This window comes from Bacillus sp. GW821-FHT01G09, from assembly GCF_059422205.1.
On the sequence record NZ_JBWKWL010000001.1, the window covers coordinates 57,672 to 115,342 of the forward strand.

The following is a 57,671-nucleotide window of genomic DNA, read 5'->3' on the forward strand; positions in this document are numbered from 1 at the left end:
AAAGATTTTTACCGTAAATAAAAAATGGCTAGGAAGCTAGCCATCACAGATTGTTGACAAAATCCTAAAACGGCTTCGTTTTAGGATTTTGTCATCTTTTCAGCGTGATTGAACTTTTGAAGTCGATGAAGAGCGAGCATTGGATGTGAAACGGCGGAAACCTGAGAATCTAGCCACCGTTTTATTGCGTATAGAGTACGAAGCGCAAATCTGACCACCAAACGCTGAAATGGCTAGCTTACACAGGTAAGCTAGCCATTATGCTATTATAAAGCTTGATAAATATGAACAGAATACCGATAACAAAGGTAAACCAAAACAGCAGTTCCAATAGAATGAATCCAACTAATGACATGAGAGAAAGCGTCGAATAAATCCGGTATACGGTAAACACAAAGTAAGCGAGCGTGACGACCGCAAACCAGATCACAATCCAAATGACATTTTGCAAGAGCACAAAGGATAAAATCCCGCCGCCCAAATAAATCATGGAACCCATTCTGAGTTTTTTCAGGTTGTTCCCTTCCGGATCATTAGCAAAAAACAGCAATGACAGCTCGGTCACGGTATTTGCAATTAATTTCAGAGCGGACAGAACCATAAAATATAAAAGTGCAAAGGCAGCAAATAACGCAAGCCTGATTCCTTTCTCTGAAAAATAATCGAGCATTCCATCATACATTCCAAATGAAGACAGCATCTTCAACGCATAAAGTGAAGTTGAGATGGATAAGGACGAACTAAAAAGCAGGATCGCAATCAGCGGAAAATATCCTGTCAAATAAGTATTTTTCATATAAAAAAGTCCCTTTCTATAATCTACCTCATTTATTATGGAGGACTTAAAACACATTGACAAGATAAATTATTCCATTTTTTCTCCTTTTTACGAATTACGGTCCCAAATCTTCACAAAGCAGCATTTTGAGAGTAAAGTAGTACGCAGGAATCATAAAACGTAAGGAAGTTTTATATGAAAAAAACATTAAAACTGCAAACCAGACTCACCATATTTGTTTGTATCGTTGTATTAATCGCATTGCTCATTACGTTTTTTACAGTCGGTGCCCAAACCACCAAACGAATTAGAGATCAGGAAAAGGCCACTGCGCTGCAGACTGCTGAAATGGTAGCTGAAGCGCCGATGACAGCCGCTGCTTTAGAAAGCGGAAAAAAACAAAAGGAACTGCAGAGCTACACAAAGCGGGTTCAGAAAATTACCGGCACGGAATTTGTTGTCGTCATGGATATGAACGGTATCCGCAAAACCCATCCTGACCCGAGCAAAATCGGAAAAAAATTCAGAGGCGGTGATGAGTCCGAGGTATTAAAAGGGCATGTCCATATCAGCACAGCCTCTGGCACGCTCGGGAAATCGCAGAGAGCGTTCGTCCCTGTCTACGCGGAGAATGGAAAACAAGTCGGTGCAGTCGCGGTCGGCATCACCGTAAATGAAATTGATGAAGTGATCAGCCATAGCTTACGGCCGCTTTACTTTATTATTTGCGTCAGCATCTTCGTCGGTGTGATCGGAGCCGTTATCGTCGCCCGTACAGTGAAAAATATCATGTACGGACTTGAACCTTATGAAATTGCGACTCTGCTTGAAGAACGGAGCGCGATGCTGGAATCGACGAAGGAAGGAATACTCGCTGTCGATGAACATGGCAAAATTAAACTTGCCAACGCGGAAGCAAAACGCCTATTCGTCAAAATGGGCATCAACACAAATCCCATTGATCAGGATGTAGATGACATCTTGCCGAAAAGCCGCTTGAAAAAGGTCATTGAGACAAAAAAACCTCTTCAAGACAGAGACGTCCGCATTAACGGGCTGGAGCTTGTGTTTAATGAAGTTCCTATCCAGCTGAAAGGACAAACTGTCGGAGCGATTGCAACATTCCGCGACAAGACCGAGGTAAAACATTTAGCTGAACAGCTTTCCGGTGTTAAAATGTATGCAAACGCACTGAGAGCGCAGTCTCATGAATTTATGAACAAACTGCATGTGATATTAGGTCTCGTCCAGCTGAAAGAGTATGATGATCTTGGAGATTATATTAAAGATATAGCCATACAGCAAAAATCAGAAACAAGTGAAATTATAAATGATGTCAAAAGCTCCGTACTGGCCGGTTTTCTGCTTGGAAAGCAAAGCTTTATACGTGAGCAGGGCGCAAATCTTGATATTGAATGCAACGGTGTCATCCCGAACGCGGCAGACCCTTCTGTCATCCATGAACTTATTACAATCATCGGAAATCTCATCAACAATGGCTTAGACGCCGTTGCCGATATGCCGAAAAAACAAATCACCATGTCCATGCGCTTCCATAACAGCATACTTGATATTGAAATTACCGATACTGGAGCAGGCATGTCTGAAGAAGACCAAGCCAAAGTATTTGAACAAGGCTATTCAACAAAGGGCAAAAACCGGGGATTCGGCCTTTATTTCACACAGCAAAGCATCGAAAATTTAAAAGGCCAAATGATCCTCACAAGCGAAAAGAATGAAGGAACGACATTCAGTATTCGCATCCCGTACGAACCGAAGGAGGAAAATCATGATTAATGTACTAATAGTTGAAGATGACCCCATGGTGGGTGAATTAAATAAACGATACTTAAGCCAAATAGATGGCTTTCAGCTGAAAGGCATCGCTTCTTCCTTTCAAAGCGCTCTGCATATTTTAGGCGAGCACCATATCGACCTCATTTTGCTTGATATTTATATGCCGGGAAAAAACGGGCTGGAACTGCTGACGGAATTGAGAGCACAAAATGAAGCGGTTGACGTGATTGTCATCTCAGCGGCCAGCGAGCTTGACGTGATCAAGAAAACACTTCGGTACGGAGCTGTTGATTATTTAATCAAACCGTTTGAATTTGAACGCTTCCAAACGGCTCTGTCTGATTACAGACGAAAACAAAAGGTGTATTCAACCCATCGCAACATGAGCCAAAAAGAACTGGACGCCGAGCTTTTTCAAAAGAAAGAAGCAACAGAAAAAGTGCAGCTTCCTAAAGGCCTGACAAAAAGCACGCTGAAGCTGATCTGGTCCAGTATCCAGTCATTTGAAAATGAATCTTTTACGACAGAAGACTTGGCAAAGCACACAGAAATCTCTCAAGTATCCATACGAAAATACTTAAAGTTTCTTGAAGATATACAGGTTCTGAATGTAGAAATGGCGTACGGAACGATCGGAAGACCTGTGTTTCAGTACAACGTCAACAACAGTAACCTTAACGGAATAAAGCAATATCTATAAGAAAACGCACTGCTTGCTTTGAGCAGTGCGTTTTTCTGTCATATCTCTTGCCAAGATGCTTGATTCTATTGTTGATAAGTTATACAAGAATAACAAAGGGCCTTTCACATTTTTAAGCAAATAATTCTAAAAATAGATACTTTTTAAAAAATTATGCGAAATTCTATTTATTTCTTATTAGTTAAATGATAAATTATGATTGGTTAGTTGATCCCGAAAAACTAAGTCATAAGTCTTACTTCAGAAAACGATGTCACGGTTTTCCGCCCGGAACGCCTTCCGCATCCTTCTCTTCCCCGCCTTTCGAAGGAAATACTCACACCACGCTTATTCAGGGAAGAATAGAACTGTCTCAGCGCATTCCATTTGTTATTATCAGAAAATTTTATCGATTCTAAGAAATTGTTCAGGACAGCCCATCATATGACTGGCCGGATCAGCTTTGAACCAAATTTTTCTGGGGGGGTTATATCTTGAATAAACGAAAAATCGGATTGGCGATGTCACTTGTGATCGCAGCAGGCACCATATTAGGAGCATGCGGAAACAGCGAAAAAAGCAGCGGCTCCGGCGAAGGCAAAAACAAATTCAGTGTGGCGATGGTTACTGACGTAGGCGGAGTGGATGACAAATCCTTCAACCAATCAGCCTGGGAAGGCATCCAAGCCTTTGGGAAAGAGAATGGGCTGAAAAAAGGCAAAAACGGTTACGACTATCTTCAATCCAAATCAGATGCAGACTATACAACGAACTTAAATAAATTGGCGCGTGAGAATTTTGACTTAATTTACGGCGTCGGCTACTTAATGGAGGATTCAATCAGCGAAATTGCTGACCAGCGCAAAAATACAAACTTTGCGATTATAGATGCTGTTGTCGATAAAGACAACGTCGCAAGTATTACGTTTAAAGAGCAGGAAGGCTCATTTCTCGTCGGAGTGGCCGCAGCCCTATCAAGCAAATCAGGAAAAATCGGCTTTGTAGGCGGCATGGAATCAGAGTTAATCAAAAAATTCGAGGTCGGCTTCCGTGCCGGCGTACAAGCAGTTAACCCTAAAGCCGTTGTAGAAGTGAAATACGCAGGGGGGTTCGATAAAGCCGATGTCGGCAAAGCAACCGCCGAAAGCATGTATAAATCAGGCGTAGATGTTATTTATCACTCTGCGGGCGCCACTGGCACAGGCGTCTTTACTGAAGCGAAAAACCTGAAAAAAGAAGATCCAAAACGCGATGTCTGGGTCATCGGTGTCGATAAAGACCAATACGCAGAAGGCCAGGTAGAAGGAACAGATGATAACGTCACCCTCACTTCCATGGTGAAAAAAGTAGATACAGTCGTTGAAGATGTAACGAAAAAAGCGAGTGACGGAAAGTTCCCGGGCGGCGAAACACTTACCTACGGGCTTGATCAAGACGGAGTCGGCATTTCTCCATCTAAACAAAATCTATCGGATGATGTGATCAAAGCGGTCGATAAATGGAAGAAAAAAATCATCGACGGATTGGAAGTCCCGGCAACTGAGAAAGAGCTCAAAACCTTCAAAGCTGAATAAGAATCGCAGGGATAAGGAGGTCGAGCCCTTATCCCTTGTTTTTCTTTTATTTTGAAATAAAGGAGCGGTCAATCAATGGAATATGTCATTGAAATGCTCAATATCCGCAAGGAGTTTCCAGGTATCGTCGCCAATGACAATATCAATCTTCAAGTCAAAAAAGGCGAAATACACGCGTTGCTCGGTGAAAACGGAGCGGGGAAATCAACATTGATGAATGTCCTTTTCGGGCTGTATCAGCCGGAGCGGGGGGAAATTCGGGTGCGCGGCGAGAAGGTGCACATCAACAGCCCGAACAAAGCGAATGACCTTGGAATTGGAATGGTGCACCAGCACTTTATGCTTGTTGACACCTTTACAGTTGCTGAAAATATTATTCTCGGGAAGGAGCCAAAGAAGTTTGGCAGAATTGACCGGAAGCGTGCTGGCCAAGAGGTGCAGGACATTTCCGATCGATACGGCCTGCAGATCCATCCTGAAGCAAAAGCAGCTGACATATCAGTCGGTATGCAGCAGCGCGCAGAAATATTAAAAACCCTCTACCGCGGTGCCGACATTCTGATTTTTGATGAACCGACGGCTGTTTTGACGCCTCATGAAATTAAGGAACTGATGCAAATTATGAAGAACCTGGTCAAAGAAGGGAAGTCCATCATCTTAATCACCCATAAGCTGAAAGAGATTATGGAGATTTGTGACCGCGTTACGGTTATCCGTAAAGGAAAAGGCATCAAAACCCTTGATGTCCGTGATACAAACCAAGACGAACTCGCCAGTCTAATGGTCGGCCGCGAGGTATCGTTCAAAACTGAAAAGAGAGCTGCTCAGCCGGGAGCGGAAGTGCTTGCGATTGACGGCATAACTGTAAAGGATACCCGCGGAATAGAGACAGTCAGAGATTTGTCTCTTTCTGTCAAAGCGGGAGAAATAGTCGGCATAGCAGGCGTCGACGGAAACGGGCAATCAGAGCTGATCGAAGCGGTGACAGGACTCCGCAAAACAGATTCAGGAACAATCACCTTAAACGGAAAACAGATCCAAAACCTGCCGCCAAGAAAAATCACTGAATCCGGGATCGGGCATATTCCTCAGGATCGCCATAAACACGGTCTCGTCCTTGATTTTCCAATCGGAGAGAATATCCTGCTGCAAAGCTATTACAAAAAGCCGTATTCAGCATTGGGCGTTTTACATAAAGGCGAAATGTACAAAAAAGCACGCAGCCTGATCAGCGAGTACGACGTCAGAACGCCGGATGAATATACACACGCTCGGGCATTGTCAGGCGGAAACCAGCAAAAAGCGATTATCGGGCGGGAAGTAGACAGAAATCCTGATTTATTAATTGCCGCCCAGCCGACTCGCGGCCTTGATGTCGGAGCGATTGAATTTGTCCATAAAAAGCTCATTGAGCAGCGTGATGCCGGGAAAGCCGTTCTTCTCCTCTCGTTTGAGCTTGAAGAAATTATGAATCTCAGTGACAGAATCGCCGTTATTTTTGAAGGACGCATTATCGCCAGCGTTAATCCGCAGGAAACCACTGAACAGGAGCTTGGTCTCTTGATGGCAGGAAGCACGCAAAAGGAAGCGGGGAAAGCAAATGGTTAAACGACTCTCTCATTTACTCGTGCCGCTCATCGCAATCATACTTGGTCTTGCGGCCGGCGCGTTGATTATGCTTGTGAGCGGCTACAGTGTGGCCAGCGGATATTCGGCTTTGTGGAATGGGATATTCGGAGAGATCTATTATGTCGGAGAAACAATCCGGCAAATTACGCCTTATATTTTATCCGGATTGGCTGTCGCCTTTGCATTCCGAACCGGACTCTTTAATATCGGCGTCGAGGGACAGCTGCTCGTCGGCTGGACAGCAGCGGTTTGGGTCGGTACGGCGTTTGACGGACCGGCATATATTCACTTGCCGCTCGCATTGATTACAGCGGCAGCTGCAGGAGGATTATGGGGGTTTATTCCCGGCATTTTGAAAGCGCGATTTTACGTTCATGAAGTCATTGTCACCATTATGATGAATTATATCGCGCTGCACATGACCAATTACATCATTTCAAACGTCTTGACAGATCATCAGGACAAGACGGGGAAAATTCACGAATCCGCCTCCCTCCGCTCTCCTTTTCTTGAACAGATCACCGATTACTCACGGCTGCATTTGGGAATCATCGTTGCCCTTCTCGCAGCAGTTATCATGTGGTTTATCATCAACAAAACTACAAAAGGATTTGAGCTCCGGGCGGTCGGGTTTAACCAGCACGCTTCCCAGTATGCCGGCATGAGCGTGCGGAAGAATATCATGACCTCCATGCTTATCTCCGGCGCTTTTGCAGGCCTTGCCGGAGCCATGGAGGGGCTAGGAACATTCGAATACGCAGCAGTGAAAGGCGCATTTACCGGCGTAGGCTTTGACGGTATCGCTGTCGCTCTTCTCGGGGGAAACACAGCCATCGGGGTTATACTGGCAGCATGCCTGCTTGGCGGGCTGAAAATCGGCGCATTAAATATGCCGATTGAATCAGGCGTTCCATCAGAGGTCGTTGATATTGTGATTGCCATTATTATTCTGTTTGTGGCTTCAAGCTATGCGATTCGTTTCGTCATGGGCAAATTGAAGAAAAAGGGGGCGAACTAAGTGGACATTGTGCAGATTTTATCTATCATTGTCCCTGCCACACTCGTCTATGCGGCCCCGCTTATTTTAACTGCTCTCGGCGGCGTGTTTTCCGAGAGATCAGGTGTGGTGAATATCGGCCTAGAAGGCCTCATGATTATCGGGGCGTTCACCAGCGTGTTATTTAATTTATTTTTTGGTCAGGAATTAGGTGCCGCCGCACCTTGGCTTTCGCTCCTTGCCGCCATGGCAGCAGGCGCCCTGTTTTCACTGATTCACGCGGCAGCGGCGATTTCGTTTCGCGCCGACCAGACAGTCAGCGGTGTCGCCATTAACATGCTGGCGCTTGGGGCAACTTTATTTATCGTCAAACTGATCTACGGCAAAGCGCAGACAGACAAAATTCCAGAGCCTTTTTATAAGACGAAAATCCCCGGTTTGGGCGATATTCCCGTCTTGGGAAAGATCTTCTTTTCGGATGTCTATTATACGTCTATTCTTGCAATAGCACTTGCCTTTATTTCCTGGTTTATCTTGTTCAAAACGCCGTTCGGCCTTCGTATCCGTTCTGTCGGCGAGCATCCGATGGCGGCCGATACGATGGGAATCAACGTATATAAAATGCGCTACATCGGCGTGATGATCAGCGGATTGTTCGGCGGTCTCGGCGGCGGCGTATATGCCTCCACAATTGCGCTTGATTTCACGCACTCTACCATCTCCGGGCAAGGTTTTATCGCCCTGGCAGCGCTTGTATTCGGAAAATGGCATCCGATCGGAGCACTGGGGGCCGCCCTGTTTTTCGGATTCGCCCAAAGCTTAAGCATCATTGGATCGCTGCTCCCTCTTTTTAAAGACATACCAAATGTGTATATGCTGATGGCTCCTTATGTCTTAACGATTCTCGCTTTAACCGGCTTTATCGGGCGGGCAGATGCGCCAAAAGCCAATGGCGTGCCTTATATTAAAGGAAAAAGATAAACATTCTCCCCTGGGAAGACGATTCTCAGGGATTTTTTTCTAATCCAAAAGACCCCCTTAATTTAATTGTTTATTAGTTTTTTAACTTAAAAAAATATGAAGTGTTAACGCTTTCTTGTAGACTGTAACAAACAATACATGGGGGTGTATGACATGGGAGCAATTCCAAAAACGGGGACAATTTCACCTGAGCAAAAAGACTCACAGGGGAAAAACCTGTTTCAAAAAATCTGGTCTTGGGAAATCGGTGTGATTCCTCTGCCTTTATACACAGTATTAGCTGTTATTATTATTCTTGCAGCCTATTACAATGAGCTGCCGGCAAATATGCTTGGCGGGTTTGCCATCATTATGATTCTTGGTGTGTTTCTCGGAGACATAGGCCAACGCATACCGATATTGAAGGATATTGGCGGCCCTGCTATTTTATCTTTGTTTGTTCCTTCATTTTTAGTCTTTTACAATGTACTGAATTCAACATCTTTAGACGCTGTAACCAACTTGATGAAAACGTCTAACTTCCTTTATTTCTATATCGCTTGCCTTGTTGTGGGAAGTATCCTCGGTATGAACAGAATTGTTTTAATACAGGGGTTTATCAGAATGTTCGTTCCACTGGTTGCAGGAACGATCGCGGCTGTTGCAGCCGGCATCCTTGTCGGATTTATTTTTGGCTATAGTGCCTATGATTCCTTTTTCTTTGTTGTTGTCCCGATTATTGCCGGGGGAATAGGCGAAGGAATTTTGCCGCTTTCAATCGCCTACTCACAAATACTGGGCTCATCTGCTGATGTATTTGTGTCTCAGCTGGTTCCAGCCGCAATTATAGGAAACGTTTTTGCTATCATATGTGCAGCCTTAATGAAAAAGCTTGGCGATAAGCGTCCAGATCTAAATGGGAACGGACGTCTCGTAAAATCTAAAAAAGCAAATGAGATTTTCAATCAAAAAGAAGCCGAAGCAAAAATTGATTTCAAATTAATGGGAGCAGGAGTTCTGCTCGCGTGTACATTCTTTATTTTTGGCGGGTTATTGGAGAAATTCATCTTCATCCCGGGCGCGATCTTAATGATTATTTCAGCTGCGGCTGTCAAGTATGCAAATATTCTTCCGAAAAAAATGGAAGAAGGCGCTTACCAGCTTTATAAGTTTATTTCTTCAAGCTTTACATGGCCGCTGATGGTCGGTCTCGGCATCCTCTTTATTCCGTTGGATGACGTAGCGTCTGTGATTTCTATTCCGTTTGTCATCATTTGTATTTCAGTTGTTATCGCGATGATTGGTTCTGGATATTTTGTAGGCAAGCTGATGAACATGTATCCGGTTGAATCCGCAATCGTTACTTGCTGCCACAGCGGCCTCGGCGGAACGGGTGATGTTGCCATTTTATCAGCATCAGGAAGAATGGGCCTTATGCCGTTTGCCCAAATTTCAACCCGTCTCGGCGGTGCAGGCACAGTTATTTGCGCGACAGTGCTGCTTCGTTTTTTCACTTCATAAACAGAAAGAGTTCCGTTTTATGCGGAACTCTTTTTTTATTTATTCACAATCCGAATATACTCTCGGGGACCAAACGGCAGATCCTTTGATTCCGTCTCACTCATTCTGGCTGACAGGTGGTGCTCCAGTAAATACAGCTCCCACTCATCACTAGCCGCCACACCGCTGCGCCCGTCATATTGATTCAACATGAATGCCCCTGCAAATACTGAGCAGAATAAACCTGAGCACATCACGACTTTTCTTTTCACATGACCAGCTCCTTACCTTCAGCTTGATCAGGATTGATTTTAAATATACAAATAACCTCTTTTTTGTTAGACTTATTTTGAGGTCAAAAGAACTCATAAAAACCCATTATAGCAGTTCGAAGCGTGGCAGCTTGCAGAAAAGTGCGATATAATTTGGACTAGGTCGTTTGACCGTATATTTCATACATAGCGCATTTTTCAATTGAGAACGAGAAAAGGAGGTCTTATCTTTGCAGCTCTTACATCTTGCTATTTTATCGCCTTTTTTATTTGCTTTTATCATTCCCTTCTTGGCAAAATACGCAAAAAGAGTGCATACGGGCTGGTTTGTGTTGATCCTGCCCGTCTTGCTGTTTATATACTTTCTCCCAATGATCAGGATGACACAATCTGGAGAAACACTTCGATCGGTATTAGAGTGGATTCCGTCACTCGGCATTAACTTTACCGTTTATATAGACGGCCTCGGGTTATTATTCGCTTTACTGATCACAGGCATTGGCTCTTTGGTCACTCTTTACAGCATTTTTTATTTATCGAAAGAAAAAGAACAGCTTGGGCCCTTTTATGTCTACTTATTGATGTTCATGGGCGCCATGCTCGGCGTCGTTCTAGTAGACAATGTCATGGTTCTCTACATGTTCTGGGAGCTTACAAGCCTTTCATCCTTTTTGCTGATCGGCTATTGGTATAAGCGGGAAAAGTCGCGCTATGGCGCAGCCAAATCACTCTTGATTACGGTCAGCGGCGGGCTGTGCATGCTCGGCGGATTTATTCTCCTTTATTTGATAACGGATTCCTTCAGTATTCGAGAGATGGTTCACCAGGTTCAATTAATTGCCGGCCACGAATTGTTTATCCCGGCTATGATTCTCATTTTATTAGGGGCTTTTACGAAATCAGCGCAATTTCCTTTTTACATCTGGCTCCCTGATGCGATGGAAGCTCCGACGCCTGTCAGCGCTTATCTCCATTCAGCTACTATGGTAAAAGCCGGCATTTATGTGATTGCGAGATTCAGTCCTATTTTCGCCTTTTCAGCTCAGTGGTTTTGGATGGTGTCCCTCGTTGGCCTCTTTACGATGGTTTGGGGTTCATTCCATGCCGTGAAACAAACTGATTTAAAATCGATTTTGGCGTTTTCAACCGTCAGCCAGCTCGGCATGATCATCTCCATGCTCGGAGTCAGTGCTGCGGCCCTTCATTACGGCCATACAGAATATTATACAGTTGCCGCTATGGCTGCCATTTTCCATTTGATCAACCACGCAACCTTTAAAGGAAGCTTGTTTATGGCAGTCGGGATTATCGATCACGAAACAGGCACACGGGATATCCGGAAGCTAGGCGGCCTGATGGCGATTATGCCGATTACATTTACCATTTCCTTAATCGGGACATTTTCAATGGCCGGCCTACCGCCGTTTAACGGATTTTTGAGTAAAGAAATGTTTTTCACAAGCATGCTTCGCGTGACACATTTCGACCTGTTCAACGTGCAGACATGGGGCGTTCTGTTCCCTGTTCTCGCCTGGATCGGAAGTGTATTTACGTTTATCTACAGCATGAAATTGCTGTTTAAAACATTCAGAGGAAGTTACCAGCCTGAACAGCTTGAAAAACAGGCTCACGAAGCGCCTGTCGGCATGCTCGTTCCACCGGTCATTCTTGTCGCTTTGGCTGTCAGTCTCTTCTTTTTCCCGAATATATTGTCGTACAGCCTGATAGAGCCTGCGATGAACTCAATCTATCCGACACTGCTTGACGGCCATGAGAAATTCCACGTTCACATTTCACAGTGGCATGGGGTTACAACGGAATTGCTCATGACTGCGGGTATTGTTGTGATCGGAACAATTGGTTATTTGTCGCTGGATAAGTGGAAGGGAATCTATAAACTGTTTCCTTCGAAACTCACACTCAACCGGTTATATGATAAGCTTTTGACTCTGATGGAGAAAGGCTCTTACCGGGTCACAAAACAATATATGACCGGGTTTTTAAGAGATTATTTGCTGTATATCTTCGCTGGTTTCATCATTCTGATAGGCGGAGCTTTTGCCATTAAAGGCGGATTTTCATTTAAAACGGAAGGCATGGCTAAAATCGGTGTATACGAAATCATTTTGACGCTTGTCATGATCAGCGCCACAGTGGCGACTGTTTTTGCTAGGTCAAGACTGACGGCGATCATTGCACTCGGTGTTGTCGGTTATACGCTTGCATTGTTTTTTGTCATTTTCAGAGCGCCGGACTTGGCATTGACTCAGCTCGTCATTGAAACGATTTCTGTGGCACTGTTTCTGCTTTGCTTCTACCATTTGCCGAAACTGAGGCTGAAAACAAAAACGAGAACGTTCCGGATGACGAATTTTATCATTTCTTTAGGCGTCGGTGTTATCGTTACTCTGCTCGGCATCGCATCCTCAAGCCAGCGGACAAAAGACAGCATTGCGTCCTTCTTTGTCAAACACAGCCACGATCTCGGCGGAGGGGATAATGTCGTCAATGTCATTCTCGTTGATTTCAGGGGATTTGATACAATGTTTGAGATTACGGTATTAACGATAGCCGCTCTCGGCATTTACAGCATGATTAAAACAAAAGTAAAAGAGGAGGGGAAAAGCGGTGAATGAACAAAAAACAAATGACTTGATTCTTCAAACCGCGACAAAGCTTGTATCCTTTATCATTTTGCTTTTCTCTTTCTATTTATTTTTATCAGGGCATAACGCGCCCGGAGGAGGCTTTGTCGGCGGACTGATCACGTCCTCTTCCATCGTTCTCTTGCTCTTGGCATATGATTTAAAAACCGTGCGTTCCCTTTTGCCGGTCAATTTCATTTATGTCGCGGGAGCCGGCCTTCTGCTCGCTGTATTAACAGGCGTTGGCTCCTTTGTCTTCGGGGCTCCTTTTTTAACCCACACATTCGGATACTTTCAGCTGCCGATCCTTGGGAAAACGGAGCTCGCCACAGCGACGATATTTGATTTAGGCGTTTATCTTGTTGTCGTAGGCATAACGATGACCATTATTCAAACGATTGGAGAGGAAGAATAATGGAAATCTTAATGGCTGTATTAGCCGGTATTATTTTTATGGCTGCCACGTATTTGCTGCTGTCTAAAAGCCTGCTTCGCGTCATTATCGGAACAGCACTGTTAAGCCATGGCGTTCATTTAATGCTTTTGACTATGGGAGGATTAAAGAAAGGCGCCGCTCCGATTTTGAGCGAGCATGCCAAATCATTTGTCGATCCGCTTCCGCAAGCCCTGATTTTGACCGCAATTGTCATTTCTTTTGGCGTTACGTCATTCATCCTCGTCATGGCCTTTCGCGCTTATCAGGAATTGAAATCGGACGATATGGATCAAATGAGGGGAAATGATCAACATGAATAATTTTGTTATTTTGCCAATCCTGATCCCGCTTTTGTCGGCTATTCTTCTGATTTTCATGACGAAGAATCTTATGCTCATGAGAATCTTCAGCACGGCGGCATCGGCCATCGGGATTGTGATTAGCGGCATACTTGTACAGACTGTCTTCACAAAAGGTATCCAGACACTCAGCCTAGGCGGATGGAAAGCGCCGTACGGCATTGTGCTTGCCGCAGACCAATTCGCCAGCCTTCTCGTTCTCACAACAGCGATCATCGGTTTATTGGTTGGGCTTTATTCCTTCCGTTCTGTCGGTGAAAAACGGGAGCGCTCCTTTTACTACTCCGGCGTTCAGTTCTTGCTTGCTGGCGTCAGCGGAGCGTTTTTAACAGGCGATTTATTTAATATGTACGTATTTTTTGAGCTTCTGCTTATTGCTTCCTATATGCTGATTGTATTAGGCGGCACAAAAATTCAGCTGCGGGAATCCCTTAAATATATTGTGTTTAATATCGTATCGTCTGCCCTGTTTGTCATAGGGGTCGGCTTTTTATACGCTGTAACCGGTACGTTAAACATGGCGGATCTTAGCGTGAAAATCAGCGAATCAGGACAAACCGGGCTGATCACTGTGATTGGTGTCCTGCTGCTTTTGGTATTTGGCATGAAGGGCGGAATCTTCCCCCTCTACTTTTGGCTTCCAGGCTCTTATTACGCGCCACCGGCAGCAATCTCCGCGTTGTTCGGCGCTTTGCTGACAAAAGTCGGGTTATATGCGATTGCGAGGGTTTTCACATTGATTTTTATTCACGATACAGCCTTTACCCATCAGCTGATGATTTGGCTGGCGGCGCTGACTGTGATTTTCGGTGTGATCGGTTCACTCGCTTATTCGAATGTCATGAAAATTGTGATCTATAACATTATTACCGCTGTCGGCGTGATTTTGTTCGGTGTGGCAGTACACACCCCCGCATCTATTCAGGGCGCGATCTACTATCTGATTCACGATATGCTGATTAAGGGCGCTTTGTTTATGCTGGCAGGTACGCTGATCGCATTGACTGGAACCGCGAGCCTGCATAAAATGGGCGGGCTGATCAAACGCTATCCTGTTCTTGGATGGATGTTTTTCATTTCCGCTATTTCTCTTGCAGGCATTCCGCCACTGAGCGGATTTGTCGGCAAATTTAAAATTGCGGAGGGCGGCTTCGCAGAAGGTGAATTTACGATATCCATGCTGATTCTGCTTTCGAGTCTGCTCGTACTGTACTCTGTGCTGAGGATCTTTATACATGCGTTTTGGGGCGAAGAAAAAGCAACGCCAAAACCAAATCATCGAACAGCTAAAGGACTTCTTTATCCGGCAGCTATTTTTCTCTTGCTGTCTCTTCTCTTCGGGGTGGGTACAGAATGGGTGTCGCCTTACGTTGATCAAGCGGCCGAGACGCTGCTGAATCCGGAAAAATATATCGAAGCTGTTCTGAAGGAGTAGATCGCATGGCATTTCAAATTTTATTAAATGTGTTTCTCGCTTTTTGCTGGATGTTCTTAAGCAACAGTCCAAGCGCCGCAGGATTCATTACAGGCTATATTCTGGGAATGCTCTCTCTCTTTTTCTTCCGGCGCTTTTTCACTCGCCAGTTTTATCTATGGAAATTGATTTCTATCATCAAGCTCTGTTTCATTTTTATAAAGGAACTGTACCTTGCCAATGTCAGTGTGATGAAATCAGTCTTATCTCCAAAACTGAATATCAGACCGGGTATTTTTGCTTTTAAAACTGAACTGACGAAGGACTGGGAAATCACCCTGCTTTCTCTGCTCATTACATTAACGCCGGGAACCTTGGTGATGGATATTTCAGATGACAGAACAATACTTTATATTCATGCAATGGATATCGAGGATGCGGAAAAAGCGATTTTTGATATTCGGGAGTCATTTGAAAAAGCCATACAGGAGGTGAGCCGGTGATGTTTACGCTGATCCTGCAAATCGCGCTCGGCATTATGGCAGTGTCTACCTTTTTGTATGTCATTCGTGTCATTAAAGGGCCGACTGTGCCTGACCGGGTCGTGGCTCTGGATGCAATCGGCATCAATCTGATCGCAATCACGGCGCTTGTCTCCATTTTGCTGAAAACAAGTGCGTTTTTGGATATTATTTTGCTGCTGGGGATTCTATCGTTTATCGGAACGATCGCATTTTCCAAGTTCCTGGAGAAAGGAGAGATTATCGAAAATGATCGAAATCGCTAAGGTTGTTGTGGCTGTATTCATTTTGCTGGGTGCTCTTATATGCCTCATTGCGTCATTTGGCGTACTTCGCCTTCCCGATGTGTTTACACGCGCTCATGCTGCTTCTAAAGGCTCAACATTAGGTGTCAATATGATTCTGCTCGGTGTCTTCTTCTATTTGTGGTTTGTGACGGGGGAGCTCTCCGCTAAAATCCTGCTTGGGATTCTCTTTATCTTTATTACGTCGCCTATCGGCGGGCACTTGATCTGCCGTGCTGCGTATAACTCCGGCGTCAAGCTTGATGAGAGAAACGTACAGGATGACTATAACGGAATCAGAAACTTTGTGATTAAACGAAAAGAGGATTCTTATTTATAAAAATAAGCAGCCGGACAGGCAGAGTTCCGGCTGTTTTTTTATTTCTTGATGACAGCCAGCGTGCATCTGGATATACAGATCAGCCTCTCTTGCTCGTCATATATGTGAATATGATAGACAATCGTCGTTCTGCCGATATGAACGGGCTCGGCTACCGCCTTTACCGTTCCTTCCTTTACAGATTTTAAATGGTTGGCGTTAATCTCCAAACCGACACAAGCCTGTGTTGAATGATCAATCAGGTTCTGTGCACCTGCGCTCGCCGCTGTTTCCGCCAGGGCCACTGAAGCGCCCCCATGCAAATATCCGAACGGCTGCACCGTCCGATGATCCACAGGCATGACCGCAACGCAACGTTCCGCTGTGTTTTCAACAATCTCTATACCAAGCGCTTCAAGCAATGTGTGTTTCGTATCCATCATCTACACCCCCAACATTTAAAGTACACCGTCTGATTTCGCAATCAAAACCGCTTCCGTCCGTGAACCGACATTCAGCTTATTGAAAATCGATGTCAAGCTGTATTCAATGGACCGCTTGCTTAAATGAAGGGCATCTGCGATTTCTTGGTTTGTAAATCCCTTTTCAACTTCTTGAAGAATCAGGCATTCTCTAGGTGTGAGCACATCTTGTTCTTTTTGAGAGGAAGGAGCCGGCTTTGTTTTTTGCTGAGTCATCAGCTGTTTAAAGTAAGCAAAATCGACTAGAATTTCTCCGTTGAGTACGTGGTATATGTATTGGGTGATCTTTTCTTTAGATTCCGTTTTGCTGATGGCACCGTGCAGACCCGCACGAATCGCTTCCTCGAAATAATCCTCGACCTCATAACCGGTATACACGATAATTTTACAATGAGGATTCTCTTGTAAAATCTGTTTAGAAAGCTCCATCCCATTGACCTCGCCGCCTAAATTCAGATCCATTAAAATGAGATCATATGACGAGAAATCATGCTGCTTGATAAACTGTTCGCTCGGTTCAGGACTGAGACAATCAACAGACAAATTCGAATCCGTTTCCAAAATTGTCTTGGTGCCTTCCATGACAGCCGGATGGTCATCAATCACTAGTATCTTTTTCATGTTTTCCTCCCTTTTACTCACTCTTTTCCATTTTATAAAAAAGACTTGGCCTGTGCCAAGTCGTTTCCGTTATAAATCCATTACAATTCGATTTCAATATCAGCCTTAAAGCCCTTTCCTTCACTTGTTTCAATCCGAAGGCGCCCATCTAAAGCCCTGACTCTCTCCTTAATGCCAGAAAGCCCCATGCTCATGGAATGCTCAGTATTCTTTTCCTGATCAAACCCTACGCCATCATCCTCATAATGAAGAACGATTTTGTTTTGAATACTGATAAGCATAATCAGCACATCCGTCGCCTGAGAGTGCTTGACCGCATTAGACAGAAACTCTTGAATGATCCGGTACAAATTCAGCTGCGAATCCAGATCAAGGGAAGCCGTAAATCTCCCGGTATTTAAACGAATATGAAACGGAACCCGCTCCTGCTGCTGCGCCACCAGCTTCGACAGCGCCTTCACCAATCCAAGATCATACAGAAGCTGCGGCCGCAGCTCATGACACGTCTCCCTCGTCATCGAAATCACATCAGACATCTGCTCATTCATCTGTACAAGCTTGTCCTGCACCTCTTCACGGCACGGATTATCACCCTTCTTAAAATCACCCAAAAACAGCTCACACTGGCGTTTTAAGGAAATCAAATCCTGAAGAACCGAATCGTGGAGATCGCGGGCGAGATCCGAGCGTTGTTTTTCCTCGATCGTGTACATGAGTTTTTTGAGCCATACGGGGTTGGATTCTTGTTGTTTTATTTCTTCTAAATGACTCATCAGTTCTTCGATTTTCATGACGTTTTCGATCGATACGTTTGTATAAAAAGCCAAAGTTTTCAGCCAAGAAAGTTCTTCGAGTGTGAGACGAGGCGTATTCATTTTAGATAAACAAAGGATCACAAATGATTTACCACCGCGTTCACCTATTTTCATGACAAAGCCTTTATTAAATTCAACGATTTTACCTATTTCGGATGTTACTTTTCTAAATTCTTTTTCATAGACTTTTTCAAATGAATTTACGTTCTCATCATCATATAGTTTAATATTTCCGTCAGCTGAAACTTCATATACATGTGCTCGGCTAACAAGAGAAACCTCAAGTATAGTATTTTTCAGTTCTTCAAATACTTGAGACAGGGAAGTAGAGTCTCTTATCATCTGCGTGAATTTATATATACTGTCTTGATAATTGAATTTTTCCGAGACCCTTTTTAATCTAAATCTGAAATCAAGTACTTCTTTATAATAAAAGACCGCCAACATGATAATATAAATTAAAAAGGTTAGTTTAACACTATAAAAATCACTATCAGGACTACTAATTAATTCAATTGTAGAGATTAGAATAATTGTTGGCGTTAGAGCTAAAAAGCCATAGTACCTTAATCTGCTTAAAATAAAATCTACATTATAGATTTTATTTGTCATGAATTGAAATACTAAGGAGAAAGGTATTAGCATCATAAATGAAGCTGCTAAAAAGGATGAAACATAGTGCGCATTTAAAAAGACATAAGGTATCAAATATAAACACAAAAAAGGTGAGAAAGAAAAGATATTAATAATAGTGAGAACCTTAATAATATGCGCTTGTTCAGTATCTTTATTTTTAATTAAAATGATACAGAAATATATCCCTACTATGATAAATAAAAAGAAAAAGGATAGTAAACTTAATTTAGGCACATAATCACGAAAGAAAAGGTGTGAACGGAACATTTCACACACTACATTTATGATCGGTACCAAATATAAAATGAAAACTTTTTTATCAAATAAGGTAGTGCCTAACTCTCTAAAATAATGATAAAGAAAGAGAAGGTAGTTTAGCGGTACAGATATTAATGTTACCACCATAATACATCTGCATAGTATATCGCCTTTAACAGAAACTCCTGCGCTTATATAAGCAATAGAAGCTGATAACAGAAATATAATTAAAACTAAAGCAGATGGTAAATCCTTTGATTCATTTATTTTTATTATAAATAGGCAACAAAATAAACAAACAATATAAAACATTAACGGTATTAAGTAAGTAGAAAAATTTTTATCATTAAATAAAGTCAGCTTTAGCTCAACATCCTTGCCATTTCTCTCAACAACCATTGAGCTCACATTTTTAAGCTTATTCATTTTTATTTCTTTAGTGTTTATCTTTTGATTATTAATACGCTTTACGATATCCCCTTTTTCTATTCCGCTGTATGATGCCATTGAATATTCATCTACATTGGTAATTACAACGTCTCCGTTCTTCCCTTTCGAAACAGTTGCTCCAACTAACAAATTATTATTGCTTATATAGGTCAAATAAATAACATATAACAGACTTATTACAACTAACAATACAGAAATTTTATTGGTTCTAGACTTCATTTAACCCTCAATAGTGCCAATCCATCATTGAATAAATTTCTAACCCTTTAAAACCATTTATGATACATTCAGATTGATCTTTATCAACACCCAATAAACAAGCATTCCCTTCCATTACTTCCCTTAAAACATTTGGGTATTTAATTAAGTATCCTACCATTTCTTGCATAATAAATCCCCTCCTTATTTAATCATAACAGACAATAATTTTTCAGTTTTATCTTCTCCTAGTTTTAATTGTGACATTTCATTTTTTATTTTTTGGAGAGATAAATGTTTCATCACCAGTAAATATTGTATGACGCCTGCTTCTGTCAATTTTCGCTTCAAAGCCTTAGTATTAATAGAAACAAATTCCTCTGGTTTTTGATATAAACTTAGTAGCTCCGCTGAAGCATCGTTAAATTGTTTCTTTAAGTATAAGTATGCCAATGTATTTTTTTTCTGAACAAAATCGTTATTTAAGTAAAACAAACCTTTATAATCATTATCGATCTGTGAAATAATCCCAAGTTCATAAGAATAAGAAGCCACGATGGGATGGTATTTGCCTGTTGCCAACATTACTCCCATTACACAGGGCAATGCCGTTAGTGCTCCTGATTTATTTTTGATCATTTCAAGACAGGCTTCTTCAGTTTGCGGCGCATTCACAATATCATCATGCTGGCCTTGAATTGATTGTAACGCAAAATTCAATATCTTTTGTGAAAATTCTGGTTCATGACTAGCTTGACACATCACTTGTATACTTAGGGTGTAAAGAGCTGTAACTGCATTTAAAGCGATTGACGAGTCAATCTTCATCCAGACAGCACTTCCATTATCTTGATCCTCTAAGTCATCATAAATATCGAATGAGAGTATAAGCAATTCAATTCCAGCAGCTAGCAATTCGATTGCTTTTTGGTCCTGACCGTTAAAAGCTAAATAATGATGAAGAGCCAAATCGGCAAACTCAAACGTATCCTTAGACTCAATAAAATTCTGAAGATATCGTTCCAAGTCCTGATTCATTATTTTTTGGCTTACAATCTCCTTCATTTTCTCCTTGATCCGGACAGAATCTAAACATATCTGCTCAATAACGACTTCCCCCCTCCCATTCCATTTTACTAAATGGGACATTTAAAGGACAGCAGGTTTTTCGTTTTTTAACAATCATATAATACTTTATCCATTTATTGTATCGGTAGAACGAAAAAAAAGACTTGTTTCCAAGTCTTTTTCACGAAATTTTCATTGCATAATTGTATTTATCGAGTTGATCAATGCTTTTGTTAATGTTTCGTAATGAATCTGTCGTTTCTTTAATATCAAGTTCGAGTCGGAATAACAATTGTTTTACTTCTTCAAGTTTCTTTTCCATCGTTTCCACACTCCTTTTTTTGAAAGATCAATGAATTGTGTATGGTGAACGAGTCCTAGGTATTTGATCTGTTACTAATAGTGTATCTGCTTTCGGCTTATTTTTCACCGAAAAGTATACAAAAAAGTCCTGCGTGACACCGCAAATCTCAATAGGTCCTTATACTCAAAGGAATCACAACAAGAACGGGACTATCTTTCTATGCGAAAGAGCGTTTATATGTACTCAAATTGAGAAAGATTCTTAATTCCCTTGATTTTAACGTGTTTCGCATTTTTACTAAGTAAGACTATAGTCCTTCATACCGTATTTTCAAAATTGAATATGCGATTCTTGGCGTTTCCTGACCGACAAACACCGAAAAAGACCGCAACGCTAAAGTTGTGGCCTTTTCGCTTTGTCATATTCGGCAATTAGGGATCTATACATATAGAAACATCCTTTTTTTTGTGAGGTGCTCCCATGAGATATCGTTATCCCTGGTTTTACGTGTATCCGTATGAGGTACGCCGTCCGCCCGCTCCTGCCAACAATATTGATACCTTTATCCGTTCAGCGAAGCAGGCCGCAGGGATATTTGCGGATGCCCAGCTCGTTCTCGGCCGCATTGCGGGCTCGCGGGAGCTCTCGCGCCGCATTCTGACCGCAGCCGAACAGTCTGATAAACAAACTATAAGGCGCCTGATCAAACAAATGGGCGTCCGGCATGAAGTGGATACGGTCTTTAATCCCGACGGCATCTATATCAGCCTTATCGGAACGCAAAGCCGAATGATTCTTGCTTTGCGGTGGTCAGAGGACCGCAATCATTTTGCGTCCATAAGATTATGACACCATTCCAGAGCCTCAAGATAACTTTCATACGCTTCTTCTTTGTCGAGTTGATTGCCTAATTCCGAGCAAGTGTCCCAGTTGTTGCTTTCAATTAATTTCACAAGCTCAAGCATTTGGTAGTAGTCGTTTTGATGGCCTAATAATGCTTGCCCGACTTCATCTTTTAAAGGCAATTCTTGAACAATTTCCTCTATTTCTCTATGCAGGAGGGTGTCTATGAGAGAAAACATTCCGATCAGCATATAAGAAGCAGGCTGCGGCCGGGATGTCTTTCTCGCCAGCAGTTCGCAAAGCTTTGCTCTTATCAAAGAAATCTTAATGATTTCGTGCTTGCTGGAATGCCCTTTCCTGCTTAAATCCTTAAAGGAAAGAATATATATCCACCGTTTGATTTCATTAAATCCCAGCAGCATAATGGCCTGTTGAATGCTTTCAATTTTCTGGCTCAAACGGCTGTGGGATGAGTTTAAAAATTTTAAAATCTGATAGGACAGTGATAAATCCCGCTCTATGTACTCTGTCACACGCTTTATGTTAGGCTGCTCTTTGCTCAGTTCGTTAAGCAGTTCATAGTAAGAATAGAAATGAGTCGATAGGTCATGCCCGCTGATGATGCGCGGCTCGCTGAAAAAGTAGCCTTGGAATAATTGAAAGCCGTCTTGGACCGCCTGTTTATATTCTTTTCGGGTCTCTACTTTTTCCGCTAAAAAAATCAGGCCGCGGCAGCCGTAGGTTTGCAAAATTTTTCTGCGTTCCATTCGTGTTGTTTTGAGAAAATCAATTTTCAATATATCAATATAACTCATGAGTTTTTCCAGTAAGTCCTCATCTTGCGGGTTTATTGCATAAAAATCATCAAGTGCCAGCATATACCCCATTTTTTTCAATTCTTTGCATCTAGAAATGAGGGCCGGCGTGATCGGTATATCTTCAAGGATTTCAATGACAAGCTGTTTCGGATTGAAGGAGGTGGGAAGATTCGAAAACATCAGGCTTTCCGTAAAATTAACAAAACAGCGTTTCCCTTCCGTCAGCTTCTCAATTCCGATGTTTAAAAAGCTGTTGATCACCAAATCTGTTGTTGCCTGATCGCCGTCTTTAGCGCTATACACGTTCTCTTCGCTTTCTCTATACAGCAGTTCATAAGCAACAACCTGTTCTTTTCTATTAAAAATAGGCTGTCTTGCAACAAACACCCTCATTGATTTATCCCCCTTACAATACGCGCGGCTTTCATCCCTAAGTATATCAAATAATTTGACGAAAATTGTCTAAACATGAAAAATAATATATACATAAAGAAAACTGGCCCTTCGCGAACGAAAGGCCAGTTTTTCTTTATTCTTCCTCAAGCTCTTCTTCAATTCTGCTTTTCACTTCGTGGATCCGCTGCATTTTATTGCTCCAGCAGTCCTCGCTTAAATCAACCGGGTATTCCTCCGGCTTGCTGATTCTCTTATATTCCTCCCAAAGCAGGCTGAGGTTATCCTGCACATACTGCTGTATGTCTGAAATCTCAGGGTTTTGGTAGCAAAGAATACCCTTCTCAAAAATCAACTCATGAAGATCCTTCGCATAAAAATTCGTGACAAATTTGCTGATGAATGTATGAACCGGGTGGAACATTCTGAGCCGCTTCTGATCATTCACCTGCTCATCATAAAGCGCAATATAGTCGCCTTCAGAATGATGGTTGGACTGATTAATAATGCGGTAGACTTTCTTTCTGCCCGGTGTCGTCACTTTTTCAGGATTGGACGAAATTTTGATCGTGTCGACCATTTTCCCGTTTTCTTCAATGGCAACGAGTTTATAAACTGCGCCGAGAGCCGGCTGGTCATAGGCAGTGATCAGCTTCGTACCGACACCCCAGACATCAATGCGCGCTCCCTGAGCCTTTAAATTCATAATGGTGTGCTCATCCAAATCGCTTGAAGCAATCACCTTCGCATCTGTAAATCCTGCTTCATCAAGCATTTTCCGGGCTTTTTTTGACAGGTACGCCAAATCGCCGCTGTCCAGACGGATGCCAATGAAATTAATGCGGTCGCCGAATTCCTTGGCAACCCTAATCGCGTTCGGCATGCCTGAACGAAGCGTGTCATACGTGTCAACTAAGAAGACGCAATCCTTATGTGTTTCCGCGTATTTTTTGAAAGCTGTATATTCATCGCGGTAAGCCTGCACAAGCGCATGCGCATGTGTGCCGGAAACCGGGATATTAAAGCGCTTTCCGGCTCTTACATTGCTTGTCGCGCTAAAGCCGCCGATTAAGGCTGCTCTCGCTCCCCACATGGCCGCATCCATTTCGTGCGCCCGTCTTGTTCCGAATTCAAGCGCAACTTCATCACCGATGACGCCTTTAATCCGGGCAGCCTTTGTTGCGATTAATGTTTGATAGTTCACAATGTTGAGCAAAGCTGTTTCAATCAGCTGCGCTTCTACCAGGGGTGCCTCCACCCTCATAATCGGCTCATTGTTAAAAACGAGTTCTCCTTCTTTCATGGAGTAAAGTGAACCTGTAAAAGATAAGCCGCGCAAATATTCAATAAAATCTTCATGATACCCGAGTTCATCCTGTAAATAACTCAAATCGCTATCCGTAAACTTGAAATTTTCCAAGTATTCAATGGCTTTTTCCAAGCCCGCAAATACGGCATAGCCATTTTCAAACGGAAGCCTTCTGAAAAACAGCTCAAAAATCGCTTTCTTTTCATGAATGCCGTCTCTCCAGTACGTTTCCGCCATATTGATCTGATAAAGGTCTGTATGTAATGACAGGCTGTCATCTTTAAATCCGTACTCTAACACTGTTTTTCCCCTTCCTTACTCTGCCACTTGCGCTCCGATGCTGTTTGCAAAATGGGAAAGAGCCCATGCGTGCCCCTCCTGATTAAAGCTGGCAACAGCTTGTTTATGCACAACAATCCGAAAACCTTTGTTGTATGCGTCAACAGCTGTATGCAACACACAAATATCTGTGCAGACACCGGCAAGATGCAGTTCGCCAATCTGCCGCTCTCTGAGTTTGAGCTCTAAATCAGTTCCCGCAAAAGCAGAATATCTCGTTTTTTCCATGTAGTAAACATTAGGTTCATGTTCATGTTTCTGATATAGAGGCAAAAGCTTTCCGTACAGATCTTTTCCTTCCGTGCCTTTTATATTATGCGGAGGAAAAAGACGGGTTTCAGGGTGATATTGATCCCCTTCATCATGAGAATCTACTGCTAATACGACGTAATCACCGTTTGTGATGAATTCTTCGGTTAAATTGACGATCGCCTCTTCAATCATTCTGCCGGGCTCCCCGCAGGTCAATTTTCCGTCACTCGCCACAAAATCATTCGTATAATCAATACAAATAAGTGCTTTTTTCATAGCCGGCCTCCCCGCCATCAGTATGAGAACATTATATCTTATCTCCAGTTGTAAGTGAATTGCCATGAACAAAAAGACAAACGGTCCGTTTGTCTCTTAAGATTTCAGCACTGACCGATTATAAATGTCGTCCTGAATATATATCAATTCACGATTCACAGCGATGTCAGCCGCAATGACGATGCCTAAAGGCGTATGAAACTGAAGATCAGATACAATCTTGAAGGGCACTCCGTACCGGTTCGCCATTTGGATATAAGGAGAGTAAGACTGGTATTGAAGCTCTCCATTAATCAAAAGGGTGACGTTATGGCTGTTTTTCAGCTCGTGCTCTGCCTCTTTATACGGTTTGCTTCTAAGCACCTGTCCTTTCGTCAGTGCCAAAACGACTCTTTCTCTTAAAGAGCCTAAAAACAAATGGCGCTCGTCAGGCTTTGTCTCCAATGGCCCATACATTCCTTGCTGCAAATAGAGATCCATTTTATCTTCACTCAAAAGCCTGTCCTCCCGTCTTGTTTGTCTTCATTATCACCTGATCAGGCAGGAGCTAAACTTTCAAGCGCCGTTTACATTTCTGTTACCCAATGAATGATTTTTTTGGCCAGCTCACCAGCAGGGATTTCCTCTGTATGCCGGCGCAACGACGCTTCCAGCCGTTCAGGCAGAGTTGCTTTATCTTCTTCATAGGAAATGATCGTGCTCCACTCCAGCTGCGGTACCGCTACAAGCGTGCGCAGTTCTTTTCTGTTTTCATGCAGATACACGTCCGTGATCATTCCGGTTTGCGTATTGATATTTGCTTTTCTGATTTTCATAACATGACCTCTCTATTTAAAGACTACCCATATTATACAATAAAAAAGCAACAGCCTCTTGTGAAAAGGCTGTTACCCGTTAAACGAAACTGTTTCATCAGTGATATCGGCATCTTTGAAGAGAGTTTTACTCGTTTGGTTGTTAATCTTCACAAAATCACCAAGCTGAAATGCGCCTGACCCCGCCCCTGAATGAGCGACGCTTTTTGGCGAAATCGCAAATACGTCTCCAAAGCTTGCCGCGGCATTACCCGTAACTGACATGATATAAATCGGCCCCACAATTGCAGGCATTTCCCCACCTCCGCATTGATTTACAGCATCATATGCAAAGAGCCGCTAATGGTGCCCGCCTATTCAGCTGGCTTTGCGTTTTCCTCGAGTCGTGACCGCTGGCGCAGCTTGATCAAGCGGACAATATTTAGGAAGAACGCCTTCACTACCGCATAAACCGGCACCGCTAAAATCATGCCGAGAATTCCGCCGAAGCTTCCCGCTCCGATTAATAGCAAAATAATCGTAAGCGGATGGGTATTCAGACGCTTTCCGATCACAAGAGGAGACAGCAGGTTTCCGTCCAGCTGCTGAACGATGACGACCACAATAATCGCAAACAGCGCTTTGGCCGGCGAGTCCATAAAACCGACAATGACAGCCGGCGCGGCACCGAGAAAAGGCCCGACATAGGGAATGATATTGGTAATCGCCATGACAATCCCAAGAATCAGGGCATACGGCAGTCCGGCAATTAAATAGCCGATAAAACACGCTGTTCCGACAAAAAGACAGATTAGCAGCTGCCCCTGGAAATATGCCGCTAGCGTATCGGATAAATCTTTAAAAATCTTTAAGCCTTCTGTCCGATAAGAAGCCGGTAGAATTTTTACTGCCAAATGCGGAAAGCGGTGTCCGTCTTTCAGCATGTAAAAAAGGATAAATGGAACAGTAATAATAACAAGCGTGATGTTTGTCACGACGCCAAACACCGCAGATAAACTGGACGTGATATTTTGCGGCAGGTTTTGGAGAAAACTTGTCAATGACTGTTCAATTTTTGATATCGATACATAATCCTGGTTCATCATCCAGGTAAACCATTGAGAATGGGACAAATCCTTTGTCAGCGCCTGAATCTGTTTTATATAATCAGGAAGGTTGTTAAACAGCCCTGTCACCTGTGAGGTGATGATAGGTCCGACTGACGCTGAAATAAAGGCAAGCAAACCGATAAACAGTAAATAGATCAATAGAATGGATAATGTCCGCGGAATTTTTTTCTCAAGCAGGCGGACGACCGGATTAAATATGAAATACAAAATTCCCGCAATCAGCATCGGGAAAAACAATGTCGAGATAAAAACAATAAACGGCTGAAATACAAATGAAACTTTTGTTGCTACAAAAATAATCAGCAAAACAAATAAAATCTGCAATGTCCAAAAATGGACTTTTGATTTCAACAAGCTTTGTTCCTCCTAGTTTTTCTTTGTCTGTCAGATAAAAGAACTTATACCCCATCATTGTAACAAAAATGAACTCATATCAGAACTCTTAATATAATGAAAGGAGTGTTGGTGATGAAGGCCGTGACATACGATACAGATCCAGAACTGGCTTATATCTATGTTCATCCTCCGAAAAAAGAACAGGAATATGCGGTCTGAGGAGCTTAAGGTCAATGATTGTATCCTGCTGGATATCGACCAAGACGGCAAAATTGCCGGATTCGAATGTTTTGGTGAGCCAGCACACCTCTGTGCCCCATTTACCGGGAAATCCCGGCTGTATGTAAAAGATTCAGACGGTTATCATTTTCGTGTCCGTCAGCATGCTTCAGTCCGTTCCTGCTATACGGTGTACGGCGTCACTTTCTGTTTTTCAGATGGTGACTATCAGGAATTTGCCGGTTTTGACCTTGACGGAACAATGTATCATAGTGCGTTTTTACAGCGCTTAACTGAAAAATAGGACGTCCCGGTGTACGCCTATTTTTCATGCGCAAGCACTGTTAGACCCGCTCACTGTAATCTGGGGTGACGGAAATCATGTGCTGGATTCTGATCAAACAAACAGAATTTCGGGCTCCTTCAATTGTGATATGGTCAGGTTTTACATCGATCAGTCTGCCTCTGACCGTATCTCGTACTGTCTGTATAACGAACCTTGAGCCGATGAGCTTTTTAATGGTCTGATAGACATAAGGATCGACTAAAGAGACCAGTTGCGGACTACCTTGGTTGACCATACTTTTATCCCCTTTGTGTGTTTTATCTCAGCTTATGCCGCGCTTATGGATAATGACACAGGCTTACCTGATAAAACAAAGGAGTGCGGAGATTTTAGGAGAATACGTTTGGAAGCGGGTGTAAAGGAAGTATCGATGAAGCGGAGACAGCGAAGAAAGCTGGCGCTGTTCCGTACTTATACAGGCTTTATCACGGATGCCTGGGCTTGGTCGATTAATTGGTCCAGCTTTTCTATTTTTTTTCGTGCGGTTGAAGGATCAATTTGGCGGTAATGATGGTGGCCGCCCGGCTCTTCATCCAGTTCGTCCGCTTTTTTGACAATCTGCTGCAGCGTGTTTTTATCTAATTCGCCTTCAGGCAAATAGGAATCTGTATGAAGCAAAATGGCTAGTGCAATCTCTTTTGCCGCTTTCGGTTCCTCGCCAAGCCGAATCAGAAGCTTATGCGCCCGTTCCGCCCCTTTAATGGCATGAATGTCATTTCTTTTGTATTTCTCATAATCCCACTTTCCGTCTGTATACCATTCATAATGGCCGATGTCATGAAGCAGTGCCGCTTTTGCTGCTAAATCAGGATTAATGTCAGCCTTCACAGACAGCCTGTATGCATGATAAGCGCAGGCAATCGCATGTGCCACGCCGGAACGCTGAAGATATTTTTGTGCAATTGGATGGGTGAAAACATCCATTAATGTAACCTTTCTCATGGAAACCCCTCCTTTAGATATTTTTAGAATCCTAACATAATTTGCAGAGAAACTCAATTCTTATGTCACATCATTTTGATCTTCTTATCATCATTGTTATACCCTAAAAGCAGCGTTTCAGTCAGTATATGCGGCTGTTCAATAAAATGCGATGGCTGCAGCCTTTTGTATAAAAAAAAGAGCAGAAAATATCTGCTCTACAAAAACTCTTTAATATCATAAATGCGGCCGTTTTCCGTCCCTTTTTCTAGTAAAGAAAGCAGCGTGCCGGCAATAAAGTCCGGACTGCGAAGGCTTCCTGTTTCATTTAATTTCCGGAATCGTTCAATGTGGTGGAAATCCTTTTTCGATGAAGAACGGATGACGGCCTGCATCTCAGTGTCCATCACTCCAGGTGAGAACGAAATCATGTTCACCGGCAGCTCTTCATCCTCCTGTTCAAATCCGAATGTCCTCGTAAACATGTCGAGCCCGGCTTTTGAACTGCAATACGCGCTCCATCCCTTATATGGATTTTTGGCGGCTCCTGAAGTAATGTTGACAACCGTCTTTTTGCCGCTGTATGAAGCAAATCGTTTTGTAAACAGCTGACTCAAAAGCACGGGCGCAGTCAGGTTCAGCTGATAATGGCGCTGAAGCTCGTCAAGAGACGCTTCGCCAGCACGTTTGATCGGCGTTACCATTCCGGCGTTATTGATAAGGGTAATACCGGAATAACGATCTGGATCGATGGATGAGAGCAATGTTTCAAATTGCTGTTCAGCTTCTTCGAGATTGATGAGGTCTATTTGATGCTGCGTTAGTTTTTCATGAGAGACATCCGTTTTCGTTCTGGATAAGGCATGGACTTCATGCCCCTTTTCTAAAGCCTGTAATGCAATGGCTTGACCCAGCCCTTTTGACGCTCCGGTGATGATATAAAGTTCCATTGGAAACCTCCTTTTCCGTTATTATTGTACGGCACCGCTTTTACACAACACAAGCACGCGGCCTACGCCTTCTTGTTTTCCTGCGCTGTGACTTTTGGGATGAGGAACACGATGCCTGCAATTCCGAGCAGGATCAGTACGACATAGATCATCGGCAGCAGCAATGATGATGTTTCTTGTTCATCTTCTGTTTCCGTTGATGATGTCTTTGTTATTGGTTTTTCAGCAAATGTAATTCCAAGCTGTTTCGACTGGGCCGCAATCGTGTTGGAATCCTCGGCATTTGTTGATGTAAACAAATCTTTTATCAGCTCGGCGTCCTTGTCCTTCGGTTTATCAAAAGTAATATCCTTCTGTTCCTCAGGCAGTTCTGTTTTTTCTTCATAGTAGGTATCTTCATGCAAATAATTCGTATCGATTTCGATGTCTTTTTTCTCATACTGGTTTGGCGCGACATCTGTGTTTTCTTCAGTTTGGGCAGCCGCGGCAGAGGGTATGAAAAGGGAAAAGGAGAGCATACAAATCATGATCCCCTTTTCCATACTGCGATTACGCTTCATACGTTTCATCGCTTTCTGCTGTGTGTTCAGCCATCAGCCGGATAATCAGCGGCAGAGCCGCGGCAATCACCGTAATGATCAGCAGAACTGTTATTCCCATTGTAAACAAGTGCCCAGTACCGTACTGGATGTCGATATATACTTTCGAAACCGGATCTTCAAATGTAAAGTTCGGCATGATCAAATCAATAAGCGGTGCGACATAGAATAGAATCATAGCTGCTGAAGCAACCCATCCAGGGATTGATCCGAATCTGAATGCCGTCCGGATGAAGGCAGAGCTTGCGACCAGCAATAGAATCGTGAACACCGACCACTTAATCGTCTGATCGTCCGGCAGTGAATAAATATTCAAACCGAACAAGCTGATCATAAGTCCGACAAGGATATTCAGAATTCCGAATAACGCTCCTTTGACGAGAAGCGGTGCGTTTTGGTAATACGAGCTGAAATAGCCGATTAACAGACTGCTGATCAACACAATGACAAGGATGACAACCGGCGGTACCGTCTGAATTTTTTCTTCCGGAACCTCTCCGCTGATTTTAAGCGGATTCGCTAAGTAATCATATACATAGCCATTGTTTTGCCCGTCTACTAATGTGTTTCCGAGTATGCCGTATACGTCATTGCGCACGAGTTTCGTGGAGGCGACATTTTTCCCCCAGTTGTTGTTTAAGGTGTCGGCTTTCGCTTGAACATCATTGACGCTTTGCTGCATGTTGGTTGTGTAATCAATGATGCCTGACTGGCGATCAGACAATGAACCCATCATGTCTGACATTTGCAGCACTTCCTGGCCGACCGTATCTTGGACACTCAGTGCCATGGTGCCAGACAGCCCGTCGTTGCTGAACGTCGCAGATTCCTGTGTTGCGCCTGTTACCAGCTGTTCTGTCGCTTTTGCGGCACTTTCAGAGATTTTCGTCAGTTCGTCGAGAACACCTGCTTGAGAGTCACGGATAAAGCCGCTGTAGTCGTCCGCAAACTTGGTCATTCCGTCGATGAAGCTGTTAATGTCTTCATCAGTTTGCATCGTGTTGTTCTTGAGAGCTTCCCAGCTGGCTGATTCTTCAGGTGTGAGAGCCAGGACTGATTTGACGTTGCCCTGTTGGCCGTTAATAGCGCCGGCTTTTGCAGCACTGTCAATCGTACCGGATAATACAGAATCATAAACAGATAGATATTTATAGTATCTCATTAAAGCGGAGATGCTTTCTGTATTGATTTCTCCTGAAAATTGAAGCTGATCTTTATTTTCAAGCTCGCGAATCGTACTGTAAATCCCTTCAAACTCCCGCTTCCGTTTCGCTTCGAGTCTTTTGAGATTATCATCGAGTGTTTTCACTTGGTCTTTGAGATCATCTATTTCATCATTTAGACCGTCCATTTGCTCTTTCAATTCTTGAAGCTTCTTCTTCAGTGCTTCATTATGTGTATTTTCTTTTTCCTTCAGCTCTTCTTCGATTTGCTTAATTCGTTCTGACGCTTTGCTGAGCTGTTCTTTTGCTTTGGCGATATCAGAAATGTCATCGTTTCCTGGTTGATCTTGGTCCCCAGGCTCCGTCGTATCTCCGCCGCTACCGGTATCTCCTGAATCTCCGGTTCCGCCTTCATTTGCCAGCTTGATAAATTGAAGGGCTGAATCAGAAGATGCAGTCTGTTCGGCAGATGTGCCCGTTTCGGTTTGTCCGCTGTCGGACGCACCATCAGAGGCATCACCGTTCTGCTCCTGACCGTCTGTTCCCTTCTGCTGGTCTTGATCCTGAGTACTGCCGTCCGTTTGTCCGTCATTACCAGTATCACTGCTGTTATTGTCGTTCCCTGTGTCACCCTGTGTATCATCGGGCTTTGTACTGCCCCCGTCATTAGGTTTTTCTGGATTATCAGTGGACGGATCGTCTGGTTCAGTACCCGGGTCCTCCGGTGTTGGGTCCTCTTTTTCAGGCTCCTTCAGATTGTCTGAAATATCCTGAATATCAGCAGCGATATTTTTCAGTTCTTCACGCTGTTTTTCAAGATCAATTTTGAGTTCTTCAGGATCTTCTTCTTTAGGGTCTTTATCTTTATCATTGTTGTCAGAACCATCGTCTATGACTGGGTCGTCCCCTTTCGCAACTGTCAATGCCTGACGTGCCGGGACAAGCAATTCATACACCTGATTTAGTGCAGCCTGTCTTGATGCGGCCTGATATTGTTCGATTAAATTACTTTGGATTTTTGCCATGCCAAGTTCCTGCTGGGACACTTGCCCTTCCCTAATTTGCTGGGCGTTTGCCAGCACATTACTGGTTTGTCCGAGCTGTGTCTTAGCTTGGCTAATCCCGGTTGCCAATCCGCTCATGCGTTCGCTGAACTGATTCGCCTTTTGCTGTGCCTGGATGGCATCCAGACCTGTCCGGATTTGCTGCTGTGTTGAATCCTGGGCTGCCAAAAGCAGCTTTTTCTGATTCTCTTGATATTCTTTGTACCTTTCAACTGTATCAATGAATTCTTTCAGCGTGTTTTTAGCTTCCTCCGCTGTAGAAGCTTTTTCTTTTGTCGTGCCTTGCGCTTCATTCATTGATTTCTTCAGCTCATCGATTAAGTCTTTTTGCTGTTTGATTTCACCTGCTAAATCATTAGAGCTTGGTTTGTAAAAGTTGTACATGACATTCTGGAATTCAGATTCTTTATTGACGATCTTGTCAAATTCTCCTCTGATGTTGTCCACTTTTTGTGAAACAAAATTCCAGTATAAGGCCGACATTTTTTTGTTCATTGTCTTTTGGGCATCCTCAAGCTCCCGCTGAACTTTTTCTTTGTTAACCGCATTCAGGTTATCTTGAATGCTGAATTCGAGCGTTGCTTTTTGAGGATGGTCTTTGTCATAGCTCAAAATGTTTTTTGAGAAGTCTGAGGGAATGTAGACGATCGCATCATATTTCTTTGAAGCGAGACCGGTCTCGGCCGCGCTTCGGTTTACGACCGTCCACGAATAATCAGGACGTTCACCCAGAACGGCCGCTACTTCCTTGCCGAACTGGGCGGATTTGTCCTCTTCATCAGACTTTACCTCATCACTCAATACGCCTGTGTCTTCATTCACCACCGCGATTTGCCGGGTGGAATTGACTGCTTTTTTCGTCGGATCGTCTCCGATAAATCGGAAAAACAAAACCGGCAGCAGCAAAATGATGATGACGGCGGATATTAACTTGATCAAGCTTTTTCGTTGTTCTGTCATCTAGCACTCTCCCTTTCAGCAGAACATAAAGGAATTTGAACTTTTTGCTCCTTCCCGTTTTCCACAACATATCCGAAGCCCGGCTGAATCTCAGGCTCCTGTCTTTGGTACGGGAGAGGAATGACATTTTGCTCAGACTTTTTCATCAGCAGAATCGCGTGGCGGATTTGCTTCATCTCAGTCGTCAAGGAGTCATAGCCTTTTGAGAATTCGCTGTGATTTCCGCCCGGGATAAAGCTGAACCCAAGATGAGCGTATGATTTCATGAAGTTAGCGAGACGATCTTGTATTCTCGTATCAATCGTCTGCTGGAATCTCGTTATCCCGTCAATCATCAGCACCACTTGTGAGAATCGCAGATTTTGCGCGTCTCCTTGGCGGACGGCTTCCACATACATGGCCTCTCTAGTTTTGAAAATGTCTTCTGCTGTTTCAATCCACTGCTCAATATCTTCTTTCGTTTCCAAATATGAAACATCTGATTCCTTCGCATAATGAGATAAGCCGCGGTCAATCGAGTCAAACAGGCCGATCATTTCAGTTTCATCATCAATCAGATGTTCGAGCATTACTTTTAAGACGTTTGTTTTCCCGCGCTGAGTCTGGCCTAAAATCAGGCAGTGCTTATGCTTGCCTAAATCAAAATAGACTGGGCTGACTGTTTCTTCATGAAGCCCGATCGGTACAGATAAAGGCTTGCGTTCCAGCTTGAAGCGGAGAGAAAATTCTCTCGTAGACAAGCTCTCAGGCAGCATCGGAATCGGTGCCGGCTGCTCCATTGAAGCAAATCGCCCTTGAAGTTTTTGTACGTCTGATTTCAGCTCGTTGAACATACCGATATCATCATCGGCGTCAACAGGCAGGAACATTTGCGCGAAATAAAGCTCTTCCTTTTGAATGATGACGCGTCCCGGAATCGGCTCAAGATTGAATTTCGGACGGCCGTAAATGGAATATCCTTCTGATTGATCCATGAGATAATGGACAACCTTTGTTTTCAAGTTATTTAACAATGACTGGCGGACAGCATTCACCCGCGTTGCTGTCAGCATAAAGTAGATACCCAAGCTTTGTCCGTCTCTGGAAAGCTGGACAAATTCCGATTCAAGCTCATGCATCTCATCCTTGACAATGTCAAAGTTGTCAATGGTGATAAAGATGAACGGAAGCTCTTCTTCGCTCAGCGCATTGTACATTTTGATGTGGCTGATTTCTTTTTCCCGGAACAAACGTTTACGGCGGTCAATTTCTTCTTTGATGCGAATCATGAACTTTTCAATTTTCCTTGACTGGTCCATCAGGAAGTAATCCGCGGTATGCGGGAGCTTCGCTAATGGCAGCAGCGTTCCGTTTCCGAAATCAAAGATATAGACATGAAGCTCTTCAGGTGTGTATACGTCCGCAAAGCTCATCAGGAACGTTGCGGCTGCAATCGATTTTCCGTAGCCCGAAGAGCCGAAGATGCCGATATTTCCGTCTTCCATCATCTTATAAGCAATTGGCGCCTGTCTTTGCAGATCAGGTTCATCGACATACGCAAAGTGGAAATGGTCTTTTTCGTCTGAAGGGAAAAGAGTGCGCGGAATACGTTCCGCAAGCGGCGGCAGCCAAGGGCTTGGCAGCTTCTCAATTCCCATTTCATCTTGGATGCGTTCAATTTCGTCAACTACAGCTTCGATTTCGGTTTGAACGTCTTTTTTCGCGATATCTTCGGTATCAACCTCAGAAAGCGGGATCAGACCCGTATCTGTAACGATCGCGATTTCATCCTCGGTACCGTAGACTTCCTCTAAGTAAGGCGCCCCGCTCCATGCAGATTGGAACAGCTCATACACTTCATTGTTTCCGACCTGCAAATAGCCGCGGCCTGTTACGGTAATGTTTGCGGCATCGCTGTTTTTCAAAATTTCTTTACTGTCGGTGGCATCCTGGACCTTGAGCGCTACTTTAAAGCGCGAGTTACTCCAGATCTGGTCGTCGATGATGCCGCCTGGCTTCTGTGTCGCCAAAATCAAATGAACGCCGAGGCTTCGTCCGATACGCGCGGCGCTGACAAGCTCCCTGATAAAATCAGGCTCCTCGCTTTTCAGCTCGGCAAACTCATCAGAAATTAAGAACAAGTGAGGCATCGCCACTTCTGCTTTCCCTTGCTTGTATAGCTTTGTATAGTCATTGATGTGATTGACTTGATACTGGTCAAACAGGCGCTGCCTTTTTTTCAGCTCGCTTTTAATGGAAGCAAGCGCACGCATACTGAAGTTTTTGCTTCCTTCAATATTTGTGATCGTGCCGAGGAGGTGGGGAATGTTGCGGAACGGCTGCGCCATTCCTCCGCCTTTATAGTCAATTAGTAAGAAAGCCGCTTCATGCGGATGAAAATGCACTGCAAGTGACAAGATGTAGGTCTGGAGAAATTCACTTTTCCCTGATCCCGTTGTCCCCGCAAGCAAGCCGTGCGGACCGTGTGCTTTTTCGTGAAGGTTCAGATACACAATGTCATCTTTCCCTTTATAGCCGATCGGCACTGACAGCGACTTCGACGATTCACTTGTCAGCCATCTTTGCTGAATGCCGATTTCTTTTACTTCCTTCGCATGAAAAAGCTCCAGGAACGATACCGTTTCCGGAATGGAATTCGTAATGCCGACCTGGTGGTTCAGCGTCCGCAGTGTGCGTGAAAACCGTTCGTTGTCCTCACGCTGATGATGATCGAGACGGAACGGAATTCTTACCGCTTTTTTCTTTTGTATTAAAATGTCGCCTTCATGCTCATTAATGTAGCGGACAAGAGTTGTAATGTTTTCCGACAAGCTTTCCTTTGTTTCCGCAGCGACAATTGTCGAGATGCCCAGATGCTCATGCTGTCCTTCTAAATATTCGAGAATGACATGCTCGGAGATCAGCTGCTGTTTCGTGATGACAAATACAAAATGCGGTTTGAACTGCAGTTTTTCTTTGTCATCTTCGAGATCACGCTCTCTGATCAATTCGTAAAGTGAAGACAGGAGCTGATCTCGCGTTTGCTCATTATAAATAAACCCTTTTGCATAAATATGGGGCATTTGAAATTGCGGAAGCCACTTCATCCACTCCCAGTCTTTATACTCATCTTCATGAAAAATAAATACAAAACGCAAATCGTGATAGCTGTTAAAGAACGACAGCTGTCCGATCAGCTGGTGAATCTCATTTTTCACAATTTGTGATTTACCGACAAGCCCCATCGGACCTTCTGCCAAATCAACCGTCACCGGCGCATTGCGGATGTCCTTATAGACGTGCTGCATGTGCTGCGACTTCTCCATGAGGTCATCGATATCACGATTCGCCAAGTCTCCGCCGCTCATATTGATTTCATAGCTTGACGGAACTGTTCCCGTCCCAAGCCGCAGCTGGAGATAATCCTTGCTTTCAAGTGATTTTTCCCAGATCCGGTCACTGATTTCACTTGTTAAGTATTTCATTTGTTCAAATGAAGGAAAGTGAAATTCAAGAACCTGCTTTTGCTTTTCAGCAAGTGCCTGAAGCTCTTTCCGCTTATTGTCTAAGTAAAGCTTATATACACGCTCCCGTTTTTCCTCGCGTTTTTTCCGCTGGTTTTTATCACGGAAATATTGCACAGTCGAGGTAATGAGAGTCATCATAAACATCGCCAAAGAAACGAGTATAAATATGCCGCGCGGCTGGATGATGGCAACTACGCCCATCACGATCAGCATCACAAGCGGAGGCAGGATGACGAGCCACAGCCCTCTGTTGGTTTGATCGCTCTCCTGAGAGGGAAAACTGAAAGAAACGCGGTCATCCGGCAGATCGTATACCATCCGCGGCGTTCTTCTGTACTGCGGATATTTTTTCTGCATCTCTGTACTCGGTTTGACCGTTTCTGTTAACGCTGTTTCAAACTGGGCATAATGAACAATTTCTAACAGGTCTTGTTCCGTCACCCTCATTTGCGTGAAGTTCCAGAATATTTCATCCCCCGGCTTGAGCGGCGTATTGGCGTTGATCTTTTCTCCGTTCAAGAAGATCTTCCCGCTTTCAGGGCGGACCGACCAGCTGCCGCCTGCACGAAGCAAAGAAAACGTGCTTTGTTCTGCAAATGCAAAATCTTGCGGATTCAGATAAATATCTGCATTCGTTTTTTCTGAGGAACATACAATTTCATCCCGATTTCCCGTAAAATAAACGGATTTCTCAGGTTCACTGCCTGTCAATATCAAGCGTATATCCTGCTGATCCGTTTGGAGAGTAAATGATATATCCGTTTCAATCGTGCCAAGACAATCATTTCCCAGGAAAACTTCGTATTGGCCGCCGGATTCCTTTCTTTTAAGAGAAATCACTCCGCTATTAAATGGAATGGAGCTGATCGTAACAGAATCCTTCACATCAGGCCCTATGGTCACCGGATGAGACGACGGGAGGTTAGACAGATTTAATTTTTGAACGTTATTTTGGTAAAAAACCCATAATAGACTCAAATGGCGAACCCCCTTACGGCCGAATGGCAGCATGCGATGACCTGTGCTTCATGTCTCACGTTATTTGTCATCTTTTTTCTCATCTTTCTTTTCTGTTTCTTTTTTCTCGTCTTCTTTTTTCTTCTGTTCTTCTTTTTTCGCTTTTTCCTCGGCTGCGGCTTTTTCTTCTGCCGCTTTCTCTTCTGCTTGTTTTTCTTCGTCTGTTTGTGTCTGTTCTTCGCTTGTATCGACTAACGATGTTTCAGAATTAGACTGTTTATTTTCTTGACGTTCTTTTTGGGCTTTTTCAAGCTCACTATTTACTGAGTCAAGTTCTTTTTGTATGTCTTCATCATTTGTATCCTCAGATAAAAGCTGCTGTTTATATTTAGCTAGGGCAAAGTAAATATAATCATTGTATTCAAGCTTACGGCCGATACTGATCGCTTCTTTGTATTCTCCTCGACCATAATCAATCCAATACAAGAAATGCTGAGGGTCTGATTGAAGGGTGACTAAGTTATTTTCTATATTTTTGGTTTTTGCACTCCCCAGGTTTTCGACCTCAACATAGGACGTCGCCAGCTGATACTGCACCGATTCAGGCAGGCTTTCCGCATCGTACTTGGACAGTGTGCTGATGACTTCACTGTACTGCTTGTTTAAGAACGCACGGTTGCTGTCCACTATCGCCTGGTGCTTTGGCTGCGCGAAAAATAAGGCGTACATCGAATAAATAAGTGCCGGTACAAGCAAAACAATGAGCCCCAGGCCGATATATCGCTGGATGTTCCACTTCTTTCTCGGGATATGTATGTATGTTTTTGCTTTGGCTTCGAGCTCATCAATATGGGTTTGAATCAGCTCGAGCAAATCATCATAGGATTCAGCATCTAATATCGCCTTTGCCTCTGCGGAGAACGTCAGCGTTTCATTGAATTTCAGGTAGTCTTCAAACGCAAAAGCGCCGTCAACTGCCAAAGCCGCTGCCGCTTTCAGCTCCTGCCATACTCTTTCCTCATCACGCTCGTAAGGAGGAATGCTTTCTTTTACTCCATAATGGAGAAAATAAGGCGTAAGCCCTTTATCGAATACAATGTTTTCAGGAGCGACAATCAAATTCAGCCTCGACAGATTGTGCTGCTGTACGGCTTGAACAAGCTGATAGGCAAACTGCCATTTACTTTTTTTATCCTTAGCTTTCATGAAGCGGAATGCTTTATAGGAGGAGGGAGGTTGGATTGTGATGATTACTTCATCATCCGTCACATCGATTTCTTTATGAAAAAATGGATTTATATCTTTGATCACGTTAGCTTCAAGACCGTCGAGAAGCTTTATTTTTTCCCGTTGAAAGGTAAATGTATAGCCGGCATCTGTTTTCTCGGCAACAGCTTCTAATTGGTTTTCTAAATATGATTTTTGTTTACCTGACATTCAACCAGATCCTTTCATAATATTTCAAGCCGGTCTCCGTTTGTAATGCCGCAATCAGACAGCTTGCATTCTCCGGAAAACACCTTATCCTTGTTCACCACTCTGATCCAGTGCCCTTCGCGCGGAGGCATAGATACGCTTTGGGCCTGCCAAGCAATATCAATTACTTTTTTCACCGGGTGGTAATCTGACAATCTGAGATCAAAGACACTGCCGTTATAATGTTTCAAATCTATTGTAATATCAATATACATTTAGGATCACCCTTACATAGAAAGAGCGCCGTCTTCTTTTGAATCAGGCGCTCCTTCCCTTTCATACTGTTATCCGCGGATTTGATTTGCGATGTCTTGGTCAGTAGACTCAAGTGTATTTGCTGTTTGATCAAGCTGCTGATTCACATCTTGAAGCAAATCTGACATTTTGATAAATGAAGGTTTGAGCTGCTCGTATTGATCTGCGAACGCTTCGCTTGAAGCACCTTCCCACATGCTTTTCAAATCAGAGATCATTCGGTTTAAACGATCAACCTGATTTAATACTTCTTGGCTTTCAACGCCGTATTGCTTCGCCATCGCTCTTAGCTCTTCGGGTGTGACACGAATTAATCCTGCCATATTCCTCATTACCTCCTGTGCCATCAGCCTAAATATGGGCTAATTCACTTATTTTTAGAACGTCATTATTATAAAAACAGTTTTTCGGCATAGTCAAACAAATATGTTTTAATTTTACAAAATGAGTCCAATGGTTTACCCCGAATCACTTTAAAATGACATATACTGTAAAGTAAATAGGTTTATTTTCTTAATCTTCTCTTCATTCTCCGAATAATCCAAAAGACCCAAATAACTCTCCAACTCCCAAAAAAAACCTTTCAGAAAATTTGATGCTACAGCACCATTTCTGAAAGGTTCAGTTTTTTCTTTCCTTAATTAGTCTCGCCTCCGATGACTTTCTTAGAAGATTAATAGGATAAGCTGTCGTATTATATGAGGCATACAACTGTCCTGCAAAAAGGCGATTACACCGCCAAATGTATATAGAACGTTTCTCTCATGAAATTGTTTTTTTGCTTCTGTTCTTTGTTGTTGATTTTCACAAACAACAACAATCATAATAAAAGGAAGGGGATGAGATGTCAAAGAGAAATCAAGCACGAAAAGTAGGGAGATTTATGACCATGCCGAATGATCCGTTTAAATATAGTTTTGACAGACTTGAAGATGTGGCTGATCATATCAGCGACGTTCTGCGGTGCCCGATCACCATAGAGGATGTTAACCACAAGCTGCTTGCCTACAGTACACACAGCGACTGCACAGACCCTGCCCGGACGTCTACCATTATTGGCAGAAGGGTACCGGAGAAGGTGATTAACAAGTTGTGGAAAGATGGGACAATTCCAGCTCTCTTAAAAACGGACCAGCCGATCAGAGTCAAGCAAATTGATGAAGTCGGGTTGAGCAATCGCGTCGCTATTTCGATTTGGAAAAACAAGCAAGTACTTGGCTTCATATGGGCGCTTGAGATCCAAAAAACATTGTCCGATGAAGATCTGCTGACATTGCAAATGGCAGCAAAAGCAGTGAAAAACAAGCTTCTCAAACTTCAAATCAGAAAAACGAAAAATGAAGAACGCAGCCAAGAATTTTTCTGGAAAATGCTGACCGGACACATCCATCAGGAGGATGATATGGCGGATGGGTTCCATAAGCTTGGAATGGCCGCTCCTTCAGAGTTTTCCGTTATGATCATCCGCATAAATGGCGAGCTGACTGAAAAAATCGAACAGCAGCTGCAATATTTACAGGAAACGACCCAGCAGGTTTACGTGCTGCTGGCGACCGTAGATTCCAATGAACTTATTATATTAACCTCACCCAAAACAGATCATCCTTTTCAAGATTTAAAACAGTTTGCTTTAAGTACGCAAAAACAGCTGAAGGAGCGGTATAAAATAGAAGACGTTTCTATCGCTTTTGGCGGAATATACAACTCTATTTCTTTTGTCTCCCGCTCCTATCAGGAAGCATTGTCCGTCTTAAAAACGAAGGAACGGTTCGCTGAAGAGACCAAACATTTTTTCAGCTTTTCTGAGTTAGGCATTTATCAATACTTAGATGTCTTAAATGAAAAACGGAAACAGGCGGGCCATTATAATTACTCGCTTTCCAAACTGGAACAATATGACCGGGATCACCAGTCAAATATGGTAGAGACGCTAGAGCGCTTTATTGAAGCAGACAGCAACGTGAATACCGCTTCTAAGCTGTTAAATATACACGTTAATACGTTGAATTACCGACTCAAGCGGATCAGCCAGATCGCTGAAATTGATTTGAAAAATGTGAATCAAAAATTCACCATCTATTTAGATATCAAACTTCGGCACATGGATTTGTGAAATTTCACAAATCCATGTTTTTTTATTTTCTTAATCAAACAAAGAATTTTCCAAAATATCAAGCTACACTAAAAATATCACAGATACAGGAGGAGACAGATATGATCATAGGGGTTCCTAAAGAGATAAAAAACAATGAAAACCGTGTCGCATTAACACCCGGGGGCGTTTCTCAGCTCATTTCAAACGGTCACCGGGTGCTGGTTGAAACAGGCGCGGGCCTTGGAAGCGGATTTGAAAATGAAGCCTATGAGTCAGCAGGAGCGGAAATCATTGCTGATCCGAAACAGGTCTGGGACGCCGAAATGGTCATGAAGGTAAAAGAACCGCTGCCGGAAGAATATGTTTATTTCCGCAAAGGACTTGTGCTGTTTACGTACCTTCATTTAGCAGCTGAGCCTGAGCTTGCACAGGCCTTGAAGGATAAAGGAGTAACTGCCATCGCATATGAAACGGTCAGTGAAGGCCGGGCATTGCCTCTTCTGACACCAATGTCTGAGGTTGCGGGCAGAATGGCGGCGCAAATCGGCGCTCAATTCTTAGAAAAGCCTAAAGGCGGAAAAGGCATTCTGCTTGCCGGGGTGCCGGGCGTTTCTCGCGGAAAAGTAACGATTATCGGAGGAGGCGTTGTCGGGACAAACGCGGCGAAAATGGCTGTCGGCCTCGGTGCAGATGTGACGATCATTGACTTAAACGCAGACCGCTTGCGCCAGCTTGATGACATCTTCGGCCATCAGATTAAAACGTTAATTTCTAATCCGGTCAATATTGCTGATGCTGTAGCGGAAGCGGATCTCCTCATTTGCGCGGTATTAATTCCGGGTGCTAAAGCTCCGACTCTTGTCACTGAGGAAATGGTAAAACAAATGAAACCTGGTTCAGTCATTGTTGATGTAGCGATCGACCAAGGCGGCATCGTCGAAACTGTCGACCATATCACAACACATGATCAGCCAACATATGAAAAACACGGGGTTGTGCATTATGCTGTAGCGAACATGCCGGGCGCAGTCCCTCGTACGTCAACAATCGCCCTGACTAACGTTACTGTTCCATACGCGCTGCAAATCGCGAACAAAGGGGCAGTAAAAGCGCTCGCAGACAATGCGGCACTGAGAGCGGGTTTAAACACCGCAAACGGACACGTGACCTATGAAGCTGTAGCAAGAGATCTAGGCTATGAGTATGTTCCTGCCGAGAAAGCTTTACAGGATGAATCATCTGTAGCGGGTGCTTAATTCACAATGAGCTTGCAGAAAGATTTCTGCAGGCTTTTTTATTTTTTAAAAGGAAAAAAGAGACCATTTCACGAATTATGACTATGAAGTTGATCATAAAGGAGGATTCATATGGCTGTTCAGCAATATGGCGTGTTAAAAGGCATAGTCTTAGACATGAAGCGGGAAACAGATGATGACAGTCCTCATTTCCAAGTCAAAATGCTCGGTGAAGAGAATACGTATTACAGGTGCGCCATCAATGTGATGTCCAGTTCTGAGGAATCTGAAGTATTGTATTTGGCTGACGATCAGTTTGATTCGGGCTCAATTACCATCCTTCCGAACATGCCGTATGGATATACAAGGATCAATGAAGCAAACCGTGAAGTGGCACTGGATTATGTGCGGGGCAATTTGTTTGACCCGCGGGAAATGAAGCCTTTGCCTCATGAAATCACAGGACCTGATAATGATTTAAATGATTTTATTGAAACCTATATGAAGAAAGCACAAGATGAGAAAGCGCCGGTTTATATATTCGGTTCAAAATTCGGACCTGAACAGGCTGCAGATAAAATATTCGGCTTTACCCCGACCAACGGAATGCACAATATCCATATGAATCAAGGGAATGCAATGGATACCCGCTGGAAAAAAGACAACGGCTCTTGGCATGACGGGGGTATTCTGATTCAGTTTGCAGATCAGTGGGCCGCTGTGTTTTTAGCGTTTTTATCCCAATCTTGGTGTACAGATGAAAACGGAAACCCGGTCAGGGATTGTGATCATACCCAAACGTCTGCGTAAGATAGAAAAAGAGACTGCGGCGAGCAGTCTCTTCGGAAGTTTGTTGACAAAATCCTAAAGCGTTTTAAAAGCTTTAGGATTTTGTCATGTTTTCAGCGTGATTGAAAACCCTTGAATTCTAGGAAAGATGAGCATTGGAGCGGAGCGAATGTTCTAATTCGTGAGCACCAACGCGCAGACTTGACAACGAATGCGAGGGTTTATCGACACGCTGAAGAGACTGCGGCGAGCAGTCTCTTTTTGATACGATTACACATTTTCAACAGTCTTTAGGCTGTTTGGCCTCATATCGCTCCAATGCGATTGGATATAGTCCAAACAAGCTTCACGCCCTTTTTGCTCATGAACGACTGTCCAGCCGTTCGGCACATCTATAAAACCGGGCCATAGGGAATATTGGCCTTCTTCATTGATCAGCACCAAATACGTGCCATCCGCATCTTCAAAAGGATTTGCCATTCTATTTCTCCTCCCTTATTTATTCAACTCTTCCAATTTGACAGCGAGAACCTTGCCGATTTGAGCCAGAGGTTCCGGCTGACATAAATCTTTATGACGGCAGTCGATGTCGATTTGTTCAATCTGTCCGTTAATATAAGGCTTCCACGAGTCAGGTTCAATCGGGTCAAACCATTCAGGAATGATTGTTGATCTGAAAAACAAAACATTTCCACGGAAGGTTTTCGGCTTATAGGAACCTAAAATGCCGACAGAATTGACATACGTATTCTTCAAATTTAAAATGACCGTTTCATCCAGGCTCGCAAGCGCACTGCCGTCACGGCGAAGAATCTCAATCGCCGCTTCAAAATCTAGCGGTTTTTCCCCTAAGCTGTCTGGATCGTACCCGCCTAATGCCAGAAGGGCAATAAGCGCTTCCTCATCATCCGGTGCCTCTTTTATAGGAAGGAAGTGGTTCGGATAGGCGTCCAGCATCACCAACAGGGATACTTCTTCTCCTTGATTTTGCAGCTGGGTAGCCATCGCTTGAACGACATTCCCGCCCAGGGACCAGCCCAGCAGATGGTACGGGCCTTTTGGCTGGACCGTTCGGATTTGTTTAATGTAATCGGCAGCCATGTCATCAAGTGTTTTCGGAAGCTCCTCGCGCTGCCCGATTCCCCGTGCCTGCAAGCCGTAGATCGGATAATCTGTTCCTATATTGGTCATCAAACCGGCATAACACCAGCTGAGCCCCCCTGCCGGATGAACACAGAATAAAGGAGGCTTGTCTCCACTTGTTCGGAGCGGCAGCAGAACGTCAAGAGCGCTTTGGCTTGATCCCATTTCAAGTCTTTCAGCGAGCCCGGCTACAGTAGGTGCTTCGAACAAGTTGCCGATGCTGAGTTCAACGCCGAGCGCTTCACGAATGCGGCTCATGAGCTGTACAGCAAGCAAGGAATGTCCTCCTAAATCAAAGAAACGGTCATCAATGCCGACACGCGGCAAGTGAAGCACCTCCATAAAGAGGTCACAGAGAATTTCTTCCTGCGGCGTTCTCGGTCCTCGTCCTGTCACTGCCGCTGCGAAATCCGGAGCGGGCAGCGCTTTACGATCAAGCTTTCCATTCGGTGTCAGCGGCAATTCTTTCATCGTCACAAAGGCAGCAGGCACCATGTAATCCGGCAGTCTCTCCGCAGCATATCTGCGCAGTTCCGCCGTATCAAATGTTTCTTCCGAAGGGATGACATAAGCTGCCAACCGTTTATCTCCCGGCTGATCCTCACGAACGATCACTGCCGCATCTTCAAGCTGCGGATGCTGAACAAGCGCGGCTTCAATTTCTCCCAATTCAATCCGGAATCCCCGAATTTTCACTTGATGGTCTGCACGGCCTACATAGTCGAGAGAACCGTCAGCGCGGAGGCGGGCCACATCCCCAGTGCGGTACATCCGAGTGCCTGGAGGACCGAACGGATCAGCTATGAAGCGTTCAGATGTTAAACCAGGCCGACCTAGATAACCTCGTGCTAACCCCGCTCCTGATACATACAGCTCTCCGGCAACACCCGGCGGGACCGGCTGCAGGCGTTCATCCAGCACGTATACACCAAGATCGGGAATGCCGCAGCCGATCAAGCTGTTTGCCCGTAAAGCTGCCATGCTTCGGTCTAATTCGATATAGCTCACATGCACCGTCGTTTCTGTAATCCCATACATATTGATAAGCTGCGGTCTATTTTCAGGGTGGCGGTTATACCAATCCTCTAAACGGCTGAGTTCAAGCGCTTCTCCGCCAAAAATGACATAGCGCAGACTAAGTGCCTGTCCGAGATCCGGCTGTTCCCGTTCCGCCTGCATAAACTGATAGAAAGCAGACGGTGTCTGGTTCAGAACAGTCACACCCTCTTTGACAAGCAGGCGCAGAAACGCTTCTGGCGATCTGCTGACGTGGTGGGGCACGATCACAAGACGTCCGCCATGCAGCAGAGGACCCCAGATCTCCCACACCGAAAAATCAAACGCATAGGAATGGAACATGGTCCAGATATCGTCTGAGCTGAAACGGAACCAGTGCTCGGTCGCTGCAAATAAACGTGTTACATTTTGGTGAGGAATCATCACACCTTTTGGAACACCTGTTGAGCCGGATGTATAAATGACATACGCCGTATTCAAAGGCGAAAGCGGCTGAGTCCTATCCTTATTTTTTGGATTCTCTACAGGGTACGTGTTTAGTTTCTCTGCCAGCTCGGGATCATCCAGCACGATTTTCGGCACGTTTTCAACTGGCGGAATGTGATTTGCAGCTTTAGTGTTCGTCATGATAAACGCAGGCTGGGCATCTTTTAGCATAAAAGCAATTCGATCAGCCGGATAATCCGGATCAAGAGGGAGATAAGCTGCCCCGGCTTTTAGCACCGCCAATAGGCCGACAGCCATTTCCAACGATCGGGGCAGTGCCAATGCCACAAATTGCTCCGGCCCGACACCTTCACTAATTAGGAATCGGGCAAGCCGATTTGCTCTTTCATTCAGCTCTGCATAGCTCAGTGCCTGATCTTCATATACAACGGCAATAGCATCAGGACGTAAAGCAGCCTGCTTCTCAAACTGCTCTGGCAAACTTGCGTGCGGAATCTTTTCAGATACACTTTGCCAATCTGGCACCATGCTGCTGCGTTCCTCTGGCGCAAGAATATCCAGATTTCCGATTTGCTCGTCAGGATCAGACTCGGCAGCCTCCAACAGCCGCATCAAACGGTCAGCAAGAGCCTGAGCAGTTTCCCGCTTGAAAAGATCAGTGCTGTATTCAAGCAGTCCTTCCATTCCGTTTGGTGTCCCGTCAGCAAGGCGATCTTCACTGATTTCCAGCGTCAAATCAAACTTGGCAGAACCGACACTGTTGATTCGCAGGCTGCTCTCCATATCAGGAAGATGCAGTTCAGCGTCCGGTGTGTTTTGGAACGCAAGCATGATTTGGAATAAAGGATGCGTCGCACGCGAACGAGCCGGATTGAGCACCTCTACAAGTCTCTCAAACGGTAGATCCTGATTGTCATAGGCGGCCAGATTCACTTCCCGTACTCTGTCTAGAAGCTCACGAAAGCTTGGGTCACCGGACGTATCAGTTCTGAGCACCAATGTATTAATGAACAGCCCTACAAGATCGCCCAGCGCATCATCATTCCGTCCCGCGATCGGACTGCCGATCGGAATGTCGGTGCCCGCCCCGAGCCTTGTCAATAAAGCGGCGAGACCGGATTGAAGCACCATAAACATGCTCACCCTATTTGCGCGAGCCAGCTCCTGCAATCGCTTATGAAGCTCGGGCTCAATACGAAAATGAATCGTATCTCCATCATGACTCGGCTCAGCCGGACGTGAATAATCGGTTGGCAGCTCAAGCTGATCAGGCAGGTTTTTCAAGGTTTCTTTCCAGAAAGCAAGCTGTCCGGCAATCAAGCTATTTGGATCATCCTCGTTTCCAAGCAGTTCTTGCTGCCAAAGCGCATAGTCTGCATACTGCACAGCAAGAGGCGCCCATTCGGGAGCTCGTCCGTGGCAGCGAGCCGCATAAGCCGTCCCAAGGTCTCGGGTCAGCGGTGTTAAGGACCAGCCGTCCCCGACAATATGATGTACGAGAAGAAGCAGCACGTACTCGTCAGGACCTATCACAAAAAGCTCGGCACGAAAAGCAGGTTCAGCTGCAAGATCAAAGCTGTAGCGTACAGCTTCGGCAAGCCGATCAGAAAGCTCCTTCTCAGCAATTTCAGTAACATGTAACTCAGGATGGGCTTGACCGGCATCTAAAATATGCTGATAGGATGTCCCCTGTGATTCAGGGAAGATCGTCCGAAGGCTTTCATGACGGCAGACGAGGTCATAAAGTGCCGCTTTCAGCAATCCTTGATCCAGCTCACCCGACAAACGGACAGCAACTGGAATATTATAAGTAGGACTCGGTCCTTCCAGACAATGCAGGAACCATAGCCGGCGCTGGGCAAATGAGAGCGGGATCTTTTCAGGCCGCTCAGCTCTCTGCAAAGCGGGACGTGCACTCTGCGCCAAATCAAGATGGGCAGCGAGTCCGGCTACTGTCGGTTCGTCAAAGAGCTTGGCGATACCAAGTTCGGCTCCCATTACCTCGCGAACGCGGCCCATCAGACGGGCTGCAAGAAGAGAATGGCCCCCAAGCTCGAAGAAACTGTCATCGATACCGACGCGTGCCAAACCGAGAACCTCTGCAAACAAGTCACACAATATCTCTTCCTGAGGAGTCCGCGGGGCCCGATCACTGACAGATGTGCTGAAGTCTGGTGCCGGCAGTGCTTTCCGGTCAAGCTTGCCATTAGGTGTTAACGGCAGCTCGTCCATCTCCACAAACGCCGCCGGTACCATATAATCAGGAAGACTAGCCTCCATATAACGACGAAGCTCTGCAGTATCAATAGCAGCATCAGCGACTACATAAGCCGCCAATCGTTTGTCTCCCGGCTGATCTTCCCGTACAACAACCGCGGCCTGTTCAATGTGCGGATGATTGGCAAGCACGGCATCAATTTCTCCAAGTTCAATTCGGAATCCGCGAATTTTGATTTGATGATCCGCCCGCCCGATATAATCCAAAGACCCATCGGCGCGCCAGCGGGCCTGGTCTCCGGTCCGATACATCCGAGTTCCCGGCGGTCCGTATGGATCTGCAACGAAGCGCTCCGCCGTTAAATCAGGGCGATGGAAATAACCTCTGGCCAAGCCGGTGCCTGCAATATAAAGCTCTCCGACAACGCCCGGCGGCACCGGCTGCAATCCATTATCAAGCACATACACCTGCGTGTTCCAAATCGGTTTCCCAATCGGAGGAACGCCCTTCAGCCCTTCTTCAAGAAAAGCTGCGGCAGACCAAATCGTTGTTTCAGTGGGACCGTATAAGTTCGTGACTGAACAATGAAGGTCTTGAAGCGCCTGCAAAAGACCGCTCGGCAGCGCCTCGCCTCCTACAAGCACTCTAAGCCCCCGAAGTTTCTCAGGTTCACTCGTTACCAAAGCGTGCCACAGTGTCGGTGTCGCCTGCATGATGTTAATATCGAAATTTTCAATCATTTGGGCTAATGCCTGCGGCTCACGGATCGTTTCTTTCTTTGCGATCACAATTTGCGCTCCGCTAATCAGCGGAAGATATAACTCCAATGCTGAAATATCAAAAGCGACAGTCGTCACAGCCAACAGCCTGTCTTCTTCTCCTAGAGAAAATGCCTCCTGCATGGACAGCAGAAAATTGCTTAAGCTTTTCTGTGTCACAACGACACCCTTCGGTCTTCCTGTTGATCCTGAGGTATAGATGATATACGCAGGATGGTCAAGAGAAACCGGTACATCCGGATTTTCCGGCGAATAGCGTTTTATAATCTCCTGTGTAACAGCCTGATCAAGCACAAGCTCCGGTACAGCCAGGTTATCAGGCAGACTGGCTGCTATTTCCTCAGTCGTTATGATGCATGAAGGTTTCGCATCCTCCAGCATGTAAGAAATGCGGTCGGCTGGAAACTCCGGATCAAGGGGGAGATACGCCGCACCAGTCTTGAGCACACCAAGCATTGAGGCCACCATCTCAGGGGAACGCGGCAGCGCCAAAGCGACAAATTGCTCCGGACCAATCCCTTTTTCGATCAACAGACGCGCGAGGCGGTTTGCCTCTTCATTGAGCTTTCGATAGTTGACTTGAATGTCATCACACATGAGAGCGATACGTTCTGGCGTAAGAACTGCCTGCTTTTCGAACATGTCCTGAAGGCTGACCAGCTTCTCGGATATTGCCGTCTCATTCCATTTAGAAATGACTTTTTCTTTCTCCTCTGGCAACAGAAGCTCCATTTGCCCAATCAGCATGTCCTCTCCGGCAGAAGCCGTTTGCAGCAGCTGCAGGATACGCTGCTGATGAAGCTTAATATCAGACTCACTGTATACCTCAGGATTCGCATCAACATCAATTCGCAGCCCGCTGCCGTCTGTTCTGTCATATACATTGATTGATAGATCATCAACAGGACCGGCTGAAAGATTATGCGTTGTGCCCCGGGCCCCGGCAAAGTCGAGACCGTAATCAAACGGCATAAGATTGATTTGAGGGCCATATAATCTATGATTTTCTCCTATCAATTTCAGATCGCGCCGAAGCTCTTCATGGCGATACTTATGATGTCGCCGAATGCTGCGGATTTCCCGGGAAATTTGCTGAATCAGTTCAGAAAAGCTCATCGAAGAACTTACCGTCAGACGGAGCGGGAGAAGGTTCATCACCATAGCCGGTACATTTAGTGACGCGGACCCTATCCGACCCATCATGGGCAGGCCGAGCACAACATCCTCAGAGCCGGTCATACGGTGCACATAAACAGCTGACACCGCAATCATGACTTCATGCCAGCTTCCTGAGAAATAGCGCGCCGCTTCTTTTAACGCGTTTACATCAGACGGAGGCAGATATGCCGTATGACGAAGAAAACTGTTAGATGTTCTTGGCGCCCGATCAGCCAAGCTCACAACTTCAGGTGCATCTGCAAAACGGTCCAGCCAGAATTGACGATCCTTCTCATACTGCTCTGATCCGCGATAATCTGTATCCTCCTCCAAAATGGCCTGGAGAGACCCAAAGGAACGGCTTTTAGCTGTTTGTCCTTTTATAAGCGCAGTATATGTACTTGCCACACGCTGGGCTATCAGGGAAAAACCGAAGCCGTCGATCGCTATATGGTGAATGCGCTGATACCAAAAGAAACGATCAGGCCCGGCAATAAACAGAGCTTCATTGAACAAAGGGTCATACCCTAAATCAACCGGCTTTGCTAAATCAGCTTTCATCCAGTTTAATGCTGTTTTTTCCGGATCAGGCTCAGAGCTGACGTCAATGACGTGCAGCTGTACATCCGGAGACGGGTTTATCATCTGCCAAGGCCCGTCCATATTTTCACCGAAGCGGACATGCAGCGATTCCGCTTCCTTGATCACGTGCCGCAAAGCTTCTTCAAAAAGAGCAATATTGACTGGTCCATTGATTTCTATATATTCCGCTGTATTGTAGATTGGATTGTCCGGATCAAGCTGCTGAGCAAACCATATGCCAGTTTGCGCCCCGGTCAAAGAATATTGAAGATCTTTTGTATCAGGCATCCGTTTGTTTACCCTCCTTTTATAAATAATCCGCGTTTGGCAGCACTTGCTGGCTGCGGGTTGTGAGCAATTTCTGCCATTCTTCGATCGTTGGGCGTTCAGCCAATTCTACGAAAGTCACCTCTGCCCCTTCACGGCGCCATTGTTCCACCAATGTCATGATCCTTACCGAATCAAGACCACGATCGAGCAAATCCTCTTGATCTGTGATGTCTTCCGATGTTTCTTGTAGAAGCTCAGCAATTTGTTTACGGATATTCTCACATGTAAACACGTTCTTTTTGCCAGTGTTTGCTGACGTTTTTTGAACGTCTGCCGGCGCATTCTGCAGCTGATCAAGAAGACTGTCAGTCATCACGGTAAACGCACAGCGTCCAGCCGCATAGTCCAGCGCCATTTGATGTTTTTCTAATGAAAAATCAGCAACTGCATCTCCCACAAAAAAGGCTTTAATATCCTCCATAAATGCTTCGCATGCTGTAACAAGACAGCCGATATGGGCGTAAATTCCTGTAATGATCAGCTGATCGCGTCCCTCTTTGCGCATCATTTCAAGCAGATTCGTTCTCTTAAACGCGCTGTATCTCCATTTTGTCAGCACAAGATCATCATCCTCCGGTGCCAGCTCGGTTATAATTTTCTCCTCATAAGGACCGCTGTTTAATCCCGGGCCCCAAAAGTCTGTCAGCAGCGCACGGTCATCCGGATTTTGGCTTCCCGGCTGTGCGGTATAGACAACAGGAATCCCAAGCTGAACACATTGATTCTTCAGCTTTCGTATATTCGCTGAAAGCTCTATTACCGGAGATGCTTCCGCTGTGAAAGCATCGACAAAATAGTTTTGCATATCGTGTATTAATAGGACCGCCCGATTTGGATCAGGCACCCATGAGACTTTGTTTTGCGGCATATCAGATGCTGTCGGCATTTGATACGGCTGAATGGCAGGTATAGCCATATGAACACTTCCTCTCAAATTGTTGATTTATTTTTTTGACCCTGCAAGAAGTTTCTCGGAAATAGCTTCACGAAGAGCCTTTTTGCTTACCTTTCCTACCCCTGTCTGCGGAAAGGATTCGACAAATTCAACTCGATCAGGGATTTTATATGCCGCCAGTCCGCGCTCTCTCAAAAATGCTTTAAGCTCTGCGGCTTTTGGGGCTTCATCCCGGGGAATAATGAACACACAAGATCTTTCGCCAAGAAATTGATCAGGCATGGAGACCATTGCTGCATCATGGACAGCCGGATGCGCCAGCAGATGATTTTCTACCTCTTCAGCCGCAACCTTTTCTCCTCCACGGTTAATTTGATCCTTCGCCCGGCCTTCAACGACAATATAGCCGTCTCGTGTCAGCCTGACGATATCACCCGTACGGTAAAAACCGTCCTCAGTAAATGAAGCGGCGTTATGCTCTTCTGCCTTATAGTAACCGCGAATTGTATACGGTCCCCGCGTCAGCAGATGGCCTGTTTCACCAGGTTTTACGTCGCGATCCTGATCATCCCAAACACGCACTTCATCATATGGGGACATCGGTTTTCCTTGGGTGTTGACAATGATCTCCTCAGGATCATCCAATCTCGTATAATTGACGAGACCCTCTGCCATTCCGAACACCTGCTGCAGCGTGCAGCCGAAAACAGCTTTTACCCTGCGCGCGGCTTCAGCACTAAACTTGGCACCGCCGACCTGCAGCACTTGGAGGCTGGATAAATCATCACGGCGTGAGGATGCCGCATCCATCCATACCATCGCAAGAGGCGGAACAAGAGCAGTTATCGTGACCTTTTCCCGTTCAATTAAAGGAAATGCGTCATCTGGACTTGGAGAAGGAGATAATACCACTCTACCTCCAGCGTATAATACGCCGAGAACCCCGGGTGAGCTCAGCGGATAATTGTGTGCCATCGGCAGCGCGGCCAAGTACACCGTGCTGTGGTCGAGCCAGCAGACCTCCACACTCCGCTTCAGGCTGTATATGTAGTCATCGTGGGTCCTCGGAATCAGTTTCGATAGCCCGGTGCTCCCGCCAGAAAGCTGGAGGAACGCCACATCCGATGATTTGACTTCAGGCAGTTTTACAGGTTCTGCATGCAAATCCTCCAGCGGTAAAAATTCCTCTGCCTCACCTACGACAATGATGTTTTTCAAAGTCGGCAGCTTGCTTTGAACCTGTCTGGCAAGCGAACGGTAGTCAAAACCGGAATAAGCGTCGGGAATGATATATGCAGCCGCTTCAGCAAACTCGCAAAAATATGTAATTTCACTGCTTCGATGAGAAGGCAGTGCGAAGACTGGAAGCGCCCCCAGACGGAAAAGCGCGAAAATGACTTCAAAAAACTCTTTGATATTTGGCAGCTGCACCACAACACGATCCATCTGTTGAATGCCGAGCTTTTGAAATCCGGCAGCCAGGCGATCAGCCCTTGTGTCAAGCTCTCGATAGCTCCAATGGGTGTTTCCGCATGTAATGGCAATGCGATCACCATATTTGGCTGCCCGGTCCCTTAACAAATCTCCAAACGTCTCACCGGCCCAGCAGCCGTTCTTTCGATAGGTCTCAGCTAACTCATCAGGCCAAGGCGTAAATCCTTTCAGCATGTTGTATCCCTCCAGCAATTCATTCTGTTCATATGTGATCCACGCCCATTGCCCGCAGCATTGTCCGAAACTTTGCGGACGTCTCCTGAAGCTCGTCCTCAGGCTTTGAACCGGCCACAACACCAGCTCCAGCATACAGGCGGAGTGAGCGTTCTTCTGCTTCTGCACAACGGATGGTCACGATCCATTCTCCGTCACCGGCATCGTCACACCATCCGACCATGCCGGTAAAGAAACCGCGGTCAAATGGTTCAATGCTGAGAATCGCTTCTCTTGCAAGATCAGTCGGTGTTCCGCAGACGGCTGGCGTCGGGTGGAGCGCCGCCGCCAATTCAAGTGCGGTTACAGACGGATCGGAAAGCTCTCCCTTAATCACGCTGGACAGGTGCCACATCGTTTCCGTTTTGATCAGTGAAGGCTTCTCCGGAACCTCCAGCGTCCGGCAGAAAGGTCTCAGCGCTGCCGCAACCGCGTCAGCGACAACCGCGTGCTCATGAAGATCCTTTGCGGAAGAAAGCAATTCAGCTGCCCGGCGCTGGTCTTCAACAGGATCATTACTGCGCGGCCTTGAGCCGGCTAATGGGTTGGAAACGACCTGTGTTCCCATCCTTGAAACGAGAAGCTCCGGACTTGCTCCGAGCAATGTTCGGCGGGGAGACGTTTCCTCCTGACTGGACACGTCTGCGGCAAACGTGTAGCCATGCGTGTTATGCTGAGCCAGATGGCGAAGCAATTCATCCGTCTGAATCGGTTCAGGCGATGTCAAATGCAGTGATCTGGACAGGACGATTTTGCTGAGTGTTCCATCGGCAATGCGCGCCAGCCCTTGTTCAACACCATTTTTATAATCCTCAGGTTCAGGAACAGGCTTTATGTGGTATGTATGCCCAGCCTGCTGTTCCTTTTCCTCATGATCAAATTGAAGCGGTCCTGACCAGCGCACTTCTTCAGGTACAACGAGCCGCGCTGCTTTTACTTGATCAAAAGGAACGGCCCCGACAACAAGCGGCCGGCTTTGCCCTGATTGTTTTGCCTGACGCAGCGTCTCTGCAATTCGGCCAGAAAGGGTTTCCATTTGGTTTTGCCCGTCTGCCTCCGGTACGATTTCACATATACCTTTCGCTAACAGTACACGATGAGGAGACGCTAAGAAAAAGGCGCCCGGCTGATATTCATGAAGCAAATGCTCCGCTTTTGTTTCTGTTATAACGTTTTGATCCAACATTCTCATGAACCTCCTTTAAATTCAGTTACACGCCTAAGGTCGCGCCGCCATCTACGCATAAATTATGCATCGTAATATGCCCTGCCTGGCCAGAAACCAAAAAGAGCACCGCATCCGCAATATCCGAAGGCTTGGCTAGTTTTTTGAGCGGGATCCCTGTTTTAAATGTCTCAAGTGATCCTTTTATGACTTGCTCCGCTCCATTCTCGTCGGCCCATAATGACCACTGCATGTCAGTTTCCGTTGATCCGGGAGATACAATGTTGCAGCGAATATTGTATTCTGCAAGCTCAAGGCCAAGGCATTTCGTAAACATCACAGCCGCAGCCTTTGAAGACGCATATGCCGCCATAGATGTTCTTGGTACACCGGCAGCATTCGATCCGACTGTTACAATCGAACCTGATCTTCGGTCCATCATATATTTGCTGACTGAACGCGAGGCGTTAAATACGCCAGTCGAATTCACTGAGAACGTCGCCTCCCATTCCTCATCGCTAAGCGAATGGATCAGTCCCGGGCGAAGGACACCCGCTACATTCACTAAAATATCAATCGGCCCCATTTCACGTTCGATGCGCGCCGTGATCTCATCAATCGCCGCGCTGTCTCTCACATCCGCAGGAAAAGCTTCTGCATGGCGGTCTTCTGCTTTGAGGCTGCTCACAACCTTTTCCAGCTTTTCAGGATTATAATCAACTGCCGCAATATGTGCGCCTTGACTGGCAAGCGTCCGCGCAACAGCTTCGCCTATTCCTTGGGCAGCCCCTGTTATAAAAGCAATTTTTCCCTCTATACTCTTTGCATTCATATCATCAATTCCTTTCTTCGCTCCAATGCCGAACAGACATCCAGCGAAAAAGACTGCTGCGCCTTGAAAAACGCAATCCATTGATAATGATTATCATTATCAATTATAAAAATAATCATATCCAAATGTCATGGGACAGTCAAATATAATTTCAGTGACAAATATTTTTTTAGAGGGCAAGGCTGAGTATGTCTCAGCCCATTGATAGATGCGGTCCGTCAGGGTGAAGCGCAAAACGCAGCGCCCGGCTGACCAAAACTGGAAGAACTGAAATATGTCCTTCTCCTGAAAACTCGCAAAATTCTGCTCGTATGCCTTGTTCAGATAAAACGGCCAGCCGCTCATAAAGCTTCCTTGCATTATCATTCATCCGGCTTTTATGATGCTGCTCTAATTCTCCTGCGGCAAGCAGGATATTGATAGGCTGATTGTTTTTCTTGGTGAGAGAGACGAAATGGTCCGTTTTCTCGAGAATAAACGGTTTATTCCAATGAATGGACGGACTTCCTGCGATATACGTTTGAAACGCATCGGGCTTTGTTAGCAGCACCTGCAGCACGAAAAGCCCTCCGAGCGAATGGCCAAAGATTGTTTGTCTATTTTTATCAATCTGGTAATCTCGTTCTATCTCCGGTTTTAAATCCTCTTCAATAAATCTGAAAAAGCCCTCCGCTCCGCCATGCTCCGGCCATTCTCTGCCGTCGGGCCTTTCCGGCAGCTTCGATTGGGCTGTTGGCATTGTAAAATCCCGGTGGCGTGCTGAAGAGAACGGCTCCGCTGTCTCATAGCCAATGCCGACGATCACTGCAGGGATCACCCCGGTTTTTTCGGGTCGGCGTCCCTGTATTCGAACGGCTTCCGTCATCGTTCCGAAGACAGAATTGGCATCCAGCAGATAAATCACAGGATAACCAGCGGGTGGCGGCGGCGTACTAGGTTTCGAGATAAAAATGTGATAGGTACGGTTTTCATTGCGTGAAGACATCATACGCACTTCCGTACCAGGAATCGTAAATGCGTTTGATGTCCCGCCATTTGTCCGGTCTGTTGTTTGCTCTTTCATGCAGTACGACATTCCTCTCCTTAAACTAAACCGCAATGTATGATAATGATTTTCACTATCAACTAGACACCTCAAATAATAGGTTTTCTTCCAAAGAAAGTCAACTTTTTCCCGAATAAAAAAGGCACCTTGATCAAATAAGGTACCTGCAGACTAACAATATGGAAATAAAAACCTAATAAAGATGCGGATTGTCCTATTTGAAATAGAACCTTAATCCCATGTAAACCTTTGATTTTGCCATGGGTCGCCTCTCATGTGATAGCCATTCCGCTCCCAAAAGCCAGGGTGATTTTCTTTCGTAAATTGGATGC

Annotated in this window: 51 protein-coding genes and 1 pseudogene (2 of these 52 cut by a window edge); 20 read left to right on the top strand and 32 right to left on the bottom strand. The window is 44.9% G+C overall.

Translation table 11 applies throughout. The features are described from left to right. On the top strand, window positions 1–17 hold the 3' end of the coding sequence (locus tag AC07VD_RS00300; protein ID WP_003228839.1) for a thiol-disulfide oxidoreductase DCC family protein. The gene continues 397 nt to the left of window position 1, outside the view; only the last 17 of its 414 coding nucleotides appear in the window; its start codon lies off the left edge, out of view; the stop codon is at window positions 15–17. Between the two features lie 221 nt (window positions 18–238). Here the strand turns inward: AC07VD_RS00300 and AC07VD_RS00305 are convergent, their stop codons facing one another. Further along, complete coding sequence (locus tag AC07VD_RS00305; protein WP_003228837.1) at window positions 239–796, bottom strand: YufK family protein; 558 nt, start codon at window positions 794–796, stop codon at window positions 239–241. A gap of 177 nt (window positions 797–973) precedes the next feature. On the opposite strand from AC07VD_RS00305, the gene maeL reads away from it, so the two are divergent. From maeL to maeN, 7 genes are all read left to right on the top strand, one after another. Continuing rightward, on the top strand, window positions 974–2,575 hold the full coding sequence (gene maeL / locus AC07VD_RS00310) for a two-component system sensor histidine kinase MaeL (RefSeq protein ID WP_003228835.1): 1,602 nt from the start codon (window positions 974–976) through the stop codon (window positions 2,573–2,575). Further along, on the top strand, window positions 2,568–3,275 hold the full coding sequence (maeM, locus tag AC07VD_RS00315) for a two-component system response regulator MaeM (RefSeq protein ID WP_014477821.1): 708 nt from the start codon (window positions 2,568–2,570) through the stop codon (window positions 3,273–3,275). The genes maeL and maeM overlap by 8 nt, the downstream gene beginning before the upstream one ends. A 473-nt stretch (window positions 3,276–3,748) precedes the next feature. Beyond that, window positions 3,749–4,828: a guanosine ABC transporter substrate-binding protein NupN gene (gene nupN, locus AC07VD_RS00320; protein WP_015384509.1), complete on the top strand. Its 1,080-nt coding sequence runs from the start codon at window positions 3,749–3,751 to the stop codon at window positions 4,826–4,828. Between the two features lie 75 nt (window positions 4,829–4,903). Further along, on the top strand, window positions 4,904–6,436 hold the full coding sequence (gene nupO, locus AC07VD_RS00325) for a guanosine ABC transporter ATP-binding protein NupO (protein WP_124058994.1): 1,533 nt from the start codon (window positions 4,904–4,906) through the stop codon (window positions 6,434–6,436). Further along, on the top strand, window positions 6,429–7,475 hold the full coding sequence (nupP, locus tag AC07VD_RS00330) for a guanosine ABC transporter permease NupP (RefSeq protein WP_014480696.1): 1,047 nt from the start codon (window positions 6,429–6,431) through the stop codon (window positions 7,473–7,475). Before nupO ends, nupP begins: the two co-directional genes overlap by 8 nt. Then, window positions 7,476–8,435 carry a guanosine ABC transporter permease NupQ gene (gene nupQ / locus AC07VD_RS00335; protein WP_032722433.1) on the top strand — a complete coding sequence of 320 codons (960 nt, stop codon included), beginning with the start codon at window positions 7,476–7,478 and terminating at the stop codon, window positions 8,433–8,435. A 153-nt stretch (window positions 8,436–8,588) separates the two neighbouring features. Continuing rightward, on the top strand, window positions 8,589–9,935 hold the full coding sequence (gene maeN / locus AC07VD_RS00340) for a sodium/malate symporter MaeN (RefSeq protein WP_021480493.1): 1,347 nt from the start codon (window positions 8,589–8,591) through the stop codon (window positions 9,933–9,935). Window positions 9,936–9,970: 35 nt separating this feature from the next. Here maeN and AC07VD_RS00345 read toward each other — a convergent pair whose 3' ends face one another. Then, the gene (locus tag AC07VD_RS00345; RefSeq protein ID WP_015483630.1) at window positions 9,971–10,186 is read right to left on the bottom strand and encodes a hypothetical protein; all 216 of its coding nucleotides are present in this window, start codon (window positions 10,184–10,186) and stop codon (window positions 9,971–9,973) included. Between the two features lie 230 nt (window positions 10,187–10,416). Here AC07VD_RS00345 and AC07VD_RS00350 point away from each other — a divergent pair, with 230 nt between their 5' ends. From AC07VD_RS00350 to mnhG, 7 genes are read left to right on the top strand one after another with little or no spacing between them, the layout of a single operon-like run. Beyond that, a complete protein-coding gene (locus tag AC07VD_RS00350) occupies window positions 10,417–12,822 on the top strand; it encodes a Na+/H+ antiporter subunit A (RefSeq protein ID WP_124058998.1) in 2,406 nt (801 codons plus the stop codon). Beyond that, the gene (locus AC07VD_RS00355) at window positions 12,815–13,246 is read left to right on the top strand and encodes a Na(+)/H(+) antiporter subunit B (RefSeq protein ID WP_003228819.1); all 432 of its coding nucleotides are present in this window, start codon (window positions 12,815–12,817) and stop codon (window positions 13,244–13,246) included. Before AC07VD_RS00350 ends, AC07VD_RS00355 begins: the two co-directional genes overlap by 8 nt. Next, complete coding sequence (locus AC07VD_RS00360) at window positions 13,246–13,587, top strand: Na(+)/H(+) antiporter subunit C (RefSeq protein ID WP_003220730.1); 342 nt, start codon at window positions 13,246–13,248, stop codon at window positions 13,585–13,587. The genes AC07VD_RS00355 and AC07VD_RS00360 overlap by 1 nt, the downstream gene beginning before the upstream one ends. After that, window positions 13,580–15,061, top strand: a complete 1,482-nt coding sequence (locus AC07VD_RS00365; RefSeq protein ID WP_124059000.1) for a Na+/H+ antiporter subunit D — start codon at window positions 13,580–13,582, stop codon at window positions 15,059–15,061. Before AC07VD_RS00360 ends, AC07VD_RS00365 begins: the two co-directional genes overlap by 8 nt. 5 nt (window positions 15,062–15,066) lie before the next feature. Further along, window positions 15,067–15,543: a Na+/H+ antiporter subunit E gene (locus AC07VD_RS00370; RefSeq protein ID WP_003228815.1), complete on the top strand. Its 477-nt coding sequence runs from the start codon at window positions 15,067–15,069 to the stop codon at window positions 15,541–15,543. Continuing rightward, on the top strand, window positions 15,543–15,827 hold the full coding sequence (locus AC07VD_RS00375) for a Na(+)/H(+) antiporter subunit F1 (RefSeq protein ID WP_003228814.1): 285 nt from the start codon (window positions 15,543–15,545) through the stop codon (window positions 15,825–15,827). Before AC07VD_RS00370 ends, AC07VD_RS00375 begins: the two co-directional genes overlap by 1 nt. Then, entirely contained in the window at window positions 15,811–16,185 is a 375-nt protein-coding gene (gene mnhG / locus AC07VD_RS00380) for a monovalent cation/H(+) antiporter subunit G (protein WP_494721619.1), read from the top strand. The genes AC07VD_RS00375 and mnhG overlap by 17 nt, the downstream gene beginning before the upstream one ends. Before the next feature lie 38 nt (window positions 16,186–16,223). Here mnhG and AC07VD_RS00385 read toward each other — a convergent pair whose 3' ends face one another. The 6 genes from AC07VD_RS00385 to degQ all read right to left on the bottom strand — a co-directional run bounded on the left by AC07VD_RS00385 (window position 16,224) and on the right by degQ (window position 21,014). Further along, the gene (locus AC07VD_RS00385) at window positions 16,224–16,604 is read right to left on the bottom strand and encodes a hotdog fold thioesterase (protein WP_014477831.1); all 381 of its coding nucleotides are present in this window, start codon (window positions 16,602–16,604) and stop codon (window positions 16,224–16,226) included. An 18-nt stretch (window positions 16,605–16,622) separates the two neighbouring features. Then, window positions 16,623–17,267 carry a two-component system response regulator ComA gene (gene comA / locus AC07VD_RS00390; RefSeq protein WP_003220716.1) on the bottom strand — a complete coding sequence of 215 codons (645 nt, stop codon included), beginning with the start codon at window positions 17,265–17,267 and terminating at the stop codon, window positions 16,623–16,625. Between the two features lie 80 nt (window positions 17,268–17,347). Continuing rightward, window positions 17,348–19,645, bottom strand: a complete 2,298-nt coding sequence (locus tag AC07VD_RS00395) for a histidine kinase (protein ID WP_130572792.1) — start codon at window positions 19,643–19,645, stop codon at window positions 17,348–17,350. A gap of 7 nt (window positions 19,646–19,652) precedes the next feature. Then, window positions 19,653–19,814 carry a competence pheromone ComX gene (comX, locus tag AC07VD_RS00400; protein ID WP_003241045.1) on the bottom strand — a complete coding sequence of 54 codons (162 nt, stop codon included), beginning with the start codon at window positions 19,812–19,814 and terminating at the stop codon, window positions 19,653–19,655. 14 nt (window positions 19,815–19,828) lie between these two features. Beyond that, the gene (locus tag AC07VD_RS00405; RefSeq protein ID WP_124059004.1) at window positions 19,829–20,689 is read right to left on the bottom strand and encodes a polyprenyl synthetase family protein; all 861 of its coding nucleotides are present in this window, start codon (window positions 20,687–20,689) and stop codon (window positions 19,829–19,831) included. A 184-nt stretch (window positions 20,690–20,873) separates the two neighbouring features. Further along, window positions 20,874–21,014, bottom strand: coding sequence for a degradation enzyme regulation protein DegQ (degQ, locus tag AC07VD_RS00410; RefSeq protein ID WP_003220708.1), 141 nt, complete (start codon window positions 21,012–21,014; stop codon window positions 20,874–20,876). A gap of 462 nt (window positions 21,015–21,476) precedes the next feature. Here degQ and AC07VD_RS00415 point away from each other — a divergent pair, with 462 nt between their 5' ends. After that, entirely contained in the window at window positions 21,477–21,845 is a 369-nt protein-coding gene (locus AC07VD_RS00415; protein ID WP_015483634.1) for a YuzC family spore coat inner layer protein, read from the top strand. Here the strand turns inward: AC07VD_RS00415 and pdeH are convergent. From pdeH to AC07VD_RS00450, 7 genes are all read right to left on the bottom strand, one after another. Further along, window positions 21,821–23,050, bottom strand: a complete 1,230-nt coding sequence (gene pdeH / locus AC07VD_RS00420) for a cyclic di-GMP phosphodiesterase (RefSeq protein WP_124059006.1) — start codon at window positions 23,048–23,050, stop codon at window positions 21,821–21,823. The two genes, AC07VD_RS00415 and pdeH, sit on opposite strands and share 25 nt — an antisense overlap. A 136-nt stretch (window positions 23,051–23,186) precedes the next feature. Then, a complete protein-coding gene (locus tag AC07VD_RS00425; protein ID WP_019712928.1) occupies window positions 23,187–24,659 on the bottom strand; it encodes a nicotinate phosphoribosyltransferase in 1,473 nt (490 codons plus the stop codon). 15 nt (window positions 24,660–24,674) lie between these two features. Further along, a complete protein-coding gene (locus tag AC07VD_RS00430; RefSeq protein WP_014477836.1) occupies window positions 24,675–25,226 on the bottom strand; it encodes a cysteine hydrolase family protein in 552 nt (183 codons plus the stop codon). A 96-nt stretch (window positions 25,227–25,322) separates the two neighbouring features. Further along, window positions 25,323–25,721, bottom strand: a complete 399-nt coding sequence (locus tag AC07VD_RS00435; protein WP_015251331.1) for a YueI family protein — start codon at window positions 25,719–25,721, stop codon at window positions 25,323–25,325. Window positions 25,722–25,792: 71 nt separating this feature from the next. After that, complete coding sequence (locus AC07VD_RS00440; protein ID WP_021480501.1) at window positions 25,793–26,041, bottom strand: YueH family protein; 249 nt, start codon at window positions 26,039–26,041, stop codon at window positions 25,793–25,795. 72 nt (window positions 26,042–26,113) lie between these two features. Beyond that, complete coding sequence (locus tag AC07VD_RS00445) at window positions 26,114–26,335, bottom strand: spore germination protein (RefSeq protein ID WP_015384524.1); 222 nt, start codon at window positions 26,333–26,335, stop codon at window positions 26,114–26,116. Between the two features lie 59 nt (window positions 26,336–26,394). Beyond that, a complete protein-coding gene (locus tag AC07VD_RS00450; RefSeq protein WP_014480712.1) occupies window positions 26,395–27,504 on the bottom strand; it encodes an AI-2E family transporter in 1,110 nt (369 codons plus the stop codon). Between the two features lie 114 nt (window positions 27,505–27,618). On the opposite strand from AC07VD_RS00450, the pseudogene AC07VD_RS00455 reads away from it, so the two are divergent. Continuing rightward, window positions 27,619–28,009 (top strand): annotated as a pseudogene (locus AC07VD_RS00455) (DUF2283 domain-containing protein). A 40-nt stretch (window positions 28,010–28,049) separates the two neighbouring features. Here the strand turns inward: AC07VD_RS00455 and AC07VD_RS00460 are convergent. The 9 genes from AC07VD_RS00460 to AC07VD_RS00500 all read right to left on the bottom strand — a co-directional run bounded on the left by AC07VD_RS00460 (window position 28,050) and on the right by AC07VD_RS00500 (window position 40,225). Then, window positions 28,050–28,286: a YuzF family protein gene (locus tag AC07VD_RS00460; RefSeq protein ID WP_003220677.1), complete on the bottom strand. Its 237-nt coding sequence runs from the start codon at window positions 28,284–28,286 to the stop codon at window positions 28,050–28,052. A gap of 176 nt (window positions 28,287–28,462) precedes the next feature. Then, on the bottom strand, window positions 28,463–28,993 hold the full coding sequence (locus AC07VD_RS00465; RefSeq protein ID WP_003244444.1) for an HD domain-containing protein: 531 nt from the start codon (window positions 28,991–28,993) through the stop codon (window positions 28,463–28,465). Between the two features lie 197 nt (window positions 28,994–29,190). Beyond that, window positions 29,191–29,922, bottom strand: coding sequence for a (S)-benzoin forming benzil reductase (locus tag AC07VD_RS00470; protein ID WP_167408412.1), 732 nt, complete (start codon window positions 29,920–29,922; stop codon window positions 29,191–29,193). A gap of 62 nt (window positions 29,923–29,984) precedes the next feature. Beyond that, window positions 29,985–30,440 carry a type VII secretion protein EssA gene (gene essA / locus AC07VD_RS00475; RefSeq protein ID WP_015251327.1) on the bottom strand — a complete coding sequence of 152 codons (456 nt, stop codon included), beginning with the start codon at window positions 30,438–30,440 and terminating at the stop codon, window positions 29,985–29,987. A gap of 31 nt (window positions 30,441–30,471) precedes the next feature. Continuing rightward, entirely contained in the window at window positions 30,472–33,708 is a 3,237-nt protein-coding gene (esaA, locus tag AC07VD_RS00480) for a type VII secretion protein EsaA (RefSeq protein WP_129092681.1), read from the bottom strand. Further along, window positions 33,705–38,192: a type VII secretion protein EssC gene (essC, locus tag AC07VD_RS00485; protein ID WP_494721618.1), complete on the bottom strand. Its 4,488-nt coding sequence runs from the start codon at window positions 38,190–38,192 to the stop codon at window positions 33,705–33,707. Before essC ends, esaA begins: the two co-directional genes overlap by 4 nt. 60 nt (window positions 38,193–38,252) lie before the next feature. After that, on the bottom strand, window positions 38,253–39,608 hold the full coding sequence (gene essB, locus AC07VD_RS00490) for a type VII secretion protein EssB (RefSeq protein ID WP_024573120.1): 1,356 nt from the start codon (window positions 39,606–39,608) through the stop codon (window positions 38,253–38,255). Between the two features lie 14 nt (window positions 39,609–39,622). Continuing rightward, complete coding sequence (gene yukD / locus AC07VD_RS00495; RefSeq protein ID WP_003228763.1) at window positions 39,623–39,862, bottom strand: ESX secretion system protein YukD; 240 nt, start codon at window positions 39,860–39,862, stop codon at window positions 39,623–39,625. Between the two features lie 69 nt (window positions 39,863–39,931). Beyond that, entirely contained in the window at window positions 39,932–40,225 is a 294-nt protein-coding gene (locus AC07VD_RS00500) for a WXG100 family type VII secretion target (protein ID WP_003220661.1), read from the bottom strand. A 521-nt stretch (window positions 40,226–40,746) separates the two neighbouring features. On the opposite strand from AC07VD_RS00500, the gene adeR reads away from it, so the two are divergent. The 3 genes from adeR to AC07VD_RS00515 all read left to right on the top strand — a co-directional run bounded on the left by adeR (window position 40,747) and on the right by AC07VD_RS00515 (window position 44,042). Then, window positions 40,747–42,015 carry a sporulation transcriptional activator AdeR gene (adeR, locus tag AC07VD_RS00505; RefSeq protein WP_080529743.1) on the top strand — a complete coding sequence of 423 codons (1,269 nt, stop codon included), beginning with the start codon at window positions 40,747–40,749 and terminating at the stop codon, window positions 42,013–42,015. 101 nt (window positions 42,016–42,116) lie between these two features. Beyond that, complete coding sequence (gene ald, locus AC07VD_RS00510; RefSeq protein WP_080529744.1) at window positions 42,117–43,253, top strand: alanine dehydrogenase; 1,137 nt, start codon at window positions 42,117–42,119, stop codon at window positions 43,251–43,253. 111 nt (window positions 43,254–43,364) lie between these two features. Beyond that, entirely contained in the window at window positions 43,365–44,042 is a 678-nt protein-coding gene (locus tag AC07VD_RS00515; protein ID WP_003228755.1) for a YukJ family protein, read from the top strand. 249 nt (window positions 44,043–44,291) lie between these two features. Here AC07VD_RS00515 and AC07VD_RS00520 read toward each other — a convergent pair whose 3' ends face one another. The 8 genes from AC07VD_RS00520 to AC07VD_RS00555 all read right to left on the bottom strand — a co-directional run. After that, entirely contained in the window at window positions 44,292–44,501 is a 210-nt protein-coding gene (locus AC07VD_RS00520) for an MbtH family protein (protein WP_217017046.1), read from the bottom strand. A gap of 15 nt (window positions 44,502–44,516) precedes the next feature. Continuing rightward, window positions 44,517–51,653 carry a non-ribosomal peptide synthetase DhbF gene (dhbF, locus tag AC07VD_RS00525; protein ID WP_494721617.1) on the bottom strand — a complete coding sequence of 2,379 codons (7,137 nt, stop codon included), beginning with the start codon at window positions 51,651–51,653 and terminating at the stop codon, window positions 44,517–44,519. Window positions 51,654–51,672: 19 nt separating this feature from the next. Continuing rightward, window positions 51,673–52,611, bottom strand: a complete 939-nt coding sequence (locus AC07VD_RS00530; protein WP_106073425.1) for an isochorismatase — start codon at window positions 52,609–52,611, stop codon at window positions 51,673–51,675. Between the two features lie 27 nt (window positions 52,612–52,638). Beyond that, a complete protein-coding gene (locus AC07VD_RS00535) occupies window positions 52,639–54,258 on the bottom strand; it encodes a (2,3-dihydroxybenzoyl)adenylate synthase (protein ID WP_494721616.1) in 1,620 nt (539 codons plus the stop codon). A 28-nt stretch (window positions 54,259–54,286) separates the two neighbouring features. After that, entirely contained in the window at window positions 54,287–55,483 is a 1,197-nt protein-coding gene (gene dhbC, locus AC07VD_RS00540; protein ID WP_042974556.1) for an isochorismate synthase DhbC, read from the bottom strand. Window positions 55,484–55,508: 25 nt separating this feature from the next. Then, on the bottom strand, window positions 55,509–56,294 hold the full coding sequence (locus tag AC07VD_RS00545) for a 2,3-dihydro-2,3-dihydroxybenzoate dehydrogenase (RefSeq protein ID WP_494721632.1): 786 nt from the start codon (window positions 56,292–56,294) through the stop codon (window positions 55,509–55,511). A 193-nt stretch (window positions 56,295–56,487) separates the two neighbouring features. Beyond that, complete coding sequence (gene besA / locus AC07VD_RS00550) at window positions 56,488–57,357, bottom strand: ferri-bacillibactin esterase BesA (RefSeq protein WP_350415561.1); 870 nt, start codon at window positions 57,355–57,357, stop codon at window positions 56,488–56,490. Window positions 57,358–57,570: 213 nt separating this feature from the next. Next, a protein-coding gene (locus AC07VD_RS00555) for a sulfite oxidase-like oxidoreductase (protein ID WP_494721615.1) crosses the window boundary here: on the bottom strand, window positions 57,571–57,671 show its 3' portion. The gene runs 496 nt beyond the window's last position; only the last 101 of its 597 coding nucleotides appear in the window; its start codon lies off the right edge, out of view; its stop codon occupies window positions 57,571–57,573.

What these genes read in the sequence shown, in the direction of transcription:
- AC07VD_RS00305 (WP_003228837.1), bottom strand. Translation starts at nt 796, where the DNA reads ATGAAAAATACTTATTTGACAGGATATTTTCCGCTGATTGCGATCCTG.
- maeL (WP_003228835.1), top strand. Translation starts at nt 974, where the DNA reads ATGAAAAAAACATTAAAACTGCAAACCAGACTCACCATATTTGTTTGT.
- maeM (WP_014477821.1), top strand. Translation starts at nt 2,568, where the DNA reads ATGATTAATGTACTAATAGTTGAAGATGACCCCATGGTGGGTGAATTA.
- nupO (WP_124058994.1), top strand. Translation starts at nt 4,904, where the DNA reads ATGGAATATGTCATTGAAATGCTCAATATCCGCAAGGAGTTTCCAGGT.
- nupP (WP_014480696.1), top strand. Translation starts at nt 6,429, where the DNA reads ATGGTTAAACGACTCTCTCATTTACTCGTGCCGCTCATCGCAATCATA.
- maeN (WP_021480493.1), top strand. Translation starts at nt 8,589, where the DNA reads ATGGGAGCAATTCCAAAAACGGGGACAATTTCACCTGAGCAAAAAGAC.
- AC07VD_RS00360 (WP_003220730.1), top strand. Translation starts at nt 13,246, where the DNA reads ATGGAAATCTTAATGGCTGTATTAGCCGGTATTATTTTTATGGCTGCC.
- AC07VD_RS00365 (WP_124059000.1), top strand. Translation starts at nt 13,580, where the DNA reads ATGAATAATTTTGTTATTTTGCCAATCCTGATCCCGCTTTTGTCGGCT.
- AC07VD_RS00370 (WP_003228815.1), top strand. Translation starts at nt 15,067, where the DNA reads ATGGCATTTCAAATTTTATTAAATGTGTTTCTCGCTTTTTGCTGGATG.
- AC07VD_RS00375 (WP_003228814.1), top strand. Translation starts at nt 15,543, where the DNA reads ATGTTTACGCTGATCCTGCAAATCGCGCTCGGCATTATGGCAGTGTCT.
- mnhG (WP_494721619.1), top strand. Translation starts at nt 15,811, where the DNA reads ATGATCGAAATCGCTAAGGTTGTTGTGGCTGTATTCATTTTGCTGGGT.
- AC07VD_RS00385 (WP_014477831.1), bottom strand. Translation starts at nt 16,604, where the DNA reads ATGGATACGAAACACACATTGCTTGAAGCGCTTGGTATAGAGATTGTT.
- comA (WP_003220716.1), bottom strand. Translation starts at nt 17,267, where the DNA reads ATGAAAAAGATACTAGTGATTGATGACCATCCGGCTGTCATGGAAGGC.
- AC07VD_RS00395 (WP_130572792.1), bottom strand. Translation starts at nt 19,645, where the DNA reads ATGAAGTCTAGAACCAATAAAATTTCTGTATTGTTAGTTGTAATAAGT.
- comX (WP_003241045.1), bottom strand. Translation starts at nt 19,814, where the DNA reads ATGCAAGAAATGGTAGGATACTTAATTAAATACCCAAATGTTTTAAGG.
- AC07VD_RS00405 (WP_124059004.1), bottom strand. Translation starts at nt 20,689, where the DNA reads ATGAAGGAGATTGTAAGCCAAAAAATAATGAATCAGGACTTGGAACGA.
- degQ (WP_003220708.1), bottom strand. Translation starts at nt 21,014, where the DNA reads ATGGAAAAGAAACTTGAAGAAGTAAAACAATTGTTATTCCGACTCGAA.
- AC07VD_RS00415 (WP_015483634.1), top strand. Translation starts at nt 21,477, where the DNA reads ATGAGATATCGTTATCCCTGGTTTTACGTGTATCCGTATGAGGTACGC.
- pdeH (WP_124059006.1), bottom strand. Translation starts at nt 23,050, where the DNA reads ATGAGGGTGTTTGTTGCAAGACAGCCTATTTTTAATAGAAAAGAACAG.
- AC07VD_RS00430 (WP_014477836.1), bottom strand. Translation starts at nt 25,226, where the DNA reads ATGAAAAAAGCACTTATTTGTATTGATTATACGAATGATTTTGTGGCG.
- AC07VD_RS00440 (WP_021480501.1), bottom strand. Translation starts at nt 26,041, where the DNA reads ATGAAAATCAGAAAAGCAAATATCAATACGCAAACCGGAATGATCACG.
- AC07VD_RS00445 (WP_015384524.1), bottom strand. Translation starts at nt 26,335, where the DNA reads ATGCCTGCAATTGTGGGGCCGATTTATATCATGTCAGTTACGGGTAAT.
- AC07VD_RS00460 (WP_003220677.1), bottom strand. Translation starts at nt 28,286, where the DNA reads ATGGTCAACCAAGGTAGTCCGCAACTGGTCTCTTTAGTCGATCCTTAT.
- AC07VD_RS00465 (WP_003244444.1), bottom strand. Translation starts at nt 28,993, where the DNA reads ATGAGAAAGGTTACATTAATGGATGTTTTCACCCATCCAATTGCACAA.
- AC07VD_RS00470 (WP_167408412.1), bottom strand. Translation starts at nt 29,922, where the DNA reads ATGGAACTTTATATCATCACCGGAGCGTCAAAAGGGCTGGGTCAAGCC.
- essA (WP_015251327.1), bottom strand. Translation starts at nt 30,440, where the DNA reads ATGCTCTCCTTTTCCCTTTTCATACCCTCTGCCGCGGCTGCCCAAACT.
- esaA (WP_129092681.1), bottom strand. Translation starts at nt 33,708, where the DNA reads ATGACAGAACAACGAAAAAGCTTGATCAAGTTAATATCCGCCGTCATC.
- essB (WP_024573120.1), bottom strand. Translation starts at nt 39,608, where the DNA reads ATGTCAGGTAAACAAAAATCATATTTAGAAAACCAATTAGAAGCTGTT.
- yukD (WP_003228763.1), bottom strand. Translation starts at nt 39,862, where the DNA reads ATGTATATTGATATTACAATAGATTTGAAACATTATAACGGCAGTGTC.
- AC07VD_RS00500 (WP_003220661.1), bottom strand. Translation starts at nt 40,225, where the DNA reads ATGGCAGGATTAATTCGTGTCACACCCGAAGAGCTAAGAGCGATGGCG.
- adeR (WP_080529743.1), top strand. Translation starts at nt 40,747, where the DNA reads ATGTCAAAGAGAAATCAAGCACGAAAAGTAGGGAGATTTATGACCATG.
- ald (WP_080529744.1), top strand. Translation starts at nt 42,117, where the DNA reads ATGATCATAGGGGTTCCTAAAGAGATAAAAAACAATGAAAACCGTGTC.
- AC07VD_RS00515 (WP_003228755.1), top strand. Translation starts at nt 43,365, where the DNA reads ATGGCTGTTCAGCAATATGGCGTGTTAAAAGGCATAGTCTTAGACATG.
- AC07VD_RS00520 (WP_217017046.1), bottom strand. Translation starts at nt 44,501, where the DNA reads ATGGCAAATCCTTTTGAAGATGCGGATGGCACGTATTTGGTGCTGATC.
- dhbF (WP_494721617.1), bottom strand. Translation starts at nt 51,653, where the DNA reads ATGCCTGATACAAAAGATCTTCAATATTCTTTGACCGGGGCGCAAACT.
- AC07VD_RS00530 (WP_106073425.1), bottom strand. Translation starts at nt 52,611, where the DNA reads ATGGCTATACCTGCCATTCAGCCGTATCAAATGCCGACAGCATCTGAT.
- AC07VD_RS00535 (WP_494721616.1), bottom strand. Translation starts at nt 54,258, where the DNA reads ATGCTGAAAGGATTTACGCCTTGGCCTGATGAGTTAGCTGAGACCTAT.
- dhbC (WP_042974556.1), bottom strand. Translation starts at nt 55,483, where the DNA reads ATGTTGGATCAAAACGTTATAACAGAAACAAAAGCGGAGCATTTGCTT.
- AC07VD_RS00545 (WP_494721632.1), bottom strand. Translation starts at nt 56,294, where the DNA reads ATGAATGCAAAGAGTATAGAGGGAAAAATTGCTTTTATAACAGGGGCT.
- besA (WP_350415561.1), bottom strand. Translation starts at nt 57,357, where the DNA reads ATGAAAGAGCAAACAACAGACCGGACAAATGGCGGGACATCAAACGCA.